Source organism: Roseibium aggregatum (assembly GCF_014692675.1).
Lineage (GTDB): Bacteria > Pseudomonadota > Alphaproteobacteria > Rhizobiales > Stappiaceae > Roseibium > Roseibium aggregatum_C.
This window is the reverse complement of the sequence record NZ_JABFCZ010000029.1, coordinates 1-57179: the sequence shown is the minus strand read 5'-3', so window position 1 is coordinate 57179 and position 57179 is coordinate 1. Positions and strand designations below refer to the sequence as shown.

The window sequence follows — 57179 nt, the reverse complement described above, 5'->3', positions numbered from 1 at the left end:
CGATTCGGATCCAAGCAGATTCCGCACTTCCGCCAGGGCGGTTTCCTCGATTTGCCGGCCTTTGGGCTGGGACGGCTTTCTGGAAAGCCCCTTGCCAAATGTCATGATGTTTGCGTTCCTGACTGACGTGTTTCCGGCCAGAAAACGCCGAAGCTTCAATCAACGCAAATTGCATTTTTCGATTGTTTAATCAGTCCTGATTATCAAACTTGCCGCAAACCGATTTCGACAGGTCCCACAAGGCCGCCGTCACCGGCAGCATCGGCTCCCGCAGCGGAACCACCAGACCGATTATAGAGCGGACTTCCGGTTCGACGAGGTCCAGGACCACAAGACCTTCCGTATGGCCGACCGCGGCCTGTTCCTTCGGCAGGACCGCGGCATAGGCCCCCTCCATCAACAGGGACAGGATCGCGTTGAAGCTGTTGGTCTCGAACCTCGGCCCGGGCTTCTTGCCGGTCGCCGCGAAGGTCTCGTCGATGATCCGCCGGTTCTGCATGTCCGGCGTCAGCAGGCACAGGGGCAGGTCGGCCGCATCGTACCAGGACAGGCCGCCGCTCTTGCGTTCCTTCTTTACAAGGGCCGGATCGGCGACCAGGCAGTATTGCTCTTCAAAGAGTGGGAGAGCCCGCGACACCTTCTCCATGCCGGGTCTCAGATAGGTGATACCGGCATCGATGGTAAATTCCTGAAGCCCCTTTTCGATGGCGCTGGATGCCATCGACAAGGCTTGAGGCCTGAGCTGCCGGAAACGGCTCGCCAGGGCCCCGCACAGACGGCCCGCGAACGGAGTTGCGGAAGGGACGACGCCGATGCGCAAGGTACCCTGCGGCCCTTCCCCGTCGCCACTGAGATCCTGGACGAAGCCGCTGCAGTCAGTGAGGATAAGCCTGGCCCAGCCAAGCGCCCGTTCGCCTTCAGGGGTGAAACCCTCGAACCGCTTGCTGCGGAAAACAAGCGGCGAACCGAGCGCCGTCTCGAGCTTGCGGATCCGCCCGGAAAGGGCCGGCTGGGACAAATTGCAGGCCCGGGCCGCATGGGCGAAATGCCGGTGTTCGGCAAGCGCAAGAAGCAGCCGCAGATCCATCAGATCGAAGGGAGGCAGCTTCTCCATGATCCTATGTCCTCACGAATTGGGCGCAGGGAACATGCGTCGGCTCATAGGGACGACACCAGATGGCCGCCATCGACCGGGATCACCGCGCCGGTCATGTAGCGCGAGGCATCGCTCGCAAGCAGCAGGAACGGCCCGTCGAGTTCGGACAGATCGCCGATCCGGCGCATGGGCACCCGGCCCACCATTTTTTCGCCCGCAGGCGTATTGAAGAAGCCTTCGTTGATTTCCGTTTCGAAATAGCCCGGCGCAAGGGCGTTGACCCGGACCTGGTGGCGCGCGAATTCAAGCGCCAGAGCCTTGGTCATCTGCACGACACCGGCCTTGGAGACCGCATAGGACGCGACGCCCGAGCCCACCCGAAGCCCGAGAATGGAGGCGATGTTGACGATCACGCCGGGTTGTCCGGTATCCCGCCAGTGGCGACCGCAGGAAATCGCCATCAGCCAGACCCCGCGCAGATTGACGTCCATGACGGCGTCGAAATCTTCCGCGGTCTGGTCGAGGGCGGCGCCTTCGCGGGCGATGCCCGCATTGTTGACCAGGATATCCAAACCGCCGAAGGCTTCGACCGCCTGCGCCCGGCAGTGGTGGATCGAAGCGCCGTCACTGACGTCGAGTTCGATCGGTCTCGCGCTCTGGGCGCCCATTTCAACGAGTTCGCCGGCGAGCTGTTCCAGCCGGTCGGTCCGGCGGGCGGCAAGCGCCACATGGGCGCCGTGCCTGGCAGCGACCCGCGCAAAATGCGCGCCGATCCCGCTGGATGCCCCGGTGATCAGGATTCTTTTGCCGTTCAGTCCCTTGCCGAGGTCCATCTCTCTCCCCTTTTTATAGGCGTGTTGAGCCGTTTGGCCTCAAGGCACTGCACCGGCGGGGGAAAGTCAAGCAGTCAGACCGGAAAAAGCGTCCACAACGCCTTGATAAACCTGCCGCTTGAAGGGAACGATCAGGTCGGGCAGCCGGGCTGCGTCCTCCCAGCGCCACGCGCAGAACTCCACCTCGTGGCCATCAGGCGGGTTGAGAACATCGATCTCGGCTTCGGATCCCTCGAAGCGGAGCGCGAACCAGCGCTGCGCCTGGCCGCCGTATTTGCCTTTCCGCGTGTTTTGCTGAACGTCCTCGGGGTAATCGTAGGTGAACCAGACCGGCGCCTCAGCCACGATGCTGACGGAGCGGATCGAGGTTTCCTCGTAAAGTTCCCGAAGGGCTGCCGCGCGCGGGGTTTCGCCCTTGTCGATGCCGCCCTGGGGCATCTGCCAGGCGAATTCATATTCCGACTTGCCGTTCCCGTCGTCCCGCTTGCCGATCCAGACCTTGCCTTCCGCGTTCAAGAGCATGATGCCGACGCAAGGACGGTATGGCAGGCCGTTGCGGGCGGGCGGAAAATCCGGTCCGAGGGTTGAATCCGTCATGGAAAAAGCCGTCCCGCTCTATCTGTCGATGGTTGCGCTGACCGGTACGAGCTGAAGCCCGCGCTCCTCCAGATCCCGCGACCAGATCTCAAGCTGGCGGACGGTGACCGGCAGGGCCGACCCGGATGCGACGGCAACGCCCCGGGCGCGCGCAATGCCCTCCAGGCGGAGAAGCTTGGCGTTGATTTCGTCTTCCCGGGGAACGGCGTCGAGGATCACGTCGACCGAGCTGAACGGCACCTTCACTTCCGATGAGACTTCCGCGGACAGGCTGCGGGAGGATTCGCCGTTGTCGACGAACATCAGCCCCCGGTCGCGCAGCTTTTCCAGGAGCAGCTGCATGGACGGCTTGGTGGTCGTGAACCGGGCGCCCATTTCATTGATCACGCCGACGTAGTTGGTCACCCGGGTCATCAGCCAGGCAAGCCGGTCCAGCATCTCGGCAGGCCGCAGGCTGACGAGAAGCGTATGCGGTCCCGGGTCGTTGTCGGGAAAATCGAACGGTTCGAGCGGCAACTGCAGAAGCAGTTCGTGCCCCTTGGCGCGCGCCTTCTGCATCCACCGGTCCAGATCCGTGCCGTAGGGCGCCATGGCGAAGGTGACATCGGCCGGCAGGTTGCCAATCGCGTTCTCGGTTCCCGTTTCGCTCAGGCCCAGTCCCTGGATGATGACGGCGATTTTCGGGATCGAGGTGAATTCGGAGGAAAACGGCCGGGCATAGGCATCCAGCGGACGAACGCCGTCGGATCCGATCTTCGGCAGGAAGCCATAACCGGAGCGTTCGCTGATGCGGGGATCCGGTTTGACCGACAGGCCGCCCGATCGTCCGCCGCCTTCCTCCGGGATCTGCAGATCGTAGCGGGGACCCAGTTTTTCCCGATTGTCTTCCGGACGCAGGTTCGGTCCCAGTTCTCCGTCCAGCGCCGGACGGATCTCGACAACCTCGATATCCTTGGAGGCCAGACCTTCGACCGTGGCATCCAGGGGGATCACCGCCGTCGGCTCGCCGCCGAACGGATCATCGACAACACCCATCCAGATCAGAGCGGTGGTGAATACAACGCTCAGGATCCCGACACCGATCAAACCGAATGGCAGGCGGAGAAGCCTGCGCTTCCCCATTCCTAAAGGGGCCGTGAGATCGTCGGTCGCCATGGCGTCCTGTTTTCAAAGTGTCGCCCGGATGGGCAGTCAGATCAGACGAAAACCGCGCGGAAAATCCGGCGCGGTCTTGTTCGCTTAGTTCGGAACCGGCGCCGAACCGTCACCGGCGGGAGGGAAGGCACCGTTCACCTGAACACCGCGCAGGAGATCCAGGGCCAGCTTCAGCTGAACGTCATCCTTCGGATCCGGCGGCACGTAGGCCTGGCTGCCGGATTCTTCCTTGGCATCCTTGCCTTCGGCTTCCAGGTGGCCGCGCAGACCGGCCTCACCCTTGGTCGTTGCCCGGCCCTTGAGGTCGTCGGGAAGAACCTGCAGAGCCTCGATATCCGGCGTGATGCCCTTGGCCTGGATGGAGGTGCCCGACGGGGTGTAGTAGCGCGCCGTCGTCAGGCGGATCGCCCCATTGGCGCCGAGCGGAATGATCGTCTGGACCGAGCCCTTGCCGAAGGACCGGGTGCCGAGAATGGTCGCCCGGCGGTGGTCCTGAAGCGCACCGGCCACGATTTCAGACGCCGAAGCAGACCCGCCGTTTACCAGAACGATGACAGGCTTGCCCCCGGTCAGATCTCCGGCGCGGGCATTGTAGCGCTGGGTTTCGTCGGCATTGCGCCCGCGGGTGGAAACGATTTCGCCGCGATCGAGGAAGGCGTCGGAAACGGCAATTGCCTGATCCAGCAGACCGCCCGGATTGTTGCGCAGATCGATGATGTAGCCCTTCAGCTTGTCCTTGCCGATATCCTTGCTGATTTCGTCGATACCGCTCTTCAGGCCGTCGGAGGTCTGTTCGTTGAACTGGGTGATGCGGATGTAGCCGACATCATCCTCTTCCCGCCAGCGGACCGAACGGATCCGGATGACGTCGCGGGTGATGGTGACATCGAACGGTTCGTCCACGCCGGTACGGCGGACCGTCACGACAATATCGGTGTTGACCGGCCCGCGCATCTTTTCGACCGCCTCGTTCAGGGTCAGACCCTGAACCTGTTCGCCGTCGATCTGGGTGATCAGGTCGCCTGCCAGGATGCCCGCCTTTGCAGCCGGGGTGTCATCGATGGGGGAGACCACCTTGACCAGGCCGTCTTCCATGGTGACCTCGATGCCGAGACCGCCGAACTCGCCGCGGGTCTGGACCTGCATGTCACGGAAGCTCTTCGGCGACATGTAGCTGGAATGCGGATCGAGGGACGACAGCATGCCGTTGATCGCGCTTTCGATGAGCTTCGCGTCGTCCGGGACCTCGACATAATCAGACCGCACCCGCTCGAAGACATCGCCGAACAGATTGAGCTGACGATAGGTGTCCGATGCCGCCGCATTCGCCGTGTCGGAGACACGGATGGGGAGTTGAGCCAGTGTCGTGATCGCAGCCGCCCCCATCAGGGCGCCAACGAGCAGCAGAGAAGATTTCCGAATCATCCGCGTGCCTTTTCTTCTTCGGTGCCGGCCCACCAGGGGGTGGGATCGATTGCACGTCCGTCTTTTCTAAATTCAACATATAGAACGGGCTGGGTCGAGCCTAGACCCAAGGTTGCCGCACTCGCCAACTTGGTTGTCCCCATAACACCCACCGGTTCTCCGGCGAGAACGAACTGCCCGAGATCCGCATCGATTCTGTCCATCCCGGCCAGCAGCACATGGTAGCCGTCGCCGGTGTTCAGGATCAAGAGCTGTCCGAAGGACCGAAACGGCCCGGCATAGACCACCCAGCCGTCCGCAGGAGCCGTCACCGGCGACCCCGGACGGGTCGTGATCGACTGACCTTCCGTCGTGCCGCCGAAGTCGTCTTCCTGGCCGAAATCCCGAATCATCTCACCCGCAACCGGCCATGGCAGCTGGCCTTTTGCCTCGACAAACGGCAATGCCGGGGACAGCCGTCCCGGATCGGAGAAGGGATCCCAGCGCCCCTCCCGTCCCGGCTTGGCGGCGGCCGATGCCTGGCGCGATTTTTCCGATGCCTCGCGCGCGCTTTCAATCTCGGTCTCGATCCGCGCGATCAATTCCTTGAGAGACTTGGACTTCTCGGCGAGTTCTTGCGCGTGGCGTTTTTCCTGCGCCAGTTTTTGCGCGTTCCGGTCGCGCTCCTGGCGCTTGGCGCTCAAAAGCAGTTCCAGGCGCGACTTCTCCTCCGCCAAGCGCATGGCGTCGCCGAGGAGCGTCTTCTTTTCCTTGGCGATCACGTCCTTCAGCCGGCTGAGTTCGGCAAGGTCGGAGGCCAGCGCTTCGGTTTCGACGCGCAGTTCCGGCATGACCGCATTGAGCAGGATGGCGCTGCGGACCGCGGCCAGTGCGTCGCTCGGGCGCACCGCGAGGGCGGGCGGCGGGCGGCGGCCGATCCGCTGCAGGGCGGCCAGGACTTCCGACAGCACGCCGCGCCGGCTCGCCAGCGAAGCGCGGACCGTATCTTCATTCTCGCCGAGCTTGCGCAGACGCCGCTCGGTGTCGGAGACTTCCGTCTCCAGGATCTTGATGGTGTCGGCCGTCGACAGGATCTTGGAATTGAGCGTTTCCCGGTCGCGGTCGATGGACCGGATTTCCTTTTCGATCGCATCCTGGCGCTCGGCGGAGACATCGATGTCCTGCGTCAGCGAGGCCAGTTCCGCTTCGCGTTTCTGTTTCCGGTCCCTTGCCTCTTCCACAGCCGGGTCGGCAGTATCCTTCGGCGTAACCGCCGTCTGCTCGGGAAGATCGGTCGTTTCGGTGGCGGACAGGGGGGCAAACGGCATGGTCAGGGCGCCGGCGACAAGACCGGCGCGCAATGCAAAGCGCGCACCCGGACGCCTTCCCGACCGGGAAACAGGAGCCTGATCCGGTGTTCCGCTTTCCATCTTCAATAGGGCGCCCAAAGTCATAAGGTGTCGTACCCGGCCCACCGTAAAGGAATCGTTTACCAAACGGGTTTTGCACCGTTCGCACGCATCCCGACGGACTATTCAGCTACCCTCTGAATGCGGCGATAAACAGGCAAAATCGGCGTGTACCTACTTTATCCCTACTCGCGATGATAGGGATGGCCTGCCTGGATGGTCAAAGCCCGGTAAATCTGCTCAGACAGAAGAATACGCACCAACTGGTGCGGCCAGGTCATGGCCCCGAATGCGATCTTCAGATCGGCCCGGGCAATCAGCTCGCCGCCATGGCCGTCCGCGCCGCCGATGGCAAAAACCACATCCTGAACGCCCTCGTCCTTCCAGCCTTCCAGCTTGCGGCTGAAGTCGGGACTGGAAAGCGATTTTCCGTGTTCGTCGAGGACGACGAGCTTTGCTCCCGACGGCATGCTGTTCAGAAGCACGGAGGCTTCCTCCGCCTTGCGTTCGTCGGGCTTCTGCGCCCGGCTTTCGGGGAATTCGGCAAGCGCCACTCCGGTGACACCGAGCCCGCGGCCGATCTTGCGGGCCCTGTCGACATAGCGGTCGAAAAGATCCTTGTCGGCACCGGCTTTCATCCGGCCGATGCAGGATATCGTGAAGCGCATAACTTCCTTATCCGGGCGAATGCCCGGATACCTTCAGAGACGCCCCGGTCTGACTCCAGTCCTGGAAATCAGCCGATGTACTGGGGTGCCGTATCCGTTTCCGGGGCCCACATCTTTTCAAGATTGTAGAAGCCGCGGACTTCCGGACGGAAGATGTGAACGATCACATCCCCGGCGTCGATCAGAACCCAGTCGCAGGTGCTCTGCCCTTCAACGGCCGCAGTGCCGTGGCCGGCGTCTTTCAGATCGCGCAGGAGATGGTCGGCGATCGCACTCACATGGCGGTGCGAACGTCCGGACGCAATCACCATGTGATCGGCCAGGGAGCTCTTTTCTGCGATGTCGAGAGTTACAATGTCCTCTGCCTTGGAGTCTTCGAGACTGGCGAGAACCGTATCGATCAGCTCGCCCGCAAGTTCAGCGCTCACGGGAGACTGGAGTGGAGCGGACTTCACAGTCCCCTCGCTTTCAATGGTCATGGTCAGATGGTGTGCCTTTCGCCTTGTTGCCGTCCTGCACTTTTACGCTTTACGCAGGACTGGTTGACCTTGCCTTGGCCACCCGGTCCGGATGACCATGCTCATAGAATACTCCCTCGACCTTGGCATTTTCAAGACGGAGTTCCCAAAGACCCGACGGCACGCCGTTCAGGACCGGGTCTTCCCTCGCAAAAATGTCGAGGACGTTTCATCGAGCGGAGCATGAAGAAACGTCCAGGCCGGCGGCTCCAGATCGGCCAGAAGGGCCGCATCCTTCTCGGGAAGCCGGTATTTTTCATAGGCTTTCGCCATGGGCGCCGACAGGACCGACAGGGACGCTCCCGGCCGGTCGACAATGGCGATCGGGACAAGGCCTGCGATCGCGCGCCAGTCCTGCCACCGGTGGAAACCCGCAAGGTTATCCGCCCCCATTACCCAGACGAATCGCAGGGACGGCCGCCGCACGCGAAGCATCTCGATGGTCCGTGCGGTATAGGGCGACCCCAAAACCGCCTCATAGGCGGTGACCTTCATCCGCGGGTGATCGGCCAGCGCACTGGTCATATGGATACGCATTTCCAGCGGCGCAAGATCGCCGTGTTCCTTGAGCGGATTGCCAGGGGTCACGAACCACCACACCTGATCGAGCTGCAGCCGGTTCAAAACCGTCTGCGCCACCAGCCGGTGACCGGAATGGGGCGGATTGAAGGAGCCGCCGAAAATGCCGATCCGGTTTCCCGCTTCGGCATGGGGCAGCTTCATCCATTCGGCATGGGCGTACCCGCTGGCCATGCTGAAATTCATGGACGGGTCTGTCCCTCGCCATGAACGCAATATTTGAAGCTGGTGAGCTGTTCGACCCCGACCGGCCCGCGCGCATGCATGCGCCCGGTCGCGATGCCGATCTCCGCGCCCATGCCGAATTCGCCGCCGTCGGCGAACTGGGTGGAGGCGTTGTGCAGCACGATCGCGGAATCGACCCGCTTGAAGAATTCCGCCGCCGCTTCATCGTCCTCGGTGACGATGCAGTCGGTGTGGTTGGAGCCCCAGCGGGCGATGTGCTCGATGGCCGCATCCAGACCGGGCACCACCTTTACCGCGAGGATCGCGTCGAGATATTCCGTCGACCAGTCCGCTTCGGTCGCCGGCACGACGTTGTCGCACAGCTCGGCGACCCGGGCGTCGCCGCGGATCTCGCAGCCCTTGTCCTGAAGCGCTGCGACGATCTTCGGCAGGTGGGACGCGGCCACGGCCTCGTCGACCAGCAGCGTTTCCAGCGCACCGCAGATGCCGGTTCGGCGCAGCTTGGAATTGACGACGATCTCGACCGCCTTTTCCAGGTCCGCCGCCTTGTCGACGAAGATATGCACCAGCCCTTCCAGATGGGCGAAGACCGGCACGCGCGCTTCCTCCTGGACACGGGCGACGAGGCTCTTGCCGCCGCGGGGCACGATCACGTCGAGGTTGCCGTCCAGGCCCTTCAGCATTTCGCCGACGGCGGCCCGGTCGGTGACCGGAACCATCTGGATCGCGTCTTCGGGCAGGCCGGCGGCCTTCAGTCCCTTCTGCAGGGCGGCATGGATCGCCTTGTTGGAATGGATCGTGTCGGAGCCGCCGCGCAGAATGACCGCGTTGCCCGCCTTGAGGCACAGGGCGCCGGCATCGGCGGTCACGTTCGGACGGCTTTCGTAGATGACGCCGATGACACCGAGCGGCGTGCGCACGCGCTCGATCTGCAGACCGTTCGGCCGATCCCAGGCGGCGATGACGGAACCGACCGGATCTGCAAGCGCGACGATGTCTTCCAGCGCCCTGGCGACAGCCTCGATCCGCTCTTCCGACAATGTGCCGCGATCCAGAAAGGCGGCCGTCTGGCCGTTAGCCTTCATGGCCTCCACGTCCTTTGCATTGCCTGCGAGGATCTCCGGCGTCGCCGCGCGGACGGCCCTGGCCATTTCCGCCAAAGCACGGTTCTTGGCTTCGGTTGGAGCCGTCGCCAGCACGCGTCCGGCGGCACGGGCCCGCCGGCCGATATCCGCCATCAGGGCCTGAACGTCGCTCATTTCAACCTTATCCAGCATCTTTCCGTCCCACATATTCTCGCGCTATGCGCGTATCACTTTACCGGTTTTCGTCCGCGTGTGCATCGTCGAGCACGAGATCATCGCGATGGATCATTTCCGCCCGGCCCGGATAGCCGACAATGGTCTCGATCTCGCGGCTGTTGCGCCCGGCGATCAGCCGCGCCTCGTCATAGTCATAGGCCACCAACCCGCGACCGATGATGCGGCCGTCCGGATCGAGCATGATCACCGCGTCGCCGCGGGAAAAACTGCCCTGAACCTCGGTCACGCCGGCAGGCAACAGGCTCTTGCCGGAGCGCAGCGCCTTCACGGCGCCCTTGTCGAGGCGGATTTCGCCGCGCGGTTCCAGATGACCACCGATCCAGGCCTTGCGCGCACTCGACGTGGAGGCGATGGCCGGGAACCAGGTGCAGCGGGCGCCTTCGTCCAGCTTTTTCAACGGATGCATCGCCTTGCCGGAGGTGATCACCATGGTGGTGCCGGCGGCGGTTGCGATCTTGCCCGCATCGATCTTGGTCTTCATGCCGCCGCGCGACAGCTCCGAACCCGCGCTGCCCGCCATGGCCTCGACCTCGGGGGTGATCCGGGGCACCTCGGGCAGGAATACCGCATCCGGATCGGTTGCCGGCGGCGCGGTATAAAGCCCGTCGATGTCGGACAGCAGCACCAGGCAATCGGCACTTGCCATGGTCGCCACCCGGGCCGCGAGCCGGTCGTTGTCGCCGTAGCGGATCTCTGAGGTGGCCACAGAGTCGTTTTCGTTGATGATCGGGATCGCGCCGAGCTTCAGCAGCGTGCCGATGGTGGCACGCGCGTTGAGATAGCGCCGCCGCTCTTCCGTGTCGCCGAGGGTCAAAAGGATCTGGCCCGCCTGCCTGCCATGGGCGCCGAGCGCCTCGGCATAGGCCTTGGCAAGGGCGATCTGGCCGGCGGCGGCCGCCGCCTGGCTTTCCTCAAGCTTCAAGGGACCGGAGGGCAAGCCTAAGATCCCGCGGCCAAGGGCGATGGAGCCGGAGGACACGATCAGCATCTCCGCGCCGCCGCGGGCAAGATCGACCACGTCGGAAATCAGCGCATCCAGCCAGTCTTTCTTCAGCTCGCCCTTTTCGACGAGCAGCGCCGAGCCGATCTTGACGACGATGCGATTGTGGCCGGCGAGACGGCGGGATCCGGACATCAGGCCAGAAGACATCAGGGATGCCACCCTTCCTGCTGCTTGGAGGGAACCGCGTTGGCCTCGTCTTCCTTGTCCTTGTCGATCGCGCGCACGATCATCCGGAGCGCCCGGTCCACATTCAACCCGCTTTGCGAGGACAGGATCAGGGGCTTCTGGCCGCAGGCGGCTTCCAGCGATGCGGACCGTTCCGCGATCAGCTCGTCGTTGAGCGCATCGCATTTGGACAGCGCCACGATTTCCGGCTTGTCGGCAAGGCCGTGGCCATAGGCCTCCAGTTCGCCGCGCACGATCTTGTAGGCCTCGCCCGGATCTTCCTCACCGGAGCCGTCGACCAGATGCAACAGAACCCGTGTGCGCTCCACGTGGCCGAGGAAACGGTCACCCAGACCGGTGCCCTCATGGGCGCCTTCGATCAGCCCGGGAATATCGGCAATGGCGAAGCTGCGGCTGTCGATCTGGACGATCCCGAGGTTCGGGTGCAGCGTGGTGAAAGGATAGTCGGCGATCTTCGGCTTGGCAGCGGAGACGGTCGCCAGGAAGGTGGACTTGCCGGCGTTGGGCAGCCCGACCAGACCGGCATCGGCAATCAGTTTCAACCGCAGCCAGATCCATTTCTCCTCGCCTTCGAGGCCCGGATTGGCCCGGCGCGGTGCCTGGTTCACCGACGACTTGAAATGGGCGTTGCCGAAACCGCCGTTGCCGCCCTTCAGAAGCAGCACCTTCTGGCCGACTTCGGTCAGGTCGGCGATGATGGTCTCGTTGTCCTCTTCCAGGATCTGGGTGCCGACCGGGACCTTCAGCGTGACGTCGCCGCCGTCGGCGCCGGTGCGGTTCTTGCCCATGCCGTGGATGCCGGTTTCGGCCTTGAAGTGCTGCTTGTAGCGGTAGTCGATCAGCGTGTTCAGGCCGTCGACGCATTCGACATAGACATTGCCGCCCTTGCCGCCGTCGCCACCGTCCGGTCCGCCGTATTCGATGTATTTCTCGCGCCGGAACGACACACAGCCCGCCCCGCCGTTGCCGGAGCGCACATAGATCTTGGCCTGATCGAGGAACTTCATTTGTCTTCTTCTTTCCGTCCTGCCGGTCAGGCGGTCCGTTTGTTAAAATTTACGCGTTTCAATTCCATCCGGGTCGCCGGCCGGGCTTCTCCCCGCGCCCGGCTTTCGCAAGAGCTTTCGCCCACGACGGTAAAACCCAGTTTTTCCTGCACCTTCAGCGAGGCCGGATTTTCATTCATCGTCTCGCCGACGACCGTGTCATGGTCCGTTTCGCGGAACAGCCAGTCCAGCGCGGCACTGACGGCCTCGCTCATATAGCCCCTGCCCCAATACCGGCGGCCCAGCCAATAGCCGATAACGGGCGTCTTATGCAATTCCCTAAACGAAACCGCGCCGACGAGGCCGCTGCCGTCATCGATGGCAAAGACCCGTTCGCCGTGTTTTTCCGGCTCCGCGGACCGGGCGAGCCACGCCCGGCCATGGTCTTGCGTATAAGGATGGGGAACCCGCGACAACATGCTGGAGACGTCATAGTCGCCGATCAGGTCCACGATCCTTTCCAGATCACGTTCATCCGGCGAACGGAGCGTCAGCCGCCCCGTTTCGATCGCCGGGGTCACGCCGCCGCCCTACGGCTTTCGAAATCGGACCGCTCCAGGCGGACGACGATGTTCGACACCTTCCGGTCCAGCGCCTTGGCAAAACGCACGGTCTTGCCGACCGGGCGGAAGCCCTGCTTGCGCAACACCGCCCGCGAGGCAGAGTTGTCCTCATAGGCACGGGCGGCAATCGCCTGGCAATGAAAGGCCTCGAAGCCCCAGGCAAGGGCGGCCTCAGCGGCCTCGGTCGCATAGCCGAAACCATGGAACGGACGTCCGAGCCAGTAGCCGAGCGTCGGACACTCCGGCTGTTCTTCCAGATCGCCCGGCGCCTGGATGGCGACGGTGCCGATGAAGATGCCGCCAAGGGTGATCGCGAAGACGGCTTGCCCCTTCATCCGGTCCAAATCCAGCGGATCCTGGTTCATAACCTTGTCGACGAAGGCTTGCGCCGCGCCGTCCTCGTAGGGCCAGGTGCAGCCGGTGAGCCAGCGGGCGACTTCGAAATCGCGGCCGCCGAGATTGGCGATCGCCTCCGCATCGCCTTCGCGGAACGGGCGCAGGACCAGGCGGCGGGTCGTCAGGACGGGCAACATCATGCCGACCTCCCCCACTGCTTCAGCGAGGACCAGACCGCCCGTTCCAGCGAATAGCGCTCGATCGGCACGGCACCGCCGGCACCGAGCGAACGGATCATCGACTGGTCCCGGTACTGGAAGCCCGACTTGACCAGGATCCGGCGCGAGGCAGGGTTGGTCACCCGGCAGGCGCCGGAGAGCTCCGCCATAGTCCCGTGGGAAAAGGCATGATCGACGAGCGCGTGGACGGCTTCGGTCGCAAGGCCCTGCCCCCAGAAGGGTTCGCCCAGCCAGTAGCCGATGTGAACCGGGCTGCCGGGCTCCATCTCGCCGTACTTGGCGATGCCGATGAACCGGCCGGTGACATTCAGCCGGATGGCGAAGGTGGCGTTGTTGCCGCGGGAGGCTTGCGCGCGGGCGACCAGCTGCTTGGCGTTTTCCAGGGAAAACGGATGGGGCATGTTCGCCAGGTTCGCGGCGATCTTGTGGTTGTTGGCCAGAAACACGATGTCGGCCAGATCGTCCGTTCGCGGCATGTCGAGCCGGATCCGGACAGCTTCCTGCGGCTCGGGCGCCGCACCCAGACAGCTTTCGTCTAAGAGACCATCACTTTCAACAACCATGTCATTCTCCAGTCAAAGTTCAAAAGAAAAGGGGAGATGGCGGCCCATCTCCCCTTTTGTCTTTGACCGGTTTTGTCTCAAACCGCCGGGGCTTAATGGGCGCCGGCGGGTTTGGAACTCACGTCGGCTTTACTCCGCTGCTTCCGCTACCGGGAGCACATTGATGTAGGTTCGCTTGTTGGCCTTCGCCTGGAACTCCACCTTGCCTTCCACGGTCGCAAAAATGGTATGGTCCTTGCCCATACCGACACCGTTGCCCGGATGCCACTTGGTACCGCGCTGACGTGCAATGATGTTGCCCGGGACGACAGCTTCGCCGCCGTACTTCTTGATGCCGAGACGGCGACCTGCGGAATCGCGACCGTTACGGGACGAACCGCCTGCTTTTTTATGTGCCATGAGGATGCTCCTCGCTGCTTGTTCTTCTGATCAGGGTGAGAACGGCGGCTTACTTGCCGGCCAGTTCCTTGGCCTGTTCGATCCAGTTGTCGCGTTCGAAGCGGCCCTTCAGGGAGAGCTCTTCTTCAACGCGGGCGACATCTTCGTCCGTCATCGCTGCGATCTGGGCGAAGGTGGTGATGCCGGCTTCGTTGAGCTTCTTGGCAATCGCCGGACCCAGTCCGTTCAGCTTCTTCAGGTCGTCCGCTTCGCCTGCCGGCGCGGCGGCTGCAGCCGGTGCGGCTGCTTCTTCGGTCTTTGCCTCAGCCTTCGGAGCGGCGGCCTTCTTCGGCGCTGCGGTCTTGGCGGGCTTGGCGCCACCGGTCAGGATGTCGGTCACCTTGACGAGGGTGAAAGCCTGACGATGGCCGTTGCGGCGCCGGGAATTCTGACGGCGGCGCTTCTTGAAAACGATGATCTTGCGGTTGCGGCCCTGATCGACCACTTCCGCAACGACGCTGGCTCCGTCAACGAGCGGTGCGCCGATGGTGGTGTCCGTGCCGTTTCCGACCATGAGCACTTCGTCGAAGGTGACGGTGCTGCCGGCTTCGGCATCGAGTTTTTCGACCTTCAGGAGGTCGTCTGCGGCAACGGTGTACTGCTTGCCGCCGGTCTTGATCACTGCGAACATGTCTCGCACGTCCTTCTTTTCGTTCTTGGTTGCAGGCGCCCCGGTCACCGGAAGGCCCGCTTGTCATATGTTGTTCTCGGCGCCCGCCCGGCCGGAAACCGGCGGTTCGGGTCTTTGCGATCGAAGGCTTTTTTGAAGTCTCGGATCAGGCCTGAAACAACGGGAAAGGCGGAATCTTGTGAAAAGACTCCGCCGTTCAGCGTCGGCAATATAGTCAGGACGCCCCCCAAGTCAATCAATAAGTGCCGGCATAATGCGCGTTTCCGCCATCCGGCCGCGTTTTTCAGCCCCCGCATAAAAATTGCAGAAACTGTCAAACTGCCTCTTGCGGGGCGGAAACGCCTTGTCTATGTTCCGCGCCACTTGAGACCACAAATATCCCAAGTGCCGCGGAGAGGTGCCGGAGTGGTTGAACGGGGCGGTCTCGAAAACCGTTGTGCCCGCGAGGGTACCCAGGGTTCGAATCCCTGTCTCTCCGCCATTTTTCTTCTGTCGCCATCGACTTCGGCTGCTTGAGCGCGGGTCGCCTACCGCCCGGCGCCTCAATCCCGCGCAAGGAAGTAGACCATCTTCCAGCCTTCGGGGCGCCGTTCGAAGCGTGCGTGGTAGTCGACGGCGCTGCGCAGGTTGGCTTTGTCGACGAAGCCTTTCTCGCCGGTTGCCAAACGCACTTTATGAAAACTCGTCCCCTCGCCGTCGTCGATCAACTCAACGATATCCTAGGCGAGGGCCTATTCGGCTACTCCCAAAGCCCGCGCTCAAGCATTTGAAGGCGCGAGTTCAATCCGGCAGGGCCTGACGCATTCCATGTAACCCCGTCGCGCCGGTGCTCACCCTCCCGACGGTATGCCGAGGACGGTCACGCAGATCGAGATCAGCCCTCCCGCGACGAAAAGAAAAATGCGGCTGCGGCGTCCGTGCAAATCCGTCATGCCCCACGCCCGCATCAGCGCGACGGCGCACTGCAGGAAATAGAAAAGGGCAAATGCCTGCGAGGCGAGGGTCACCAGCCTGAAGACATCGGTGCTCCAAGTGATGGCGATCGCAACCGCCGCAATGACCGGATAGATGACATGCAGGCTCACGCGGCCGCGCGTGATATCCTCGACCAGCCCTGCGCCCCCGACGGAGTCCGCGACCGACGCGCTGAACTGGCTGGCCACCGCGCTGAGCACCAGGGTCAATGGCAAAATCGGCGCCACATGCGCGACGAGGCCAACAATTGCCGCGACGCCTTTGTCGCTGCCCAGTTCGCCAAAAAGCACCGTCAAGAGCGAAAAGAAAGTCAGGTAGATCGCCGCCGCGATCAACTGGGCGTAGCGCATGGTTCGAATTCGCATATCCGCATCGAATTCGTCGAACATGAAGCGCGATGTCTCGAAACCCTGCACCACGATCAGAAGACCGAGAACAACACGGATGGTCTGCCCGTCGATCCCGGGTGTTGCGGCAGTGAGCTGCCAGTCCCCCGCGAACAGGATCTTGCCGTTGTAGAGCATGAGGCCGGCCAGAAGCGCGATGATCACGGCGAGATTGATCCCGACGGTGTATTCCTCGATCCCTTCGACGGTTTCCAGACCTCGTATCATTCCCAGAAGACCAAGCATTCCGAGGATGCCCGTGGCGATCAGCTTGGCCAGGATCTCGTCTTCCGAGCCGGTGCCCTTCAGAAAAAAATGCCCCAGCAATACGAGATAATAGGCCACCGAGATCGAATAGGCGAAAGCCAGCACGGCCTGGGAGAGCCGCTCCACGCCAACGACCAGCCGGTGTTTACCGGCCGGGTCGGCTTCCTTCAGAATCGGCTCTATCTGGGCGATGTTGAACCGGATCGCTTCGCCGATAACGTAGGCGGCACCCAGCAGGCCAACCATTGCAAGGATGGCCCAGTTTCCGACCTCACGTACCAGAATGGGCGCTGAAACGAGAAAGCCCGACCCGATGATGGAGGCAAGCGGTGTCACCGTCGCCCGCCAACTTGCGAGGCCTCTCACGCGCGAGCTCAGCAGGACAGCAGCCGCGACGAGAGCAACGAATCCGACGAGGACGTTCTCGGTCAACTGGGCTAGACTTCTTTTCGGTTACTTGGACGGCACTATCGACTGAACGGCGGCAATGCCATGACGGCGAAAGGATGCAATCAAGAAACAGTCATGCTGTCATGACCCGGACGGTTTTTTAATGTGCTGGCATGATAATCAACCGGAGCCTTGCATGTCCACTCAGCTCAAAAATCTGCCGCAACATATCCGTGATCTCGAGGAGGCTTTGGAGGTTGAGCGACAAATACGCCGATGGCGCCTGACCTGAAACCCTGAACCGCCCAGCTGCCCAAATCTCGGGCCTCAGTCGCCCGCAAGGAAGAACACCATCTTCCAGCCTTCGGGGCGTCGTTCGAAGCGGGCGCGGTAGTCGACGGCGCTGCGCAGGTGGGCCTTGTCGACAAAGCCGGTCTCGCCGGTTGCAAGGCGCACTTTCTGGAAACTTGTGCCCTCGCCGCCGTCGATCGCCTCGACGATATCGTAGGCAAGGGTCTTGGTGACCGCGCCATGCCGGTTCGGGCGGTCGCGCATGGGAACGTCACGATCGATGACGAAATAGGTGGTGAACGGGTCGTCGTTTTCGCCCAGTTCCACGGTCCAGGTGTAGGGGGCATCGAAGGCGTCCGGGCCGTCGGCCTTGCCGCCGAGACGCAGCACCTCTTCAAGGGCATCCCAGTAGCCCTCGCGCATGGCGTCCGCCTGGTCCTTGTATTCGTCGGCCAGATCGTCCTCCGACAGGGTCAGGAACGAGCGCAGTGCGTCGGGACCGGCATCGCCGCCGAAGCTGAGTTCGATGTCTTGGGACGCAGCGGCGACAACCGCTTCCACATCGCGCCGCGCAATCGCCGCCAGCAGGTCGCTCCTGTAGGCCTCGAACCCCTGGACCTTTGACGCCTGGTCGACCGGCAATGCCTTGCGCTCGGCCGCTTGGGCAAGCGATCCTGTCAGGGACAGGGCTCCGAAAATCAGGAAGGCGGCTATCAGGTGTCTTGTCGGGATCACGGGCGTACCTCGCGCAAATGTGGACATGATAGCACAACCCTGTCCCGGCGCCGCTTCTGCGATCACGCCCCGCCGCAATAATGCTGGGTGTCGCCCAGGATCCAGTCAGAATTCGTCTCAAGATCGAGCGTGTAATATTCGCGGCCGCGTGTATCGCCGTCCGGGCAGTCGTAGGGAATGCTCATCAGGCAGATGACTGCGGGCTGGCCCGGCTTGACGTCGTAGAGGCCGTCGCGGTCGTAGGAGACCTGGCTGAGCCCGTTTGCATAGGAAATTGCGGTGCCGGAGTCCGCGTTTTCGTAGGACGCCGGTTCGCCGAAGCGGGTGGTTACCGCCTCGATCCGCGTCAGGGCGCATTCGCCGGGGAACCGCGGCTCTCCCGTGCGGGCTCCATTTGCGGCCAGTCCGGCGGCCTTGAACCCGGTCAGGGCCTTCGCGTAGCTGGTCAGCCAGGGCAGAGTGCCGCCGTTGCCTTCCGGCGATGCGTAGGTGGACAGCATCCGCGCCTGGACGGCGGCGATACAGCCACGGTCGCTCCCGCAGCCGTTGCGGTCGCTCAGAAAACGACGGGCGACCTCGCGCTTGGGCTGAAACTCGCCCCGGTAGCGGTCGTAGGCTCCGGCAATGATCCGGTCCGCCGCCGACAGAAGCGGGTCATTGCAGATGGCGATCTCGTCCGGCTGCGCCGCCCTGGAACAATCGTAGGAGGGCTGGGCGAGAGCGGCCCCTGACAGGCCCAAACCGGCGATCTGGCAGACGATCAGACCCAGGATCGACTTGAGCACTATGTTTCTCATGCGGCTTACTCCCTGAAATATCGTCTTATCCGAAATAATTGTTCGCCGGCGCGCCGGTTCCCTACCCTACACCCCTGACGGAAGTTTGGAGCGCATCATTTCTCGTCTGTCGATGGTGTCGCCGTCGACGATGAAGGTGCCGTCTCCCACCGCGTGGATCATTCTTTTCTCCTCGCGTGCGGTGTCGATGTAAGCGGCGACGCCTTGAAGGATGACAATGCTGTGCCGGTCGACGAAGTCGACCACCCGGCATTCGATATTGGCGAGGCATTCCTTGATCAGCGGGGCCTTCACGTGCCTGCCTTTGACGCGGGTCAGGCCGAATTTTTCGAATTTGTCCGTATCCGTTCCGGAACAGACCCCGATGCCAACGGCGGTGTCGATCATGTCGACCGTGGGGATGGACAGCACGCATTCCTTGGTGTCGCGCAGGGCCGTGTAGGAATGGTTCCAGGGCCCGGTGGTGATCGCGAACTCGGCCGAAAAGCCCAGCACCATGGTCCAGGTGATGGTCATGATATTGTCCCTGGCGCCGTCATGGGTCGTCACCAGAACGACCGGCCCCGGTTCGATCAGCGTGAAGGCTCTGTTGAGGTCGAGTTCGTCCATGGGATCCCTTCCCGGTCGCGGGCAGCGTTTGTCGGGAGGGTAATCGTTGGCCGGCCTTCGCGAAAGCGGTAAAGGGCAACCTGCTCAGTCAGAACGTATGTTGTCATCCCAGCGAAGGCTGGGATCCGGTAATCTGCTGAATTAACATTCTTTTCCACCGCAAGCAGCACGGAGTACTGGATCCCGGTCTTGCTGCTGGCGCGCCAAACCGGGATGACAACCGGGTGGTTCGTCGCTGGTTGGCGGGTCCTATAGCCGTGGACCGGGGAGCCAGGTCTCGCGCCTCAGACCACGTTCCGCTCGCGGTAGGTCTGCAGGAACGAGCGGACGCGGGCGTCGTCCGGTTCGCGGGCGAAGATGTCGGCGGGCGGGGCGCAGGTGACGAGGCGGCCGGCGTCGAGGAAGGCCACCCGGTCGGCGACGTGGGCGGCGAAACCCATCTCGTGGGTGACGACCACCATGGTCATGCCTTCCGCCGCCATTTCCTTCATGACGGCGAGCACCTCACCGACCAGTTCCGGATCGAGCGCCGAGGTCGGCTCGTCGAACAGCATGACCCTGGGCTCCATGGCAATGGCGCGGGCGATCGCCACGCGCTGCTGCTGGCCGCCGGAGAGGTTGGCCGGATAGCTCTGCGCCTTGTCGGAAAGATGCACCTTGGCAAGGGCCGCCTGGGCCTTTTCACAGGCTGCTGCCTTGCCCATCCCCTTCACCTGGATCAGCGCCTCGGCGACATTCTCAAGGGCTGTCATGTGCGGCCAGAGATTGAACTGCTGGAACACCATGCCGATATGCTGGCGCTGCTTGCGCAACGTGCCGGAAGAGCGCGCCTTGCGGGGCGAGACGCCCTCCTGCCAGCCGATCAGCTCGCCGTCGAGACGGACCTCGCCGGCGTCATAGGCCTCCAGGAAGTTCAGGCAGCGCAGCAGCGTGCTCTTGCCCGAGCCGGAAGGCCCGATCAGGCACAGCACCTCGGAGCGGTTCACGTCCAGGGTGACGTCGCGCAGGGCGACGAAGTCGTCGAAGGACTTGCCCATGTTGCGCACCGTGATGATCGGTTCGCCGGCGCCATTGGATTTCGGTGTCGTGTCGGCCATGGTCAGGTTCCGTTTTTACTCAGGCGCGTTTCAGGTGGCGCGTCACCCGCGCCTCGACCCGTCCGCCCAGCCAGTTGGTGCCGATCACCATCAGCCAGTAGAACAGCGACAGCACCAGGAAGGGTTCGACGTAGGTGAAGGTTTCCGCCGCCATGGTCTGGGTCTCGTAGAGCAGCTCCGGCACGGTGACGACGGAGAGGATCGCGGTTTCCTTCGTCAGGATGATGAAGAAGTTGGTGAGCGGCGGCGTGATCGGCACCAGCATCTGCGGCAGGACGATCCGGCGCAGGATGGTGGCTTCGGCCATTCCGACGCAGCGCGCCGCCTCGACCTGTCCCTTCGGAACCGCATTGAAGCCGGAGCGGAAGATTTCCGAGAAATAGGGACTGCCGTAGACGATGAAGCTCAGGATGCCCGCCTGGACCGGTGACAGCACCAGCCCGACATAGGGGCCGCCGTAATAGAGGATGAACAGCTGGATCATGAACGGCGTGCCGCGGATCACCTCCACATAGGCGTAGATCACCCAGCGCACCGGCGCGATGCTCCAGCGGTAGAGACAGGCGATCACGAAGCCGAGCACGAGGCCGCCGAGCGAGCCTGCCGCCCAGCACAGGATGGTGACGCCGAAGCCGCGGATCAGGGCCGGTCCGTAGCGGACGAAGAGATCAAGTTCCATCGCCCGCCCTCACCCGGCCTGAAGCCGCTTTTCGGCCAGCCGGCCGAGACCGGATATGACCAGGTTGATCAGGAAATAGATCGCGGCTGCCGCGATGTAGATCTCCAGCGGCCGGTAGGTCTGGCCGGTGATGTTCTGGGATATCCGCGTCAGTTCGCCGATGCCGACGACAGAGGCCAGCGAGGACACCTTGACCAGCAGAATGAGTTCGTTGACCAGCGACGGCAGGCCGATGCGGATCGCCTGGGGCACAAGAATGCGCTTCCACAGCGAAAAACCCGGAATGCCCAGCGCATGGGCGGCTTCGGTCTGTCCGGCGGGAATGGCCTGCAGCGCGCCGCGCAGGATCTCCGCCGTATAGGCGGCCGAACACAGGCCGACGGCCAGGATCGCGGCGGCGATCGCCGGCAGGTCGAGGCCGACATAGGGCAGCATGTAATAGGCCATCAGCAGCTGCACGAGCAGCGGCACGCCGCGAAAGAAGGAAATGTAAAGGGCCGCCACATTGGCGAGCAGCCGGTTTTTGGAAATCCGCGCCGCGCACAGGAACACGCCCCAGACGATGCTGATCGCCATACCGGCGACCGAAATCAGCAGGGTCCAGCGGGCCGCGGCCAGAAGATAGGGCAGATTGTGCCAAATGACGTCGAAGGAAAAATTCACGCCTTCGCTCTCCGCGTTGATCGTGCGGTTGGAGGGAGTTGCATTTGGACAGACCGTTCTTCGACGCCGAATGGATCAATCCAAAAACGATTCACTCCACTATGACAGCGAAAAGCCCGGCAGAGGATCCCCCGCCGGGCTTCGTCGTCAGCTTACTTGACGTCGGGCATGGTGGTCGGCAGGTCCGGAGAGGTGCCGAGCCACTTTTCGTTGATGGCCTTGAGGCGGCCGTCCTCGTGCATCTTGAGGATCGCATCGTTGATGGCGGCGATCAGCGTCTTGCTGTCTTCGCCACCGGTGCCGACCCAGCCGAAATATTTCGGCGTGCCGAAGGGCGGCATGACCATTTCAAACAGGCCCGGGCGCTGCACGGCGGCATAGCCCATCAGCGGCATGGAGTTGGCGACCGCCTGGATGCGGCCGGCGGCAAGGTCGGCGAGGGCTTCGTCGATGTTGACGTATTCACGCACGTCGGCCGGCGGGTTGAGGGTCGCGGAGAAGGCCTTGAGCTGTTCCAGCTGGGCGGAGCCCTTCTGGGAACCGACCGCCTTGCCGGCGATATCTTCCGGCTTGGAAATGCTGTCGTCGCCGGCCTTCTTGGCAAGGGCCACGGTCGCGTTGCCGATCGGCAGGGTGAAGTTGTAGCGCTTCATGCGTTCGGCGGTGATGGTGACCGGTGCGTTGACGAAGTCGAACTTGCCGGCTTCCAGGCCCGGCAGGATCGACTGCCACGGCAGATCGAGGAACTCGACCTCGACGCCCAGTTCCTTGGCGACCTCGGTGAAGAGGTCGTGGCAGATGCCCTCGTACTTGCCGTCGACCAGGAGGTCGAACGGGGCGTAGTGCATCTCGGTGGCTGCGGTGATCTTGCCCTTTGCCTTGATGTCGGCGAGCTGGTCCGCGTGGGCGGCGCCGGCCAGTCCGAGGCTGACACCGACGACGGCTGCAAATCCAATCAGTTTCGATTTCATGTGAGCTGTTCTCCTGTTGTCCGGGTACGTCTTGTTGTTCTTGTTTATTCAGCGGGACCGAGGATCCCGGGAAGGTTCAAGTGATGGTCTTTGGCACAGTCGATTGCGATCTGATAACCGGCGTCCGCGTGGCGCATGACCCCGGTCGCGGGGTCGTTCCACAGCACGCGGGCAATCCGTTCATCAGCTTCTTTCGTGCCATCGCAGCAGATCACCATGCCGGAATGCTGGGAGAAGCCCATGCCGACACCGCCACCGTGATGGAGCGAAACCCAGGTTGCGCCGGAGGCGCAGTTTAAAAGCGCGTTCAGGAGCGGCCAGTCGGAGACCGCGTCCGATCCGTCCTGCATGGCCTCCGTCTCCCGGTTGGGAGAGGCGACGGAGCCGGAATCCAGATGATCGCGGCCGATCACGACCGGCGCCTTCAGTTCGCCGGAGCGCACCATTTCGTTGAAGGCGAGGCCGAGACGGTGACGCTGGCCGAGGCCGACCCAGCAGATGCGCGCCGGCAGGCCCTGGAACGCGATCCGCTCGCGGGCCATGTCGAGCCAGTTGTGCAGGTGTTCGTCATCGGGGATGAGCTCCTTCACCTTGGCATCGGTCTTGTAGATGTCCTCCGGATCGCCGGAGAGCGCGCACCAGCGGAACGGACCGATGCCCTTGCAGAACAGCGGACGGATATAGGCGGGCACGAAGCCCGGGAAGGCGAAGGCATTCTCGAAGCCTTCGTCGAGAGCGACCTGGCGGATGTTGTTGCCGTAATCGAGGGTCGGGATGCCCCGGTTCCAGAAGGCGACCATGGCTTCCACATGCTCGCGCATGGAGGCACGGGCCGCCTTTTCCACCGCCTTGGGGTCGCTCTCGCGCTTGGCGCGCCATTCGCCCAACGTCCAGCCCTTGGGCAGGTATCCGTTGATCGGATCGTGGGCCGAGGTCTGGTCGGTGACGATATCGGGATGAATGCCGCGGGCGGCCAGTTCGGGGAAGATGTCGGCGGCATTGCCGAGCAGGCCGACGGACTTGGCCTCACCCGCCTTGGTCCAGGCGTCGATCATGGCGAGCGCCTCGTCGAGCGAGGTGGCCTTCTCGTCGAGATAGCGGGTGCGCAGGCGGAAATCGATGCGGGTCTCGTCGCATTCCACGGCGAGGCAGCAGGCGCCGGCCATGACGGCCGCCAGAGGCTGGGCGCCGCCCATGCCGCCGAGACCGGCGGTCAGGATCCACTTGCCCTTGAGATTGCCGTCATAATGCTGGCGACCCGCCTCGGCGAAGGTTTCGTAGGTGCCCTGGACGATGCCCTGGGTGCCGATATAGATCCAGGAGCCTGCGGTCATCTGGCCGTACATGGCCAGGCCCTTCCTGTCCAGCTCGTTGAAATGATCCCAGGTTGCCCAGTGCGGCACCAGGTTGGAATTGGCGATCAGGACGCGCGGTGCATCCTTGTGGGTCTGGAACACGCCGACCGGCTTGCCGGACTGGACCAGCAGGGTCTCGGTCTCTTCCAGGCTTTTCAGCGCGGACACGATGCGGTCGAAGTCATCCCAGGTGCGGGCTGCGCGGCCGATGCCGCCGTAGACGACCAGCTCATGGGGGTTTTCCGCCACGTCCGGATGCAGGTTGTTCATCAGCATCCGCAGCGGAGCCTCGGTCAGCCAGGACTTGGCATTGAGCTCGGTTCCGGTCGGCGGGAACACGTCGCGGGTGTTGTGGCGGCGGTCAGCCATGGACATTCCTCCGGTCATCTTGTTGTTTCCTTAGCGCCGGTTTTGGGGAGATTGCCGGCGACCCGGGCGAGTTCGTCCAGCATTTCCTTCAGATGCACCCGAAGCCGCTCCGCCTTTGCCATGTCATAGGCAAAGGGGGCTGCTTCGGTGGTGAGATGGGTCGATTGGGCCAGTTCCATCTGGATGGCGTGGACACCGGTTTCCGGCCGGCCGTAATGGCGCGTGGTCCAGCCGCCCTTGAAGCGACCGTTGAGCACGCTGGTGTAGCCATCGGCTGCCCTGGCGCGGGCGATGATCGCAGCTTCGACAGCCGGCGAACAGGTGGTGCCGCCGTTGGTGCCGATATTGAAATCGGGCAGCGTGCCTTCAAACAGGAAAGGCACATGGGAACGGATCGAATGGCAGTCGTACAGGATCGCTATTCCGTGCAGCTCCTGCACCCGTTCGATCTCGGCGGCGAGCGCTTCGTGATAGGCAGCGTGCCAGGTCTTCCGGCGCTGCTCGATCTCGTCTGCTCCAGGTTCTTCGCCGTCCAGATAGATCGGGCGACCGTCGAAATCGGTCACCGGGCAGAGCGAGGTGGTGTTCTGTCCCGGATAGAGGCTGACGCCCTCCGGGTCCCGGTTGGCATCAATCACGTAGCGGTGGAAGGTGGCGCAGACCATGTTCGCGCCAGGCAGAAGGTTGGAATAGAGCCGGTCCACATGCCAGTCGGTGTCGGCGATGGCCAGACCGGTTTCGTTGAGCCGGGCGCGGATGTCGTCGGGAATGAACGTGCCCGCATGGGGCACGCCGAGAACGACCGGGCTGTCGCCGGCAAAGATCTCGACGGGCTTCATGGCTGCCACTCCAGGTTCAGGAGTTCGTTTGTCGAGGCAGCAGCGGCAACGGCGCCGGAGGAGACCAGACCTGCGGCCCATTTGATGTCCGGGGCCAGATAACGGTCGGTTTCGAGCGGCGCCACGTCCTGGCGCAGGCGCGCGATCACGGACTGCAGGGCTTCGCTTGTCTTCAGCGGCGCGCGGCACTCGATGCCAAGCGAGGCGCACAGCAGTTCCACGCCGAGGATATTGGCGAGATTGGCATTCATCCGGCCGAGCCGGCGCGCGCCGTGGGCCGCCATGGAGACATGGTCTTCCTGGTTGGCGCTGGTCGGGGTGGAATCGGTCGAACAGGGATGGGCGAGATGCTTGTTCTCGCTCATCAGGGCGGCCGTGGTCACTTCCGCGATCATCAGGCCGGAATTCAGACCCGGATCCATGGCAAGGAAAGGCGGCAGGTCGAAGGAGAGCGTCGGGTCGACCATCAGCGCGACGCGCCTCTGGGCAATCGAGCCGATCTCGGCCAGGGCAAGGGCAATCTGATCGGCGGCAAAGGCGACCGGTTCGGCGTGGAAGTTGCCGCCGGAGACGATCCGGTCCGCCTCGGTCAGGACCAGCGGATTGTCGGTCGCCGCATTGGCCTCGATTTCGAGCGTCCGTCCGGCCATGCGCAGGAGGTCGACACAGGCGCCGACGACCTGGGGCTGGCAGCGGATGCAATAGGGATCCTGGACCCGGCTGTCGCCGTCGCGGTGGCTTTCGCGGATTTCCGAGCCCTCCATCAGCTCGCGCATGGCGGCGGCGACCTCGATCTGGCCGCGATGGCCGCGCAGGGCATGGATTTCCGGCAGGAGCGGTGCGGTCGAGCCCATGATGGCGTCGGTCGAAAGCGACGAGGTCACCAGGCAGGCCTGCGCCAGGGCCCAGGCGTCGAACAGGCCGACGAGTGCGTAGGCCGTCGAGAACTGGGTGCCGTTGATGAGGCCGAGGCCCTCCTTGGGGCCGAGCACAACCGGTTCGAGGCCGGCCTTTTTCAGGGCGACTGCGCCGGGCAGGCGTTCGCCGTCGAAATCCGCCTCGCCTTCGCCGATCATCACGGCGGTCATATGGGCGAGCGGCGCCAGATCGCCGGAGGCGCCGACCGAGCCTTGGGACGGAACCACCGGCCGGACGCCTTTTGCCAGCATGTCCTCGATCAGGGTCAGGATCTCCCAGCGCACGCCGGAGGCACCGCGGGAAAGAGACAGGAGCTTCAGCACCATCATCAGCCGGACGACGGCTGGCTCGGTCTCCTCGCCCACGCCGGAACAATGGGACAGTATCAGGTTGCGCTGGAGGGTGGCGGTGTCTTCCGGCGCGATCTTGACGCTGGCGAGCTTGCCGAAACCGGTATTGACGCCATAGACGGCCTCTGAGCCGAGCGCCGCCTGCCGGACACGCTCCGCCGCCGCGTCGATGGCCGGCTTCGCCGAGCGGTCGATGGTGACCGGAACGCCTGAGCGGTAGACCGTTTCCAGGTCCTGCAGCGTGACGACGCCGGGGATGAGAACAATGCCGGTCATGCGGCACCTCCGAAAATGCGCCGGTAGAGCGGATTGAAGCCGATCCTGTAACTGAGTTCGGCGGGGTGTTCGACATCCCAGACGGCCAGGTCGGCCCGTTTTCCGGCGCTCAGAATACCACAATCTTCAAGGCCGAGCGCCTGCGCCGCGTTGCGGGTTGCGCCGGCAAGCGCCTCTTCCGGGGTCATGCGGAACAGGGTGCAGGCCATGTTGAGGGTAAGCAGCAGGGACGTGAGCGGTGAGGAACCGGGATTGCAGTCGGTGGCGACCGCCATCGGCACACCGTGTTTCCGGAAGAGATCAACCGGCGGAAGTTGAGTTTCGCGTAGCGTGTAAAAGGCGCCGGGCAGGATCACGGCGACAGAACCGCTGTCCGCCATGGCCGTCACGCCGGCCTCGTCGAGATATTCCAGATGATCGGCGGAAAGCGCTCCGTATCGGGCCGCCAGCGCCGCGCCGCCGAGATTGGAAAGCTGCTCGGCGTGGAGCTTGACCGGCAGGCCAAAGTCCTTCGCCAGGTCGAACACCCGGGCGATCTGCTCCGGCGAAAACGCAATGTCCTCGCAGAAGCCGTCGACCGCATCGACCAGGCCTTCCGCATGGGCGGCCTTAAGTGCAGGCAGACAGACCTCGTTGAGATAACGGTCCGGTTCGCCCTTGAATTCGGCGGGTATCGCGTGAGCGCCGAGGAAACTGGTCTTCACCCGTACCGGGCGGCTTTCGGCGACCTTGCTGGCGACGCGCAGCATGCGCAGTTCCGTCTCGATATCGAGACCGTAACCAGACTTGATCTCCAGCACGGTGATGCCTTCGGCAATGAGCGCATCGACCCGTTTCAGGGCATCGGCCAGGAGGTCTGCTTCACCGGCCGCACGGGTGGCCCGCACGGTGGAGACGATGCCGCCACCGGCGCGGGCGATTTCCTCGTAACTTGCCCCTTCAAGACGCATCTCGAACTCACGGGCACGGTTGCCGCCGAAGACCACATGGGTGTGGCAATCGATCAGGCCCGGCGTCACCAGACGTCCGCCGAGATCTTCCGCAGGCAGATCCGTGAATGCAGACGGCAGGCTTGCTGCCGGCCCACACCAGGCGATCCTGCCCGCCTCGATCACCAGCGCACCGCGCTCGACCAGGCCGTAGGCTTCGCCGTCGGCCTCCATCGTGGCAAGCTTGGCGTTTGTGAGAAGAGTTGCCGACACGTTTCGTTCCAGGACTTGATTAAATCGCGATATAAGCGATTATGCATGCACATATTAACCTGTCAACGCGGATGAATGCCTTGCAGACACTTTCCGGTTCCACAGCCCCCGCCGGCACGCAGATCCTCTTTGCGGACAACGCCCTGGCGCCTTCCGGATGGAAGGAAAACGTGCGCGTGGTGATCACTCCGGACGGCAAGATCGCCGAGGTTTCGGAAGGCGCTACGCCGGAAGGCACCCGCGTCGGCACGTTGCTCCCCGCCCCGGTCAACCTGCACAGCCATGCCTTTCAGCGCGCCATGGCCGGCATGAGCGAGCGGCGCGGTTCCGAAAGCCGCGACACGTTCTGGACCTGGCGCCAGATCATGTTCCGCTTTCTCGACGTGCTGACCCCGGACGACATCGAGGCGATCGCCGCCTTCGTGCAGATGGAAATGCTGGAAGCGGGTTATGCCGCCGTCGCCGAGTTCCATTATGTCCATCATCAGCCGGGCGGCACGCCTTATGACAACATCGCCGAGCTGTCGGAACGGATCGTCACCGCGAGCAGTACGACCGGCATCGGCCTGACCCTGCTGCCGGTGCTCTACAGCCAGGGCGGCTGCGACGGCCGGTCGCTTGGCGACGGCCAGATCCGCTTCGGCAATGATTTCGACCGCTTCCAGAAGCTGCACCAGGCGGCGGCAAGGGCGGTCGCCGCTTTGCCTGAAGATGCCCGGATCGGTGTCGCGCCCCACTCGCTTCGCGCCGTGACACGGCAAGACCTCGCCCGCTGCGTGGAGCTTGCCGGCACTGCGCCGCTGCACATGCATCTCGCCGAACAGGTGAAGGAAGTCGAGGAGATCGAAGCCGCCTATGGCAAGCGCCCGGTGAACTGGCTGCTGGATGCGCACGAGGTCACGGACAACTGGTGCCTGATCCACTGCACCCAGATGACGGCTCAGGAGACCTCCGGTCTGGCCGCGACAGGCGCGGTGGCCGGTCTCTGCCCCATCACCGAATCGAGCCTCGGCGACGGCATTTTTGACGGCGTGAACTATCTCGCGGCCAAGGGTAAGTTCGGGATCGGTTCGGATTCCAACATCCGCATTTCGCTTTCGGAAGAGCTGCGCACCTTCGAATATTCCCAGCGCCTGCGCGACAAATGCCGGGCCAGCGTCGCCACACCGGAAAAGTCCACCGGGCGGGTGCTTTACGAAACCGCGCTTGCCGGCGGCGCACAGGCGGCGGGCCGCGCCTCGGGAGCCCTAGCGCCCGGCCGGTATGCCGACCTGCTCGCCCTTGACGGTACCGCGCTCGATCTCGACCGCACCAGGGGCGATGAGACCCTGGACATCTGGGTCTTTGCCGGCGACGACCGGATGGTCGCCGACGTCTGGTCCGCGGGGCGGCATGTGGTCACCGGGGGGAGACATCGGCAAGCTGAGGCTATAAGAGACCGCTACCGGACAACGATGCGCGCATTGAGGCAGAAACTTTGACACTTCGCGAAGCCAATTCCTGGACCCAGATCCGGGAAGAACTCCTGCGCCGCATCCATGACCGGACATGGAAGCCGGGCGATCTCATTCCCGGCGAGGCGGAGCTGGCGGAGGAATTCGGCTGCGCCCGCACCACGGTCAACCGGGCGCTCCGGGACCTGGCGGAGACGGGCCTGGTCACCCGGCGGCGCAAGGCTGGTACTCGGATCGCCGTCAATCCGCCCCACAAGGCGACCTTGACCATTCCGATCGTGCGCGAGGAAGTCGAGGCGCGCGGCGCCACCTACCGCCATGCGGTGCTGGAACGGGATATGCGCAAACTGCCGCCGCATCTCGGCGGCGCGTTCCATCTGCCGGACGGCGCCGATGTTCTGTTCATGCGCAGCATGCATTATGCGGACGACCAGCCGTTCATCTACGAGGAACGCTACACCAACATCGCCGCCGTGCCGGAGATGGCGGAAACCGATTTCAAGGATATCAGCGCCAACGAGTGGCTGGTACAGACCGCGCCCTACACCGGCGGCGACATGGTGTTTTTCGCGGCCAACGCGGACGAGACGTTGAGCGCCCATTTCGGCGCGCCGGTCGGCACGGCGCTGTTCGTTGTCGAGCGCACCACCTGGAACGGCGACGAGCCGATCACCCATGTGCGCATGACCTACGCACCCGGCTACCGCATGCGCACCAGTCTTTAGGGCCGATATCTTTGAAGCTTCCCCTTACCCGGGCTCGACACAACGGATCCAGCCATCGGAAAAGGCACTTGACCTTCCACCTGCTGGAACCTTGAATTTGTGACCAGCCTCTTCGAGAAGAGCGGCTGGAATATTCGATCCGCGGAAGCGACCAATTACGCATGCGCAGTTTGTTGACCGCACTCCTGATCCTTGCCGTCGCCGGCATTCATTCCCTGGCGGCACAGGGACCTGCATTCGCATCACCGCATGCGCTCGCGATAGATGCGCAACAGGCCGGCAAACCGGAGCAGAAGATCAAGCCTGCGTCCGGGCATAGCCACGAGGCCATGACCTGCTGCAAGAAATCGTCCGGATCGAAAGGCCCGATGGACGGATCGACCTGCCCGATGGATTGCCTGGGCCTGGTCGTGACCGTTCCGATGCCTGTCCTCGAACGCTCGCAAACAGCCGAAGCGCATTCGATACACAGGCATCACCCGGTCGTTCTTTTTGGGAACGATCCGCCTCCGATCGCAGTCTGACATCCTTGCAGACCCTGCCGGCCCTACGATGCCGGTTGCCGATTTGTCTCCGTTTTCACAGCGTCGTGCCAAGACCTGAATGCATAGACATGCACTCCGTCCTGCGCCGCTTCACGGACAAATCCCAATCTTCGATAGAATCAAGCGAGACACTTAAACATGAACAGGACCCATCTCTTCGCAGCCGCAATCCTTGCCGGCTCCCTGTTTTCCCTGCCGGTCCACGCCGGAGACGAAAACACCATCACGGTCTTCAAGTCGCCCTGGTGCGGATGCTGCAAGATCTGGACGGATGCCGTCGAGAAAGCCGGCTACAAGGTGATCGTACAGGACATGGAAGACCTGTCCGCGATCAAGAAGCAGGCAGGCATCCCGGACAACATGGAAGCCTGCGACACGGCCGTGATGGGCAACGGCACGAAATATATCCTGGAAGGCCATGTGCCGCTGGAAGCCATCGACAAGATGATGAGCGAACGGCCCGACATTCGCGGCCTGGCGGTGCCCGGCATGCCCAGCGGGTCGCTCGGCATGGGCTACGACAAGGATGCGAAATACACGGTTTACGCTCTTGGACAGAAGGCTTCGGACAGCCCGAAGCCGTATTTCCAGGCCGGCCAGTAACGGGACGCGAGCACTCCGGCAGGGGATCCTCTCCTGCCGGGTTGGCGAGCCCTTCGAGGCCCACCCTGAAACTGAAAAGTTACGAGTTGGTGGCCACGAGCGGGCGGGTGCCGGTGATATGCGCCCGGGCCGGACGTTCGATCAGGAAGGTGCCCATGCCTGTTTTCCTGATCAGCCAGAACATCGCGGCCGGTGCGGCTATCGACGACACCAGCACCAGTGAGCTGAGTGGTCCGGTCTGGGTCATCAGGCCGCTCCACAGAGCGACGCCGCGGACGATCGACATCGGGATCGTGAAGGCCAGGTAGATGACAAGGGAATGCTCACCCAGCCACCTCAGCCAGTCCATGGCCCGGACCTTTGCCAGAAGGGCGCCGGAGATGCACAGGGCCAGAGCACCGGCAAGCGCAAGGGCAAGATGCAGCGGCGGAAAGGCGGCGTAGCCCATCTGCATGCCCCTGGGCAGGACTTCGAACCCCGGCGAAAACACCAGAAGCCCGTTCACCACCGCCCATGCGGCGAGGGCCAACAGGGCCTGCCGCGGACGCGCGTCCGTCCAGGCGACCAACCGGAACACGAGGGGCGCGAACAGGTAGCCGGCATAGAAGAAGATGAAATAGGCGGCGAACTGCTGGACGATGTAGCTGGTGGATTCGATCTGCGCCATTTGCAGCGCTGCAGCGACCGGGACGACGACCCAGTGCGGGATGCGGAACTGCCGGCACAGTTTCGCCACGGCGCTGAACACGCCGAGCATGTAGATGAACCACAAGACGCCGTAAGGCTGGAAGATCGCCACAGCCATGTCCTGGGTCATGGCGGCAGGCGATCTGGAGAAGATCCCCACCTTCAGGGCAATCATGATGGCGGCCCAGAGCCCGTAAAAATAGAGGTAGTGAACGACCCGCCGGTCGGCATAGCGACGCCACGGGCGATCGATGACCTTGGACAGGAACAGGCCGGAAATGAGAAAAAACTCCGGCATCCGGAACGGCGTCGCAAAGCCGATGACGTAATGCAGATAGCCGACCTCGCCGGTGTATTCACCGGTATTGTAGGCGGAATACATCATCACCACGAGGATGATGGACAGTCCCTTGGCAATGTCGACCCAGGCTTCCCGGTTCGTACTGGTCATAGGTTTTTCACGCGCGACGGCCGGTTTTCCGGCAGGTTGAAAAATTTGACTAAAAATGCCTCAAACCATGCCCGGGTTCGAGTGAAAGCTTAAATCTTGGTAAAGACCGGCGGTCGTTCACCCGGAAGAGAAATGGCCGGACCTTCAGCGCCAACCCGATGTGGCCATAGCCTCCTTTCGGCCGGACGTCGCGGCCCGGCCGAACTCATTATTTGTCGGCAATAGGGCCTCAGTTCTTTGCGGCCTTGCCTTCATGGCTTTCGTCACCGCCCTCCTCATCCTTGTCCATCAGGGCCTTGATCGAGTCCGGGATGTCGGAGACCGAGAAGGTTTTCTGCTCGGGCGCGTCGTGGACGAAGGCGATGATGTCGGCGAGTTCCTGGCCGGAGAGTTCGATCGGGGCACCGAGTTCTTCCCGTTGCATGGCGACCATTGCTTCGGCGCCGCGCCACATCTTCGCCGAAAACTCGAACGGGTTCATCGGCAGCGGCATGGTATCGGCGTCGAGCGCCGGGGCATCCTCGCCGCCGACACCATTGATGGCGTGGCAGACGACACAGCCCTTGCTCGCAAACAGCACCCGGCCGCGGGCCGGATCCATGTGCGGCATGACGAGGCCGGGGCTGATCATGCGACGGGGAGACATCTCGGGAGCGTTTTCATGCATGGCCGCATAGGCCGCAGGGACCGCGGCAAGAAGTGTGAACACACTTGCAAGTGCGGTGATCGTGACAGGTTTCATGGGTCTGTTCCTTCCGTCTGACGGTTCGGGACAGGCGCCGGAGACAAGCCCCGGCGCCGCATCGACACGGAGAAGGACGTATGGAGGTTATTTGGCGTCGCCGCCTTCATCCCCATCGTCGTCGTCCTGCCAGTTTTTCCGGATCTCGTCCGGGGTGAGCTGACCGTCGCCGTTCTTGTCGAGGTACTTGAACATCCGGCCATGGATCGCCTGGAATTCCTCCAGGGACAGCTTGCCGTCACCGTTGGTGTCCATCATCAGGATCATCATCTGCGGCCCCATCATGCCGCGCCCCATCATGCCATTTCCCATCATGCCGGACCCCATCATTCCGGGACCCATGCCGTAGCCCCCGCCACGGCCGTACATCATTCCCGGTCCCATGTGGCCGTGGTAGCCCCACGGCATGTTGCCGCGCCGGCCGTATCCGTAGCCGGGCATCGGCCGGGCCTGGTTATTGTCCTGATCCGTCATCATGCCCGGGCCGGACTGAGCCGTCATCGGACCGGACTGGCCCATCATCGTGCCCGGCTGACCCATCATGTTGCCCGACTGGCCCATCATGTTTCCGCTCTGATGCGCCTCCGCAGCGCCTGCCGCAGCGGCAAGCATGAGGGCACAAGCGGACGTCAAAAGGATCTTCTTCATGGTTCATCTCCATTTTTCCGGATCCGATCGCGTTGATGCCGATCGATGATCCGTCTTTCTTCAAGGGGGGGTGCGCACGGGCTCCGCCCGTGGAATTCCGTCCATCATCGCCGATCAGGCTCACCCAGAGGGGAAAGGAGGCTGAAAGCCGGTGAGACCGGACAACGGCATCTTCGGTACAGGATGCCGGTCAGGCGCCAAGCATTTTGGGAGGATGCTGCAGCGGCGAGATCACGCGCGGAAGACCGGCCCGTTCATCGACCAGGAGTTGGGCCGAAGCTGCGGGCGGCATCAGGGTGAACACGACCGGAACCACGCCGTGAAAGGCGCAATTGCCATGATGCATGCAATGTCCCGGTGTGGCTGCATGTTCCCGGGGCATGTGGCTCGTCGGCATGTGGCTGTCAGAATGAGCGGCGGAGGCCGTCACCGCATAGCCGCCATGAGACATTGGCATCGACGGCGGGTCGAGATGGCCGAACGCAAGCATCGCCAGCGCCAGCAGGCAGACGCAGACCCCCGACATCCGGCGCCATGCCGTCGTCTGTCTGCTGATCCCGCTGGTATTGCCGATTGCCATGAAGAAGCGCGCCTCAATTCATGAGTGTAGAATAACACCATCCAAAACAGGCGACTTGATGTCGATCAAAATCGGGGAATTCGGACCTTTAGCGAATGATCGTCGCGACCGGCCGCTAAAGACCGAGCCTGAGCCGCCCGCCATTCTTCGCCCTGGAGCAGCAGGCCATCATGCGGTTGTTTTCCGCCCGCTCGGACCGGCTGAGCACCACGTCGCGGTGGTCGACGTCGCCGTCGAGCACCTGCACCTCGCAACTGCCGCACAGTCCCTCGCAGCAATCGCTGGCGACATCGATGCCGGCCGCGCGGATGGCATCGAGCAGCGTCTGGTCGGCGGCTACCTGCACGGTCAGGCCGGAGTCGCTCAGTTCTGCCTCGAAGGCCTGTTCCTTTTCCGGGTCGAGGCCGGTGTTATGGGAAGAGAAATGCTCGAAGCGCAGAGTGCCTTCGGGCAGGCCTGACGTCAGATCCTCCAGCGCGGTGATCATGCGTTCCGGACCGCAGGCGTAGATCCGGCCGCCTTCGGGCAAGGCACCGACGAGGCCGGGCAGGTCCATCCGCGCCCCGTCCTCCCTGGCATGAACGCTCAATGCCGCACCATGGTCGCGGGCGGCGCGATCGACAAAGGCCATGGCCGCGCGGGACCGGCCGGCGTAATGCAGCTGGTAAGGTTTGCCGAGCGCCTTCAGCCGGTCGGCCATGGCCAGAATCGGCGTGATGCCGATACCGCCGGCGACAAGCAGGTAATGCTCCGCGTCCTCGTCCAGGCGGAACAGGTTGTGCGGCCCGCGCATCCGGATTTCCATGCCGGGCTTCACCGTGTCGTGGATATAACGCGACCCGCCCCGGCCCTCGTCCTCACGCAGGACCGCGACCGTATAGGCGTTCTCGCCCGGCGCGCCGCAGAGCGAATACTTGCGGTCGTAGCCGCCGAGGCAAAGCTCGATATGGGCGCCGGGGCTCCAGTTCGGCAAGGCGCGGCCATGGGCATCCTCGACGGTCAGCTGAACGATCCTGTCGGCGACGGTCTGGACACCGGTCACCCTGATCCGGCGGGCGATGTCCTTGCGCGCCGGCGCGCCGACGGGGAACTCCAATGTCCGGTCCAGCAGGCCGGGATCGCGGCGTTCGGGATTTTCCGACGAGTCCCACTCGACCCAAAGATGATCGGGACCGCGGAACGAGGTGTTGGGAAGATAGCTGAACTCCTGCTCGGCCAGGCGCAGATGGGGCAGCCGGCGCGTCACCTCCTCCAGGAAGATGCGCATTTCCATGCGGCCGATGTTCTTTCCCATGCACTGGTGGGCGCCGTAGCCGAAGGTCAGGTGATCGACCGCGTTGTCGCGGTAGATGTCGAAGGTGTCGCCATCCTCGAAATGGCGTTCGTCCTGGTTGGCCGACGCCTGAACGATCAGAAGTTTCGCGCCTTCCGGCAGATCGACATCGCCCACCCGTGCCGGCCCGGTAGTCTGCCGGCGCCAGGCAACGATGGAGCCGGCATAGCGCAGGCATTCCTCGACCGCATTCGGGATCAGTGACGGATCGGCGCAGATATCGTCCCAGGCTTCGCGGTGGCTGAGCAGGGTCTTGAACATGTTGGCGGAGGCAAGCGAGGTCGTCTCGTGGGCGGCGACGATGATCGCCATCATCATGGAATGGACGTAGCTGTCCGGCACCACGTCGGGTATCTCGGCGTTCTTGCGGATGGTTTCATGCATCCAGCCCCGGCCGTCCGGTTCCGCCTTCATCTTTTCGATGACCGAGCCGGCATATTGCCAGAACTTGCCGACCGAATGCGCCACCTCGATCTGCTTTTCCGGCGTCGGCTTGCCCCAGGTGTTGACCGAATGGGCGAGCGAGAAATTGCGCAGGACGGCGATCTCGTCCTCGGGCACGCCGAGGAAATGCAGCGCCACGTTGAGCGGCACCTCGTAGAGCATGGCATCGACCAGATCGACCCGGCCGCAGTCGATGAAGGCATCGACCTTCTCGCGGGTCAGGCGGCGGATCATCTCCTGGTTCGCCGCGAGATTTTCAGGCAGGAAATGGCCGATCAGGGCGCGGCGGCGCTCCATATGGGCCGGCTCGTCCTCGTTCACCATGGTACGGTTCATGGCATAGCCGTAGCCCTTCAGAACCTCCATGGCTTCGGGGATCGCGGGCGAGATCTTTTCCAGGACGTTCTTGGGCGAGAACAGGATGTTGTCGCGGAAGACGGCCTTGATGTCGTCGTAGCGGCTGACGATCCAGTAGCCGAGCTTCGGGCTGTAGAAGACCGGCAGCTGATCGCGCGACCAGCGCAGCGCCTCGGCCGGATCGACCTGGTAGGGCCCCTCGAAGGCATCGAAATTGGCGGCAAGCTCCGACACCGGACAGCCGGAACCGCCGTGCCCGCTTACCGGACAACCGCCCGACTTGCTCCCGATTTCCCCGGCCGTTTCCGCCATTTTTCTCTCCCGCAAAAAGAATTGTCTCGATTATCGCACATTTTTGTTTTATTATCGCACACAATTGAATTGGCGGCAATCCGCGGATCCTCTCGAGCGACCGCAGCGATGGCGCTGCTTCGCACCTTGCTCCCCTCTCCCCCCTTGAGGGGCAGGGAACTGCACATGGCAAGGCCTGGCTCCCTCTCCCATGGGGAGAGGGCTGGGGTGAGGGGAACAAAACTCTCGGGGATACGGACAGGCTATATCCCCACACCCGGAGCTGCGCTCCGACCTCTCCCCATGGGAGAGGTAATTTGGAGCCTGTTGCCGGCGCATTCGATAAAACGCGCCTTCCCAATATCGAAAGGGCGAAGGGCGCAAGCGGCAAGATAGAAGAAGAGGCCTTATCGGGACCGGACATGGAAACAACCCGACTGCAAACCCTGGACCGGGGCCTGATCGCCTTGCGCGCGGTGGCGGAAAGCCGGGACGGACTGAAGATTTCAGAACTGGCGAAGCGGCTCGGCGTGCACCGGGCCATCGCCTACCGCATCGCCGGCACGCTGGAGGCGCACCAGATGGTCTACCGGCTGCCGGACGGGCGGCTGATCCTGGGCAGCGGCATCTTCGCGCTCGGCGCCACAGCAGAAACCCCGCTCAGGACCCTTGCCCGCCCGGTCATCGACCAACTGGCCGATGCTTCCGGCGCCACGGCATTCCTTTGCCTCGCGCAAGGCGAGGAAGGCGTCGCCATCCTCGTTGCCGAACCGCGCGACACGTTCCTCAACATCCACTACCGGCTCGGCACCCGCCATCCGCTCAACCGGGGTGCGGCCGGTATCGCGATCCTTGCCGGCCGGCCTCCGGCCGACGACGAACCGGAAGCGGTCACACGCGCACGCGCTGACGGTTACAGCGTCACCAGGGGCGAATTGCAGACCGGCGCGGTCGGCGTCGCAAGTCCCCTAAAGCTCTCCGGACCGGGACTACCGGGCCTGGAATGTTCTATCGGCGTTGTCGCCCTGGAAGGTCTGGAAACGGAAAAGACTGCGCGGCTCGTGCGGGAAGCAGCGGAGACGTTGAGGGCGCAGTTGGAGACGGACGCAGGCGAGATCACGAACGCGTAACCAGACTGGAAAGACGTCACCGACGGCCTAGTTACGCTGGCGGGAGGAAAGCCAGAATGCGTATCAGACTTGCCGTTGTTGCGGTGGCGCTTGCCATGTCGGGACCGGCCGCCTCGCAATCGCTCATGTCCGGGATCGACCTGACCTCGCCGGCGATGACCGAGGCGGACATGACCCGTGCCGAGGTGGAGGCGCGCCTGGCCGCGCAGCCGGGGGCGGCGGTGTTCGACCACGCCCGACTCAACGGGCTCGATCTGTCCGGGCTCGATTTTCACGGCGCAAGCTTTCGCGGCGCGCGGCTGAACGGCACCGATCTGAGCGACGCGCGGCTGGACGGGGCGGTGCTCGATCAGGCCTGGGCGCTTAAAGGGCATTTCGATGGGGCGAGCCTCAAGGGCGCGCACCTGTTCCAGACCCAGCTTCAGGACGCCTCGCTCCGGGACGCGGATCTGTCGGAAGCACGCGCGCCGGCCAATTTCTCCCGCGCCGACCTGACCGGAGCGCGGTTCACCAACGCCGATCTCGGTGCCGACCTGAAGAACCAGTCCATGGGCCTGATGCGCGCAGACCTGACCGGGGCAAAGGCCGAGGGCGCAGACTTCACGGGGACGAACCTCCTGCGTGCGGTGCTTGAATTCGCCGACCTGAAAGGCGCCCACCTCGACGGTGCCAACCTCACCACAGCCTCACTCGCCGGCGCGAACCTGACCGGAGCGTCGGTCACGGGCACCGATTTCACCGAGACCGATGTCGCGTCGGCCCGGCTGGTGGATTTGCAGGGGAGCGACGAGACCAGTCTGGAAGCCGCCCGGAACCTGGCCCGGGCGTTCACCCGGTAGCATTTGAACGGGGCGTTCCTCACAAATCGATCTCGATCACCCCGCCCTCGTCCTTTGCCCGGCTCTGGCAGAGGATGATTGACGTCTCGCGCTGTTTCTTTGACAGCACGAAGTCACGGTGCTCGACCTCGCCAGAGACGAGGCCGCATTTGCAGACGCCGCAGATGCCGTCGGAGCACTTGATGTCGATGTGGAAGCCGTTGGCGTTGAGGACATCGGCGGCGGTGTGATCTTCCGGGACCAGCAGCTCGCGGCCGTCCTTCAGCTTCAAAATGAAGTCATGGTTCACGTAGTCCGGCTGTTCCGGCACGGAGAAATATTCAAGGTGCCGCGCCTCTTCCGGGAAGCCCTGGCGGGTGGCGGCGTCGATCACGCCGGTCATGTAGCGGTCCGGGCCGCAGGTGTAGACGTGCCAGCCGTCGCGGTAGCCGTTCAGGACCGCATCCAGGTCGGCGCGGGTGCCCTCGTCGGAGAAGTGGTAACGCACCTTGTCGGCCCAGGGGACCTTCGGCAGGTCTTCCAGGAAGCCGGCACCGTCCTTTCGGCTTGCCGAATAATGCAGTTCGAAGTCCCGACCCAACGCATACAGGCGGTGGGCGAAGGCGATCATCGGGGTGATGCCAATGCCGCCGCCCATGAGGAAGCTTTTCGTTGCGGTCTCGTCCAGCTCGAAATGGTTGATCGGCCGTGAGATGAAGATCTTGCGGCCTTCGGAAAAGATCCGGTGCATCAGCTTCGACCCGCCACGGCCGTGATCCTCGCGCAGCACCGCAATCTGGTATGCCGACCGGTCGGCCGGATCGCCGGACATCGAATACTGGCGCAGGAATTCCGGGGCGACGACGATGTCGAGATGGGCGCCGGCGGTCCATTCGGGCAGGTCGCTGCCGTCGAGGGTACGGAACTCGTACTTGGTGACGTCCGGCGTCATCTTCTCCGCCTTTGAGACCTCGACCCGGATCACCGGACTGTCGCCGTCATTGACGTAGCGGTGAATGACGGACGCATCGCCGGCGGCTAGACGCGCTTGGTATTCCTCCGCCGTCACCATGGCCTGATAGGCCTCGATGCCAGCCTCGCGGTCCATGGGGAACGGATAGGGCCAGGGGTGCGGGGCGAGCGGCGCCGGATAGACGGCCATGGTCTGGTCCTCGTATTTCAGGTCCAGATCCTTCTGCAGGTCGCGGCGGTTGAGCGGATGTTTCGTCGGCCGGTAGGCGCCGTCCTCCTCCAGCTCGATGTCCCACCACCATTTCTTCACGTCGTTAAGGCCGCCGTTGCCGACTGCGTCGTCCAACCGCGCGAGCAGGGGTGCGGCAGCGGGAATATTCGATGCCGCCCAGCGGAACGGCGCTTCGGCGAACAAGCCCTCCAGGTTCCACGGGCAGGTCTTCATGCAGCGGCCGCACATGGCTCCGCCGGGGGTGGCGATGCGGTAGGTGGCGCATTTCTGGCTGTCGGACTTCCAGATCTCGTAGCCGTTGAACATCAGCTTCGGCCCGGCGGTGATCGCCCCTGACGGGCATTCGCGGGCGCATTTGTTGCAGTTTTCGCAAAAGTTCTGCAGGCCGAAGTCGATCGGCCGGTCGTGGGCGATGGGCATGGTCGTCGTGACCACGCCGGACTTTAGCCGGGGCCCGAGATAGGGGTTCAGGATCACCTCGCCGATGCGGCTGACCTCGCCGAGACCGGAGAGAAGCAACAGCGGCGGCTGCAGCACCTCGCCGTCCATCACCGAATGCGCCTTGGCCTTGTAGCCGAGATTGCGGATTTGCCTGGCGATCACGCCGCCGAGCAGGGAGAAGCGCAGGTAGGCGCGCATGGACTGGGCGACGGAAATCCAGTCGTCGCCGGACGCCCCCTCCATGGTCTCGTAGCCCTGGTCGATGATCATCGACACCGCCTGGTCGTGGGGCGGGTCAAGCGGCTCGCCGGCGGCATCGTGGGAATACCAGGTCCAGTCCGAGCAGCGGGACAGGCCGACCGCATCGACACCGAGGAAATAGGTCGCCGCCTTGATGTTGGCCGCGTTGCGTTCCGCATCGCTCGGCTTCGCGCCGTCCGGGTTCGCCGGTCCGTCCTGCAGCAACACGAAGGCGCCGAGCGCGCGGCGTTGAGCGAAACTGGGCGCCGCCTTGCGGGCATAATGCCCGCCCTTGGCGCCGTCCTGGCAGGCCTTACCCATATCGCCGAACTGGGCGCGGGCGAACATGTCGGCGCGCTTGGGTACGCGGGCCACGTTGGCCTCATCGATATAGGTGGTCGGTGTGTCGACCCGCTTCAGCTTTTCAAACGGATGGGCACCGGCGACATAATCGCGGGTCGCGTAAGGGTCCCGGTTGAAGGCGTTCTTGGCAAAGCCCTTGCCGAGCCACCAGGCGGGGCCGAGCGTGCTGAACCAGGGCTGTTTGCCCATCGGTACCAGCGGCGCGTCATGGGCGATCTCCATTTCGGTGGTGATCGCCGCAAGACTAAACCTTGTGCCGAGCCAGGGCGCGACCAGCGCGCCGTCTTCCGCGCTCACCAGACCGGCGGCGGCCGCCAGCTTGCCGAGATCCACATCGGAGGAACTTGCGGTATGAGCACGGGCATCGAAACCGAGCAGACGGATGTAATTGGCGATCACCACCGCGGTCTCGGTCGCCCTCAGGGCGCCGCGATGGGCCTGGGCATTGCGGATCCAGTCTCCGCCCGGCTCGTCCGGGTTCGGATCGCGGAAATGCTCGTAGAGGAAGACGATCGCGTGCTTGTGGCCGTCGATGTCGCGCGGCGGCGCTTCCATGCTTTCCTTCAGGTCGGCCATGATCATGTCGATGCCGGAGGCAAGCGTCTTGGTCTGGCGGGTCTTCAGGTCATGGGCGAGCCGGTCGATATCCGGGTTTCGGAACGGTTCGGAAAGAAGCGCCTCTTGCGGCAAAGGGCCGGTGCCGATCATGGACGCATCGCTGAAATAGCCGAAGGCCTTCAGGTGATTTGCGCGTTCCTGGGGGTCCGCGGGGATCTCGGATTGCGTCCTGTTGACCAGCCCGTCGCGGATCGCGTCCATCATCGCCTGGTATTCGCCCATGGCGTTGACGATGCTTTCCGGTTCTTGCGGACGGTGGAAGCTGAGCGGCCGCATCGCCTTCACGGCGGAGAGATCCGGCAGGGCCGATTGCCGTCTCAGGCGTTCAAGCGGATAGGGACCGAGATGAACCGGACGGTTCCTGTCGGAAAAAAACCTGATCCCCATGCGCACTTTCCTCCGCTTCGGCCGTTCCGGCCTTCCTCACTCTACGCACTAGCTTGGGATCGACCCCAGATCCATTCATATCTATAAATAAATACTATGAGCAAAATCGATTATTCCGACCTGGACGGCAAGACGCTCCGGACCTTTCTCACTATCCTGGAAGAGTCGTCGGTTTCCAAGGCCGCGGACCGGCTGGGCGTCACCCAGTCGGCCGTCAGTCATACGCTGGCGAAACTGCGCCATGTGCTCGGCGATCCGCTGTTCGTGCGCTCCGGCCAGGGCCTGACGCCGACCGAACGGGCGCTGGCGCTGAAGGAGCCGGTGCAGGCGGTGCTCGACGGCATGAAGGGGCTGACCGAAGGCCGGCCGTTCGACCCTCAAGCGGAAGAGATGCGCTTTGCGATTGCCGCCAACGACCTGCAGCGGGAACTGATCTTTCCGCCGCTGCTGCGCGAGGCGCGTGAGCAGGGCATCCGCCTGCGGCTCGACTTTCTCGTCTCCGGCGTGTCCGACCCGGTGATCCTGCGCGACGACCGCTGCCAGATCATGCTGACGCCGCTGCCGCCGGACGGGCGCGACATCTTTCAGAAACGGCTGGTCACGACCCGGATGATGGTGTTCTACGATGCCGACCGGCGTGCCCCACCGGCTTCCTGGGAGGAGTATTGCGCCTGCGAGCACGTGGATGTGCGTTTCGAGGACGGGCGGAGTTCGAAGGAAGTGCTGCGCGGCGTCGACCAGAACCGGATCCGGCCGGCCACGGTGACCGTCCCCTATTTCAACGCCATCCCCGCCTTCATCAAGGGCAGCGACCTGATCTCGACGGACACCGAGCTCCAGCATCTCGGACCTTTACGCGAGCTCGCCTGCGCGCCCCTGCCCTTCGACTGCGAACCGGTGTCGATCTACATGGTCTGGCACCAGCGCTCGACCACCGACCCGGCTCACCGCTGGTTAAGGCGCATGATCGAACGCGTCGCCGCGACGCTGCCGGAGACGGTTGGTTAGACGGCTTAGTTTATCGGCGATACGTTGCTTCTCAATCGTCATCCCGGAAAAGCCGTAAGGCTTCATCCGGGACCGGTGAGCCCCTTTCTTTGTCGATCCTGATCACAGCACCAACGAGAGGCCCGGGCTCCCCGGTCCCGGCTCTCCGCTACGCTGCGGCCGGGATGACACTCTGAATTTGGGCACGACCTCGCCCCACATTCTGTTGTCATTCCCGCGAAGGCGGGAATCCAGTAATCTGAGAGGCCGGTTGTTTGATCGGAGAGGACACGGAGTACTGGGTCCCCGGTCGCGCTTCGCTTGCCGGGGACGACAACTGAGGATGGGGTGAGGCTGTGCCACTTCCGATGCGTTGCTGATGCGCGCCCATGCGCCAGCCCCGATGATAAAAGCCGGCCTTGTCCTCAGGCTCCGTCGTCCTAGCCGTCTTTCTTCTTGTCCGAAAACCGTTTGCGCAGGGCCTCACAGGGGTCCTCGCGGTCGATCTTCGGTGTGAACCAGATGTAGTCGGCGGTGATATTCTCGCGGGCGTCCGCCAATACCTCTGCCTCACTGCGTTCGGGATCGATCTCCACGAGGCTGACCGTAACCGCGGCACCATCAGAAGGTTTCAGGTAGAACGGCACGGCCCGGTCCTTGCGCACGTGGCCGTCGCCGGCGATCAGGATGGCCGGACCATCGGCCGGCGTCTTGCGCAGGGCTTCGGCCAGATAGGCGTCCCGGTAGCGCTGGACGGCCATCATGTTCGGCACCATACCGGCCGGCAGGAGATCGCAGTGGGAGGCGATGATTTCCTTGTTCAGATCCTTGGCCAGATCCTTCGGCAGATCGGCGGCAAGGCGCAGGTCTGTCCGCTGGCCTTCGGTCAGCGCGGACAGACCTTCCTTGCCGATAGCGCGGGTCTCGCTCTTGCCGGGCAGACCCGCCCGGATATCGGCGCCGCGCTTCAAGGCGGCCGCGATGATCGGCCGGTAGATCGCATAGTCCGGCCAGCCGGATTTTTCCCAGGAAACGGCCTTGCCGAATGTTTCCGCCGAGCGGTCGGGCGATGCCATAAACGCCTTGAGGGCCGGGGCCTGATCTTCGGTGAGCATTTCCATGACCACCGTGGCAGGACGGTCCGGCGCGACGGCGCTCGTCAGAAAAGCCTGCAGCCGGTGGTGGGCGGGATTGTCGTGGGTCTCGCCGATCAGGACAAAACGGGCATCGTTCAGGCTCTCGACCAGCGCGGACGGCTCGATGAAGGCCTGTTTTTCCACGGACCAGATCCGACCGACAACACCGCTCGTCACGGCGCCGTCGGCGGTCCAGCTTTGCCAGCCTGCTTCCTCTGCCGCACGGGACAAGGCCGGCTGCCCGATCAATGCGGGCAGCAGGACAAGGCCTGCCGCCAATCCCCTGATCATCGATCTTCGAGATGAAGATCCCGTCATGAGCAGCCTCCTCGCTCCGGAAGCACCGGTTTACCGGTAGACCTGGTCTTCGGTCGGGAAGCTCCGGTCCTTGACCTCGTCGGCATAGGCTTTCACCGCCGCCTCGATCTGACCGCCAAGATTGCCGAAGACCTTCACGAATTTCGGCGGCGTCGGGTTCAGGCCGAGCATGTCTTCCAGCACCAGGATCTGACCGTCGCATTCAGCCGATGCGCCGATACCGATGGTCGGAATGGCAACCTCTTTGGTGATCTGGGCGGCAAGCGGTTCGACCATGCCTTCCAGAACGAGCGCGAAGGCGCCGGCCTCGGCGACAGCCTTGGCATCTTCGACATGCATCGGCCAGGTATCCTCGTCACGGCCTTGCGTCTTGAAGCCGCCCATGACGTTGGTCGATTGCGGGGTCAGGCCGGTATGCGCCATCACCGGGATACCGCGTTCGGTCAGGAACCGGACGGTTTCGGCCATGCGCTGGCCGCCTTCGAGCTTGACCGCACCGCACTGGGTTTCCTTCATGATGCGCGCGGCATTGCGGAAGGCGACCGACGGGCTTTCCTCATAGGTGCCGAAGGGCATGTCCACGACGACCAATGCTTTCTGGGTCCCGCGAACAACCGCCTTGCCGTGCATGATCATCAGCTCGAGCGAGACGCCGACGGTCGATTCCATGCCGTGCATGACCATACCGAGGCTGTCGCCGACCAGGATAAAATCCGCGTATTTGTCGACGATGGCCGCCGTGTGGGCGTGATAGGACGTCAGTGAAACAATCGGCTCACCGCCCTTGCGGCGGGTGATCTGCGGAGCGGTCGTCCGGCGAATGGGCTTTTGCGTGCTCATTGGGCATCCTTTCTTCAGATGCGATCATAGGACCGCGAAACTCAGGCGTTTTGGGTTTGAGGGGCAATCACCCGCTGGTCGATCAGCAGGACGGTGCCGAAGCGGACCGCGAGAAGCACGACCGCCGGTTTTTTCAAGGGGCCATCGAGCTCCGCCAGAGTGACGGCATCGCGGATATCGATGCTCTTGATCTCCCCTTCCGACGCCGTTTCCAGCGTGCCGCGGATCAGGGCTTCGAGATCCGACACATTTGCCCCGGTGGCGGCGACGTCTTCCGCCGCGCAGAGCGCCTTGTTCAAGACCGGCGCCTGCAGGCGCTGTTCCGGCGTCAGCCGTACGTTGCGCGAGGACATGGCAAGCCCGTCCTCTTCGCGCACGGTCGGATGGCCGACAATCTCCAGCGGCATGTCGAGATCGCGCACCATCTGGCGGATGATCGTGAGCTGCTGGTAGTCCTTTTCACCGAAGACGGCGATATCGGGCTGGACGATGTTGAACAGCTTGGTGACCACCGTTGCCACGCCACGGAAATGACCGGGCCTTAGGGCGCCCTGCAGGATGCCGGACAGGCTCGGCACCTCGACGATGGTGTCGCCGCCCGCGCCGTACATTTCCTCCACGCTCGGCATGAAGACCGCATCGACGCCTTCCTTTTCCAGGAGCCCCAGATCCCGTTCCTCGTCGCGGGGATAGGTGGCAAGGTCCTCGTTCGGACCGAACTGGGTCGGGTTGACGAAGATCGACACGATCACCCGGTCCGCCGCGCCAGCCGCGGCGCGGACCAGCGACAGATGGCCTTCGTGCAGAAACCCCATGGTGGGCACGAGCGCGACGCGCAGGCCCTCCCGTTTCAACGCCCTTACCCTTGCACGGACAGCGTCCTTGGTCGGACACGTCAGCATCGTCTGGCTCTCCCTGATACCGGGCATTTTTGCCCTTCCGGCTTAGCGCCGTGTTTTATACCAATCGTGGTCGATTATGATTCATCTGACCGCGTTTTCGGACCGGACGGCTAGGAGCGCTTCGCAGGGCGATGCGGGGCATCGGCCAAGAAGCGAGACGACGTCCGACCGTTTCGAAAACACGGCCTTCGGTGGACTTGGCCTGCCCGCCGGACTGCGTTGCCCCGCTTGCCCGACCGGACGGTCGCGCTACGCGACCCGCCTAGCCGACAAACAGGCCAAGTCCATCAGTTGGGTCATAATCGACCACGATAGGTATTTCTTCGCAGGTGCAACATAAGCCATCGAATCCGCCAGCGCCAGATACAAAAACGGCTAACCAGATTCGGGGATTTCAGAACTTGCCGTCGTAGGCGCGGGCCGGGATCCGGCAGGCGAGAATGGTGAAGGTCTCCCGCTGAAGGGCCTCGAGCGTTTCCCGTTCCAGATCGGCGGCATTCTCGATCCAGACCCCATGGCCGCCATAGGCGCGGGCGACGGCGGGAAAGTCGGTTTCGCCGAAATCGACGCCGACATTGGGCCGCTGGCTGGAGCGCTGTTTCAGCTCGATCAGGGACAGCGAACTGTCGACCAGCACGCAGACGATCACCGGGATTTTTAGGTCGCGCAGGGTGGAGAGTTCGCCGAGGCACATTTCCAGCCCGGCATCGCCGACAAAGACCAGCACCGGTGCCTTGCCGTCCACCACCTTATGCCCCATGGCGAGCGGCAGGGCGCAGCCCATGGTGCAGAGCGCCGAGGACTGCAGCATGCCGCGCGGGGTAAAGCACTGCCAGATCTGGCTGACCAGAATACGATGCGCGCCGCTGTCCGCGGTCGCGACCGCGTCCTCGGGCATGACCGAACGCAGGGTATGGAAGGCCGTTGCCGGTCCCCAGCCTTCTGCCTCGGGTGCGAAGGTCTCTGCCAGGGCCTGTTTTGTGGCGGCCGGTTCGCCATTTGCCCATGAGGCAGCGTCGGCCGAACGGCTGTCGGACAGCTTTCCCAGCGCCGGGGCGACATGGCTCCGCAGCGTATGACGGGCGGCATGCATGCCGTGGGTGCGCAAAACCGGCGTGATCTCGATAACAGGGGCATCCGGGGCCCAGGGATTGCGCCAGTTGATACGCATCTCGATCGGGTCGTAGCCGAGCAGCAGGATGCAGTCGCTTCGGTTGATCAGCGGCAAAAGATGGCCGTCGGCCTTGGGCGAAAGACCGGCACCGCCCAGCGCGAGGTCGTGGCGTTCGTCGAGCAGACCCTTGCCCTTGTAGCTGGTTACCAAGGGCACGCCGAACCGCTTGCAGAAGGCGGCGATTTCCGGTCCCGCGCCTTCGTTGACCGCATCGACGCCGGCAATGGCGATCGGGCGTTTCGCCCTGGCGAAGAGCGCACAGGCGCCTTCCAGATCCGCACCGGCAGGAGCTTGACCGGAGGACGGCCGCGCACGGAACGCGTTGTCCCAGGCTTCGTCCGTTTCGCCTTCCGCGACCTTGATCGGTACGTCGATGTGAACCGGCCCGGGCTGGCCGTCGAGGGCAAGGGCTATCGCCTTTTCCATCATGACGTCGAGCGCGCCTAGACGGGCGGAGAAACTCGCCTTGACGATGGGCCTTAAGAGTTGCTGATGGTCGAAGACCTGGTGGGTGTAGCTTTCCGCCTCTCCGGCATCGACGCAACCGGTCAGGAAAATCAGAGGCACCCGATCCTGCCAGGCGTTGGCGACGACATTGACCGCATTGGCCGCGCCCGGCCCGAGGGTCGCGAGCAATACGCCGGGGGCGCCGTCCGCATGCCAGCCGCCCTCGGCCATGAAGCCGCCGGCGTTTTCGTGTTTCACCAGGACGAAGCGCAGGCCCGCCCGGTCGAGGCTGTCCATCAGCGCCAGCACTTCGCCGCCGGGAATACCGAAGGCGTGGCGACAGCCGACCGCATGAAGTTTGCCCGCAATAATATCGGCACCGGTCGTCATTGATTTCTAATCCTCTGCCTTCGCCAGCTGCACGATACCCTGTTCGGCGAGTTTTTTAAGCTCCGCGCGGGACAGCCCCAGATGGCTGGACAGAACCGTTTCCGTGTCCGCGCCAAGCATGGGCGGGGCCTTCTCGTAGGCAACCGGCGTCTTTGACAGGTTGATCGGCGAGCCGATCAGATCGACCGTGCCGCCTTGCGAATGGTCCATGGTGATCTTCATGTGCCGGGCCAGGATCTGCGGATCGGCAAACACCTGCGCCAGATCATTGACCGGTCCGCAGGGCACGCCTTCGCGCTCCAGACATTCGATCCACGCGTCCGCGGATTTCTCGATGGTCAGCCGGCGGATGATCGGCACCAGTTCCTTGCGGTTGCGCACCCGGTCGGCGTTTTTCGCAAAACGGGGATCTTCGGCAAGCTTCGGCCTGCCTGCGACGGCACAGAATTTCCGGAACTGGCTGTCGTTGCCGACGGCGAGAATGAAATTCCGGTCGCTTGCGGGAAAGGTCTCGTAAGGAACGATGGTCGGGTGGCCGTTGCCGAGCCGGCCCGGCACGTCGCCGGACACCAGATAGGCGACACCCTGGTTGATCAGCCAGGAGACCTGGGCGTCGAGCAGCGAGATATCGATATACTGGCCCTCGCCGGTCCGGTGGCGATGATTGAGCGCGGCCAGGATCGAGACCGTCGCATACATGCCGCACATGACGTCGGCGATGCCAACCCCCGCCTTGGTCTCCGTGCCGCCTTCGTCATCGGGAAAGCCGGTGAGCGACATGATCCCGCCCATGCCCTGGATCAGAAAGTCGTAGCCGGCGCGATGGGCGTAAGGGCCGGTCTGGCCGAAGCCGGAGATGGAGCAATAGATCAGGCCGGGGTTGGCCGCCTTGAGACTGTCGTAGTCGAGCCCGCGCCGTTTCAGGTCGCCGACCTTGAAATTCTCCACCAGGATATCCGCCTTCTTCGCCAGTTCGACGATCAGCCGCTGCCCTTCGGCGCTGGCAAGGTCGATGGCGACCGAAGCCTTGTTGCGGTTGGAGGAGAGATAATAGGCGCTTTCATGAGTTTCGCGGCCCGCCTCGTCCTTGAGGAAGGGCGGTCCCCAGCCGCGGGTATCGTCGCCTCGGCCGGGCCGTTCGATCTTGATCACCTCCGCACCGAGATCGCCCAGGATCTGGGTGCAGGTCGGACCCGCGAGGATGCGGGACAGGTCGAGGACGACGAGGCCGGAGAGGGCACCGGGAGGTAAAGAGGAACTCAAAGCCACCACCAAACGAAACAACGGGCCGCAGATGACCCGCCCCTCCTGGAAACGTCAACCGCTAACAGGCCCTGGTCACTTCCGCATCGGTCAACTTGTCGTCATGTTCCTGGCAATTGGCGTGAACTGTGAGCGTCGTATATTCCGGCCAGCCCCTCGCCTTCGCGAGTTCCATCCAGGCCCGCTTGATCCATTCGGCCCGCACGCTGTGACCGCCGTCATGCAGGCACAGTTCCAGAACGCCGCCCTTCGGCGACCAGCGCTCGCATTGCAGGTTGCCTGAGGTGTAATGGCGGGCGCTGTCCTCCGAGACGCTGGCCTGATGCAGCCAGACGTCGAAACTCTTGTAGACGTCGCCCTGAATCCAGCGGCCACCGCCGAGCGCCCTGCCCGCGAGAGGAACGACCTTGTCCGACGTTCCATGCACATGGAAGAGATAGGGCTCCCTGGTCTTGCAGCTTTCGGGGAGAGGCTTCCAGAAGGCGCCTGCGATCGGCGCGTATCCGGAAAAGCGCTCCGCATCGTCACAGGCCAGATACCAGGTCATGAAGGCGCCGGAGGAAAATCCGGCAAGCAATGTCCTGTCGCGTTTCACGCCGAAGCGCTTCGATACATCCTCAAGCACCCGGTCGAAAAACGAAAATTCGTCGCGCAATTGGTGCGGCGCGGTTGGAAACGACCAGGTGCCTTCCAGCCCCTGAACCGCGATGAAGGCGACGCCCAGTTCGTCCGCCATGTTCAGGAAGGACTTGTTGCTGATCTGGTTGATCGCCTTTCCCCGGTGTCCGTGCAGGAAGAAGATCGCCCCCTTGGGCTTTGACGCTTTCCTGCCGGGAGGCAGGTGAATGTAATATTCGCCGCCTTCCACCGTGCAGGGGGTATCGCCGCCGCAGGCAGGCCGGTCTAGAGCGGTCTGGTCGGAAGCGGTCTGATCGAGAGCGGTCTGGCCGAAGGCGCCAGCCACGCTCAAGAGGCCGGCCAACAGTCCACCGGCAAGCCACAGCAAGAACCTCACGTCTCCCTCCTGTCACTGCAGAGCGGTCCGTCCGTTCGCGAATGCCTTCTGATGGCCTTCACGCGACGGCATCATGGCACCGGATATGCGGGAAGCCAAACCGGTCCTGATCACAGTTCAGAGAGCACACTCCAACGATCCTCCTGCCCGGGAGGCGATGTGATTTCGCCAGAATTCGCTCAGCTCCAGTCGCCCTCGGTGGGAATGTTCAGCACCCGGCCGCAATGCTTGCAATGGACGGCGTCCGGATCGTGGCGCGACAGGCCGCAGTCCGGACAGGGAAAATGCACCTTGTTGGGCCGAAAAATCGTCTGAACGAGACGCAGGAACAGCGCGACGCCGAAGATCATGATCAGCACGGTCAGCAGCCTGCCGGCGCTGTCGGTCATGGTGATGTCACCGAACCCGGTCGTGGTCAGCGTGGTCACCGTGAAGTAGAGCGCATCGAGGTAGTTGTTGATGGCGTCGTTGCGGTCATGCTCCGCCACATAGACCACCGCCGTCACGACGAAGACGAAGACGATCAGGTTGATCGCCGACTGAATGATTTCCTCGTTCCGGCGGAACCATCCCGATGCCTGCCGCAGTTCCCTCAGGAGATGGTAGGAGCGCATCAGCCGCAACATGCGAATGACGCGCAAGAAGGCGAAGTTCTCGAAAAACGCCGGCGCGACCAGGGAGACCACGACCACGATATCGGCCAGCGAGGTGAAGCTGGTGGCATACTGGACCGGCTTTTCCGCCGCAATGAACCGGGCCAGATAGTCGATCAGCAGAACCACCGCGATCACGTAGTCCAGTTCGTGGTGCAGCCTGTCCGGATCCAACACGGACGAGACAATAAAATAGCCGATCGTGATGATATCGAACGCCAGGAGCGTATAGCGCCAGATTCGCGCCCGTCCCGAGTCGCCGAAATAGAGTTCGCGCAGGAGAGAACGAAGTGAAGTTAGACTGTCCGCCATGACCCCCGACTGCTATTCCCCTGCACGGCTTTCGAATTCACCCTGTTCATCGGGCGGCATGCAAACAATATTGACATAATCTAAACAGAAGGAAACTTCATGATCGATCATGCAGGAAAAACCGCCCTGGTGACCGGCGCCAGCCGGGGCATCGGGGAAGCCGCGGCCCGGAGCCTGGCAAAATACGGAGCTTCGGTCGTTCTCGCAGCCCGCAGCAGCGAGGCCATTGAACGGATCGCCCGGGACATCCGTTCCGGAGGCGGCAGGGCGATCGCCTGTTCCTGCGATGTCGCATCCTACGCCGACGTCGAGAAAACCGTGGCACTCGCCGCCCATGAATTCGGTCCGGTCAACATCCTGGTCAACAACGCCGGCCTGATCGATCCGATCAGCCGCCTGGAGACCTCCGATCCGGACGGTTGGGGCAAGGTCATCGATGTCAATGTCAAAGGCGTCTACCACTGCATCCGCGCCGCCGCTCCGATCATGCTTGAGGCCGGCGGCGGCACGATCATCAACATCAGTTCGGGGGCGGCAACCGGCGCCCTGGAAGGCTGGAGCCATTACTGCGCATCGAAAGCCGCCGTCCTGTCGCTGACCAAATGCGCGGACCTGGAATTTTCCGATCATGGCATCCGGGTCATGGGCCTGAGCCCCGGGACGGTCGCAACCCACATGCAGGTGGCGATCAAGGCGTCGGGCATCAATCCGGTAAGCCAGCTCGACCCGTCGGTCCATATCCCGCCGGAATGGGTCGGCGAGACGATTTCCTGGCTTGCGACCGAGGCGGGCGATGCCTATTGCGGCATCGACTGTTCGCTCAGGGACGAGGGCGTCCGCAAGGCGGTCGGTCTGATCTAAAACCGAATGACGGATGCGGGAAGCCTATTCCGCGTCCGGCTGATTGGCCGGCGCGGCCTTTTCGAACGCCGGGATGGCCATGCAGGTGTCGTAAATCGCCTGAATTGCCGGATAGGGGGTCATATCCACCCCGAAGCGCGCGCCGTTCGCCACCTGGGCGACCAGGCAGATATCCGCAAGCCCTGGCGTGTCGCCGGCACAGAAGGCTCCGGGTGTGGTCCGGGCCGCGAGCATCGTCTCGAGGGGACCGAAGGTTTCCGCGACCCAATGGCGGAACCATCCGGCGACCGCGGCATCGTCGGCGCCGAAGCGGGAGCGGAGTTCGTTCAGGACCTTCAGGTTGTTGATCGGATGAATATCGCAGGCAATCATCTGGGCCATCGCCCGAACCCGGGCACGGGACAGCGGGTCCTTCGGCAGCAGCGGCGGTTCGGGGATCGTCTCGTCGAGATATTCGATAATGGCCAGCGACTGGGTCAGGACCTGGCCGTCCGGCAATTCCAGCGAAGGCACCACGCCCTGAGGATTGATTTTCAGATACGCTTCCGACCGCTGCTCGCCAAACCGCAGATGGTGCGCCCGGTAGTCGGTTTCCACGCCCTTCAGGTTGAGGGCGATCCGAAGACGGTAGGACGTGGAACTGCGGAAATAGGAGTGAAGGATGGGGGACGTCATCTAAGTGCCTCTGATCGTTCTTGTCAGGAAGCTTAGTTTCACCTGCAACTAAAATCCAGCCCCTCTGACCGGAAACAGTCGAAAGCCCCAAATGCAAAGAGGGCCGCAAAGCGGCCCTCCCATGAGATCAAATTGACCAGAAAGTTCGGATCAGATCCCGGCGAAACCTTTTACTGCTCGAGGCTGCTCCAGCACCAAAACATTCCGCCCAAACTCCCGGGCCAATTTCTGATACTCACTAGACATGGGCACCTCCTTTCTTGCAGTTGAAGACATCTTCCAAGGTGGGGAATGATTACGATTCGCACAAGCACATTTCGTAAGCTGAGATGCAAAGTATATGTGCAAAACCGGCATCTTAGGAAAAGCCGACAATGTCAAAGATGATAGCGAGAGCTTGGCGGCCGGACACCAAGTCGGCCGCTCGGATGGTTACCGAAAGGTCCCGGAACGCTTAATTGCCTACGGCTTTCGCCGCGATCGCCTCGAATACGGAATCCAGTTCGGTGGCGAGCGCCTTCAGTTCCGCACCTCCTTCCTCCATATAGGGGGCAAAGACATGGCTCGGCGTCTTCCAGGAAAGGGTCGCGGTCCCGTCCGGATTTTCCGTCACATAATACCGGATCGGCGCCTCGATACCGGCAGCGACAGACGCCTTCAGCATGCGGCGGGCGTAATCGTTGCGATAGACCCCCATGATCCGGTTGCCCGGAATGACAATTCCCTGACCTTTTGCGCCGTCCGATGCGCTTGCCTGCGTGACCAGCAGCATCTTCTCGTCCCGGACAGCGTCTTTCACCCGGCGCACCAGATCGCCGAAGGCAAATCCGGTGGAAATCACCCGCCAGCCGGGACGGCTTTCCAGTCCGGAAGCCTGCGCCGGGCCGACCGCGGAGACAAGTGCAAGGATAATAACAATTTGCCTCAACAGGCGATACACGGCGTTCTCTTTTTTCATTTAAACCAATGAGGCTACTTATTCGTAGTGGAATTAAGACAATATGAACCGGACCGACTCAAATTGCTCTCACGAGTGAGTGAGTTTAGACCACGCGTCCAAGACCTGCCTTCTTTTCGCCACTTTGCATCGCGCAGGGCCATCGGTTGTACCCATCGACGTGCGAACTAAGCTTATTCAGTAGAATAGCCACATTGTGCAACACGCGAGAATGGATGCCGTTAAGGGGTATTGGGGGAATATCCTGGAAACCTCGAGAATTTGCGGCATTTTTGACCGTTTGATTGAAACTTGCGCGTAATTTCGGATGGCTCAAACTGAGCGTATTAATCGATGCGGATTTTGCGCTAATTGAAATAACGTTATGAAATCAATACCAGTAAAACTTCGAGATGGGACTGGATAGGAAGGTCATATTGATCTATTTCCAATTTGTGCAAATGTCGAAATTCTTCAATTTCTCAAATTAAGACTTTTGACTTGCGCCGCTCATGGCGGGAACTTCGAAACGATTCAGGATATATATCACTCACGCAGGCTCGAAACTCCCTGGAGATTGCCCCAAATGCAAACTAGAGGCCGATCGCTACGCATTCTCATGACAAACAATACCCTGGCGACTCGTGCAGGTTCGGAAGTTTATGTACGGGACCTTGCAATTGACTTGATGAAGCGCGGACATTTTCCCGTTGCCTATAGTCAATCACTGGGGGAAGTTGCTGAAGAACTGGCTGCTGCGACGATACCCGTCCAAAGCGATCTCCGCGAGATGTCGGCGGTTCCCGACGTCATTCACGGTCAGCATCATATCGAGACAATGTCTGCATCCCTACATTTCCCGCAGGTTCCGGTGATCTATACCTGCCATGGCTGGCTACCTTGGGAAGAATGGCCACCATATCATCCCAATATCATGAGATACGTTGCCGTAGATGATTTGTGCCGAGAGCGACTGCTGACAGTTCATGGGATTAGTGCAGGTGATGTTACAACGATATATAACTTTGTCGATCTAGAGCGTTTTTACCGGGTTCGCGACCTGCCGAAAAAGCCGAAATCAGCGCTCGTATTTAGTAATGTTCAATCCTCGGTTCCGGAAGGTATTAAGGCTGCATGTGCAAAAATTGGGATTGAGCGGATAGATATTGCGGGCAATTCGTCAGGAAATCCAGTTTCGAAACCGGAAAACATTCTTGCCGACTACGATATTGTTTTCGCAAAGGCTCGCGCTGCAATTGAAGCGATGGCTTCGGGATGTGCGGTCGTCGTCATGGACTACGCTCACCTAGGCGGCATGGTCACCATGGAAAATGTCGATCGATTCCGAAGGCTGAATTTCGGCATACGAGCGTTGCAAACGCATATTTTGAATGAAGACAATCTGGTTCGTCAGCTCGAGCTCTATGACGCTGCGGATGGGCGAAGGGTCACCGAATGGATCAGGTCAAATGCCAGCCTAGCAAGTGCAGTCGATCAGTGGGTCGAGACATACCATGACGCGATTGAAGGATGGGAAGCGAACTCTCCTAGCATCAGTAATACTTCTATTCTAAAAGCAACTTCACAATATTTACGGAGTGTGGCGCCTAGAATAAAAATGGGTGAAAGTCACCTTCACGCCCGGAATATTTTGGAAGCGGAAAGAACCGCCTTGATATCTAAAATTGAGGCAATATCGGCAAAAGCAAAGAAAATCCACTCAATGGAAATGCAATTAAATGAATTATCGCATGAACTTAATAAAGCTAATTCGGAACTAGAAAGTACAAAGAGCGCATTGTCTTTATCCCTCGGCGAACTTAGCAAGCGTAAATCCTCCCGACTTCGGATTTTAAAACAACGAATTCATAATTTAAAGAATTGGATCCGCTGACTTTAACACTCACTTGCGGTATAATATGCAAATTAGCTCCCCCGCGAAGCAGTTGGTTCGACCGATTGAGTAATATTGGCTTTCTCGAAGTTTCGTGTTTCCCTGTGTCTGTGGCCAAATTCGGAGAAGTGATTAATGTTGGAAAAGTTGAAGATATATATCGGGTACGACAGCAGGGAGGAAATTGCTTGGCAAGTCTGCCGGCATTCATTGCTGCGCCATACATCGTCTGATATCGAGATATACCCGCTAAAGCAGAAGACTCTGCGAGAACTCGGACTTTACAATCGGCCAGCAGACAATGCCTCGACCGAATTCTCTTTGACGCGTTTCCTCACGCCGTATCTGGCTGCGCATGACGGCTGGACCATTTTCTGTGACTGCGACTTCCTTTATACGACCGACGTCAACAAGGTTCTCAGCTATGCGGATCGGAGTAAAGCAGTCTATGTTGTGAAGCATGACTATGTTCCGAAGAATGCAGTCAAAATGGATGCGCAGACCCAGACGACCTACCCCCGCAAGAACTGGTCGTCCTTCATCCTGTTTAATAACGCGCATCCTCACGTCAAGGCCCTTACACCCGAAGTAATCAATAGTGAGAGCCCGGCTTTCCTCCATCGCTTCAACTGGATTCCGGAGGATGAACTGATCGGAGAACTTCCTTTGACTTGGAACTTCTTGGCAGGTGAATATCCGATGCCGGAAAAGACGCCTGAAGTCATTCACTATACCAATGGAGGCCCATGGTTCTCCAATTGGCAGGGCGTTGACTATGCAGATTTCTGGATTGCCGAGAAAAAACTATATGACAACTCACTCCGCAAGAAACAGGTAAGTTAATATACCGCTCTAAAAGATAATCTTAACTGAAATATCCGGCTTTATCAGCTTTCAATTAACTCATAATCGAATACTGTCGCCGCGGCTTTCTGTAAGGCAGGATTTCTAGCATATCTTATTTACAATTTCCGGGTATGGGAAACTTACCCATTACTTCGCACAGCTGGCTTTATACGGACTGGCAGGCAGCATGTGAACGTTATCATAGTGGGGTAATCGCGCTTATGGCGAAGACCTGTTCGACCCGCTTCTCACTGATGTTGGAATTGTTAAAAAAAAAAGCAGCCATACCGCAGTATTCGAATGACTCGACCACGTACAACACAATTCGATGCATACCTTACGCTTCCCGTTTCAGCTAAATCAGTGAGTTGAGTAAACCTTATTGTGATTATGGTCTAGATGCGGATTTCAGAAATACCGGACAGCGATTACGCTAAATCCCGGACAACCGTTTCAGTAATTCCCGGACAGTTCGGGCACGGCTGACCATCTGCCTGCGATCATGTTTCAGTTTGCATCGTTTCGGT

56 protein-coding genes and 1 tRNA gene (1 of these 57 running past the window's edge) are annotated in these 57179 nt (G+C 62.3%); 11 read left to right on the top strand and 46 right to left on the bottom strand.

All coding sequences use genetic code 11. The features are described from left to right. The 18 genes from HK439_RS22475 to HK439_RS22390 form a co-directional block, all read right to left on the bottom strand. On the bottom strand, positions 1–105 hold the 5' end (the start) of the coding sequence (locus HK439_RS22475) for an NAD(P)H-dependent oxidoreductase subunit E (RefSeq protein WP_190293719.1). 1572 nt of this gene lie to the left of the window's left edge; only the first 105 of its 1677 coding nucleotides appear in the window; its start codon is at positions 103–105; its stop codon lies off the left edge, out of view. A gap of 85 nt (positions 106–190) precedes the next feature. After that, positions 191–1114, bottom strand: coding sequence for a LysR family transcriptional regulator (locus HK439_RS22470; protein ID WP_190293718.1), 924 nt, complete (start codon positions 1112–1114; stop codon positions 191–193). A 44-nt stretch (positions 1115–1158) separates the two neighbouring features. Beyond that, complete coding sequence (locus tag HK439_RS22465) at positions 1159–1929, bottom strand: SDR family NAD(P)-dependent oxidoreductase (protein WP_190293717.1); 771 nt, start codon at positions 1927–1929, stop codon at positions 1159–1161. Between the two features lie 66 nt (positions 1930–1995). Next, complete coding sequence (locus HK439_RS22460) at positions 1996–2526, bottom strand: RNA pyrophosphohydrolase (protein ID WP_190293716.1); 531 nt, start codon at positions 2524–2526, stop codon at positions 1996–1998. Positions 2527–2544: 18 nt separating this feature from the next. Further along, positions 2545–3681: a divergent polysaccharide deacetylase family protein gene (locus tag HK439_RS22455; RefSeq protein ID WP_209012005.1), complete on the bottom strand. Its 1137-nt coding sequence runs from the start codon at positions 3679–3681 to the stop codon at positions 2545–2547. An 84-nt stretch (positions 3682–3765) separates the two neighbouring features. Continuing rightward, the gene (locus tag HK439_RS22450) at positions 3766–5106 is read right to left on the bottom strand and encodes a S41 family peptidase (protein WP_190293715.1); all 1341 of its coding nucleotides are present in this window, start codon (positions 5104–5106) and stop codon (positions 3766–3768) included. Further along, positions 5103–6413 (bottom strand): murein hydrolase activator EnvC family protein, encoded by a 1311-nt coding sequence (locus HK439_RS22445; protein WP_190293740.1) that lies wholly within the window; start codon positions 6411–6413, stop codon positions 5103–5105. The genes HK439_RS22450 and HK439_RS22445 overlap by 4 nt, the downstream gene beginning before the upstream one ends. A 266-nt stretch (positions 6414–6679) precedes the next feature. Next, positions 6680–7162, bottom strand: a complete 483-nt coding sequence (rlmH, locus tag HK439_RS22440) for a 23S rRNA (pseudouridine(1915)-N(3))-methyltransferase RlmH (protein WP_190293714.1) — start codon at positions 7160–7162, stop codon at positions 6680–6682. A 68-nt stretch (positions 7163–7230) separates the two neighbouring features. Continuing rightward, positions 7231–7641, bottom strand: coding sequence for a ribosome silencing factor (gene rsfS / locus HK439_RS22435; RefSeq protein WP_190293713.1), 411 nt, complete (start codon positions 7639–7641; stop codon positions 7231–7233). A gap of 168 nt (positions 7642–7809) precedes the next feature. Beyond that, complete coding sequence (locus HK439_RS22430) at positions 7810–8445, bottom strand: nicotinate-nucleotide adenylyltransferase (protein WP_209012003.1); 636 nt, start codon at positions 8443–8445, stop codon at positions 7810–7812. Continuing rightward, the gene (locus HK439_RS22425; RefSeq protein WP_190293712.1) at positions 8442–9722 is read right to left on the bottom strand and encodes a glutamate-5-semialdehyde dehydrogenase; all 1281 of its coding nucleotides are present in this window, start codon (positions 9720–9722) and stop codon (positions 8442–8444) included. The genes HK439_RS22430 and HK439_RS22425 overlap by 4 nt, the downstream gene beginning before the upstream one ends. Positions 9723–9762: 40 nt before the next feature. Further along, positions 9763–10902 (bottom strand): glutamate 5-kinase, encoded by a 1140-nt coding sequence (proB, locus tag HK439_RS22420; protein ID WP_190293738.1) that lies wholly within the window; start codon positions 10900–10902, stop codon positions 9763–9765. Positions 10903–10916: 14 nt separating this feature from the next. Beyond that, on the bottom strand, positions 10917–11963 hold the full coding sequence (gene obgE / locus HK439_RS22415) for a GTPase ObgE (protein WP_190293711.1): 1047 nt from the start codon (positions 11961–11963) through the stop codon (positions 10917–10919). A gap of 26 nt (positions 11964–11989) precedes the next feature. After that, positions 11990–12523 carry a GNAT family N-acetyltransferase gene (locus HK439_RS22410; protein WP_190293710.1) on the bottom strand — a complete coding sequence of 178 codons (534 nt, stop codon included), beginning with the start codon at positions 12521–12523 and terminating at the stop codon, positions 11990–11992. After that, entirely contained in the window at positions 12520–13101 is a 582-nt protein-coding gene (locus tag HK439_RS22405) for a GNAT family N-acetyltransferase (RefSeq protein ID WP_190293709.1), read from the bottom strand. Before HK439_RS22405 ends, HK439_RS22410 begins: the two co-directional genes overlap by 4 nt. Then, entirely contained in the window at positions 13098–13703 is a 606-nt protein-coding gene (locus HK439_RS22400) for a GNAT family N-acetyltransferase (RefSeq protein WP_190293708.1), read from the bottom strand. The genes HK439_RS22405 and HK439_RS22400 overlap by 4 nt, the downstream gene beginning before the upstream one ends. A 129-nt stretch (positions 13704–13832) precedes the next feature. Beyond that, the gene (rpmA, locus tag HK439_RS22395; protein WP_190293707.1) at positions 13833–14102 is read right to left on the bottom strand and encodes a 50S ribosomal protein L27; all 270 of its coding nucleotides are present in this window, start codon (positions 14100–14102) and stop codon (positions 13833–13835) included. A 49-nt stretch (positions 14103–14151) separates the two neighbouring features. Continuing rightward, positions 14152–14772, bottom strand: a complete 621-nt coding sequence (locus tag HK439_RS22390) for a 50S ribosomal protein L21 (RefSeq protein WP_190293706.1) — start codon at positions 14770–14772, stop codon at positions 14152–14154. Between the two features lie 391 nt (positions 14773–15163). On the opposite strand from HK439_RS22390, the gene HK439_RS22385 reads away from it, so the two are divergent. Beyond that, positions 15164–15253, top strand: a tRNA-Ser gene (locus HK439_RS22385). Positions 15254–15314: 61 nt separating this feature from the next. On the opposite strand, the gene HK439_RS22380 is transcribed toward HK439_RS22385, so the two are convergent. The 13 genes from HK439_RS22380 to hutI all read right to left on the bottom strand — a co-directional run bounded on the left by HK439_RS22380 (position 15315) and on the right by hutI (position 27902). Continuing rightward, the gene (locus tag HK439_RS22380) at positions 15315–15479 is read right to left on the bottom strand and encodes a hypothetical protein (RefSeq protein WP_190293705.1); all 165 of its coding nucleotides are present in this window, start codon (positions 15477–15479) and stop codon (positions 15315–15317) included. Between the two features lie 123 nt (positions 15480–15602). Further along, entirely contained in the window at positions 15603–16832 is a 1230-nt protein-coding gene (locus tag HK439_RS22375; protein ID WP_190293704.1) for a hypothetical protein, read from the bottom strand. 285 nt (positions 16833–17117) lie between these two features. Next, a complete protein-coding gene (locus HK439_RS22370) occupies positions 17118–17816 on the bottom strand; it encodes an SH3 domain-containing protein (RefSeq protein ID WP_190293703.1) in 699 nt (232 codons plus the stop codon). A gap of 62 nt (positions 17817–17878) precedes the next feature. Further along, positions 17879–18613 (bottom strand): lysozyme inhibitor LprI family protein, encoded by a 735-nt coding sequence (locus HK439_RS22365; protein ID WP_190293702.1) that lies wholly within the window; start codon positions 18611–18613, stop codon positions 17879–17881. A 66-nt stretch (positions 18614–18679) separates the two neighbouring features. Next, complete coding sequence (locus HK439_RS22360; protein WP_190293701.1) at positions 18680–19222, bottom strand: flavin reductase family protein; 543 nt, start codon at positions 19220–19222, stop codon at positions 18680–18682. Between the two features lie 284 nt (positions 19223–19506). Beyond that, the gene (locus HK439_RS22355) at positions 19507–20319 is read right to left on the bottom strand and encodes an amino acid ABC transporter ATP-binding protein (RefSeq protein WP_209012002.1); all 813 of its coding nucleotides are present in this window, start codon (positions 20317–20319) and stop codon (positions 19507–19509) included. A gap of 19 nt (positions 20320–20338) precedes the next feature. After that, complete coding sequence (locus HK439_RS22350) at positions 20339–20998, bottom strand: amino acid ABC transporter permease (RefSeq protein ID WP_190293700.1); 660 nt, start codon at positions 20996–20998, stop codon at positions 20339–20341. 9 nt (positions 20999–21007) lie between these two features. Next, on the bottom strand, positions 21008–21661 hold the full coding sequence (locus HK439_RS22345) for an amino acid ABC transporter permease (protein WP_328804220.1): 654 nt from the start codon (positions 21659–21661) through the stop codon (positions 21008–21010). A 152-nt stretch (positions 21662–21813) separates the two neighbouring features. Then, on the bottom strand, positions 21814–22632 hold the full coding sequence (locus tag HK439_RS22340; RefSeq protein ID WP_190293699.1) for a transporter substrate-binding domain-containing protein: 819 nt from the start codon (positions 22630–22632) through the stop codon (positions 21814–21816). 44 nt (positions 22633–22676) lie between these two features. Then, positions 22677–24356, bottom strand: coding sequence for a urocanate hydratase (gene hutU / locus HK439_RS22335; protein ID WP_190293698.1), 1680 nt, complete (start codon positions 24354–24356; stop codon positions 22677–22679). A gap of 14 nt (positions 24357–24370) precedes the next feature. Further along, positions 24371–25195 (bottom strand): N-formylglutamate deformylase, encoded by an 825-nt coding sequence (hutG, locus tag HK439_RS22330; protein WP_190293697.1) that lies wholly within the window; start codon positions 25193–25195, stop codon positions 24371–24373. Further along, positions 25192–26739, bottom strand: a complete 1548-nt coding sequence (gene hutH / locus HK439_RS22325; protein ID WP_190293696.1) for a histidine ammonia-lyase — start codon at positions 26737–26739, stop codon at positions 25192–25194. Before hutH ends, hutG begins: the two co-directional genes overlap by 4 nt. Then, entirely contained in the window at positions 26736–27902 is a 1167-nt protein-coding gene (gene hutI, locus HK439_RS22320; protein WP_209012006.1) for an imidazolonepropionase, read from the bottom strand. Before hutI ends, hutH begins: the two co-directional genes overlap by 4 nt. A 119-nt stretch (positions 27903–28021) precedes the next feature. On the opposite strand from hutI, the gene HK439_RS22315 reads away from it, so the two are divergent. The 4 genes from HK439_RS22315 (at position 28022) to HK439_RS22300 (ending at position 31268) form a co-directional block, all read left to right on the top strand. Then, positions 28022–29422 (top strand): formimidoylglutamate deiminase, encoded by a 1401-nt coding sequence (locus HK439_RS22315; protein WP_235988064.1) that lies wholly within the window; start codon positions 28022–28024, stop codon positions 29420–29422. Beyond that, positions 29419–30120, top strand: a complete 702-nt coding sequence (locus tag HK439_RS22310; protein ID WP_190293694.1) for a GntR family transcriptional regulator — start codon at positions 29419–29421, stop codon at positions 30118–30120. Before HK439_RS22315 ends, HK439_RS22310 begins: the two co-directional genes overlap by 4 nt. A 161-nt stretch (positions 30121–30281) precedes the next feature. Beyond that, complete coding sequence (locus tag HK439_RS22305) at positions 30282–30644, top strand: hypothetical protein (protein WP_190293693.1); 363 nt, start codon at positions 30282–30284, stop codon at positions 30642–30644. 159 nt (positions 30645–30803) lie between these two features. Then, positions 30804–31268 (top strand): DUF411 domain-containing protein, encoded by a 465-nt coding sequence (locus tag HK439_RS22300; protein WP_190293692.1) that lies wholly within the window; start codon positions 30804–30806, stop codon positions 31266–31268. A gap of 79 nt (positions 31269–31347) precedes the next feature. Here the strand turns inward: HK439_RS22300 and HK439_RS22295 are convergent, their stop codons facing one another. From HK439_RS22295 to HK439_RS22275, 5 genes are all read right to left on the bottom strand, one after another. Next, on the bottom strand, positions 31348–32406 hold the full coding sequence (locus HK439_RS22295) for an acyltransferase family protein (protein ID WP_190293691.1): 1059 nt from the start codon (positions 32404–32406) through the stop codon (positions 31348–31350). A gap of 229 nt (positions 32407–32635) precedes the next feature. After that, entirely contained in the window at positions 32636–33148 is a 513-nt protein-coding gene (locus HK439_RS22290; protein WP_209012001.1) for a c-type cytochrome, read from the bottom strand. 87 nt (positions 33149–33235) lie between these two features. Next, positions 33236–33796: an EF-hand domain-containing protein gene (locus HK439_RS22285; protein WP_235988063.1), complete on the bottom strand. Its 561-nt coding sequence runs from the start codon at positions 33794–33796 to the stop codon at positions 33236–33238. 190 nt (positions 33797–33986) lie between these two features. Further along, entirely contained in the window at positions 33987–34376 is a 390-nt protein-coding gene (locus HK439_RS22280) for a hypothetical protein (RefSeq protein WP_190293690.1), read from the bottom strand. Between the two features lie 115 nt (positions 34377–34491). After that, positions 34492–36822, bottom strand: a complete 2331-nt coding sequence (locus HK439_RS22275; RefSeq protein ID WP_190293689.1) for a cytochrome P450/oxidoreductase — start codon at positions 36820–36822, stop codon at positions 34492–34494. Positions 36823–37223: 401 nt separating this feature from the next. Between HK439_RS22275 and HK439_RS22270 the strand changes: the two genes are divergently transcribed. Both HK439_RS22270 and HK439_RS22265 read left to right on the top strand, forming a co-directional pair. Next, complete coding sequence (locus HK439_RS22270) at positions 37224–37931, top strand: IclR family transcriptional regulator (RefSeq protein WP_190293688.1); 708 nt, start codon at positions 37224–37226, stop codon at positions 37929–37931. A 56-nt stretch (positions 37932–37987) separates the two neighbouring features. Continuing rightward, on the top strand, positions 37988–38770 hold the full coding sequence (locus HK439_RS22265; protein ID WP_190293687.1) for a pentapeptide repeat-containing protein: 783 nt from the start codon (positions 37988–37990) through the stop codon (positions 38768–38770). Between the two features lie 19 nt (positions 38771–38789). On the opposite strand, the gene HK439_RS22260 is transcribed toward HK439_RS22265, so the two are convergent. Further along, positions 38790–42002, bottom strand: coding sequence for a 2Fe-2S iron-sulfur cluster-binding protein (locus tag HK439_RS22260; protein WP_190293686.1), 3213 nt, complete (start codon positions 42000–42002; stop codon positions 38790–38792). 96 nt (positions 42003–42098) lie between these two features. Here HK439_RS22260 and HK439_RS22255 point away from each other — a divergent pair, with 96 nt between their 5' ends. Beyond that, complete coding sequence (locus tag HK439_RS22255) at positions 42099–43010, top strand: LysR family transcriptional regulator (RefSeq protein ID WP_190293685.1); 912 nt, start codon at positions 42099–42101, stop codon at positions 43008–43010. 419 nt (positions 43011–43429) lie between these two features. Here HK439_RS22255 and HK439_RS22250 read toward each other — a convergent pair whose 3' ends face one another. The 7 genes from HK439_RS22250 to HK439_RS22220 form a co-directional block, all read right to left on the bottom strand. Further along, on the bottom strand, positions 43430–44416 hold the full coding sequence (locus HK439_RS22250; RefSeq protein WP_190293684.1) for a ChaN family lipoprotein: 987 nt from the start codon (positions 44414–44416) through the stop codon (positions 43430–43432). A 57-nt stretch (positions 44417–44473) separates the two neighbouring features. After that, the gene (panB, locus tag HK439_RS22245) at positions 44474–45283 is read right to left on the bottom strand and encodes a 3-methyl-2-oxobutanoate hydroxymethyltransferase (protein ID WP_190293683.1); all 810 of its coding nucleotides are present in this window, start codon (positions 45281–45283) and stop codon (positions 44474–44476) included. A 41-nt stretch (positions 45284–45324) separates the two neighbouring features. Further along, positions 45325–46185 (bottom strand): pantoate--beta-alanine ligase, encoded by an 861-nt coding sequence (gene panC, locus HK439_RS22240; RefSeq protein ID WP_190293732.1) that lies wholly within the window; start codon positions 46183–46185, stop codon positions 45325–45327. 394 nt (positions 46186–46579) lie between these two features. After that, the gene (locus tag HK439_RS22235) at positions 46580–48196 is read right to left on the bottom strand and encodes a thiamine pyrophosphate-binding protein (protein WP_190293682.1); all 1617 of its coding nucleotides are present in this window, start codon (positions 48194–48196) and stop codon (positions 46580–46582) included. Positions 48197–48202: 6 nt separating this feature from the next. Further along, positions 48203–49459, bottom strand: a complete 1257-nt coding sequence (locus HK439_RS22230) for a CaiB/BaiF CoA transferase family protein (RefSeq protein WP_209012000.1) — start codon at positions 49457–49459, stop codon at positions 48203–48205. A gap of 61 nt (positions 49460–49520) precedes the next feature. Further along, complete coding sequence (locus tag HK439_RS22225) at positions 49521–50474, bottom strand: alpha/beta hydrolase family esterase (RefSeq protein WP_209011999.1); 954 nt, start codon at positions 50472–50474, stop codon at positions 49521–49523. A gap of 179 nt (positions 50475–50653) precedes the next feature. After that, complete coding sequence (locus tag HK439_RS22220) at positions 50654–51439, bottom strand: potassium channel family protein (RefSeq protein ID WP_190293681.1); 786 nt, start codon at positions 51437–51439, stop codon at positions 50654–50656. A 99-nt stretch (positions 51440–51538) separates the two neighbouring features. On the opposite strand from HK439_RS22220, the gene HK439_RS22215 reads away from it, so the two are divergent. Beyond that, positions 51539–52300 (top strand): SDR family oxidoreductase, encoded by a 762-nt coding sequence (locus HK439_RS22215; RefSeq protein ID WP_190293680.1) that lies wholly within the window; start codon positions 51539–51541, stop codon positions 52298–52300. A 24-nt stretch (positions 52301–52324) separates the two neighbouring features. On the opposite strand, the gene maiA is transcribed toward HK439_RS22215, so the two are convergent. Continuing rightward, a complete protein-coding gene (gene maiA / locus HK439_RS22210) occupies positions 52325–52975 on the bottom strand; it encodes a maleylacetoacetate isomerase (protein ID WP_190293679.1) in 651 nt (216 codons plus the stop codon). Between the two features lie 454 nt (positions 52976–53429). Beyond that, positions 53430–53915: a DUF302 domain-containing protein gene (locus tag HK439_RS22205; protein WP_328804219.1), complete on the bottom strand. Its 486-nt coding sequence runs from the start codon at positions 53913–53915 to the stop codon at positions 53430–53432. Between the two features lie 583 nt (positions 53916–54498). On the opposite strand from HK439_RS22205, the gene HK439_RS22200 reads away from it, so the two are divergent. After that, positions 54499–55806 (top strand): glycosyltransferase, encoded by a 1308-nt coding sequence (locus HK439_RS22200; protein WP_190293677.1) that lies wholly within the window; start codon positions 54499–54501, stop codon positions 55804–55806. Between the two features lie 135 nt (positions 55807–55941). Further along, on the top strand, positions 55942–56649 hold the full coding sequence (locus HK439_RS22195; RefSeq protein WP_190293676.1) for a glycosyltransferase: 708 nt from the start codon (positions 55942–55944) through the stop codon (positions 56647–56649). The last annotated feature ends 530 nt before the right edge of the window (positions 56650–57179 follow it).

Bases quoted from the DNA above. Each gene is read 5' to 3' on its own strand.
- HK439_RS22290 (WP_209012001.1), bottom strand. From the start codon at position 33,148: ATGAAACCTGTCACGATCACCGCACTTGCAAGTGTGTTCACACTTCTT.
- HK439_RS22365 (WP_190293702.1), bottom strand. From the start codon at position 18,613: ATGAGAAACATAGTGCTCAAGTCGATCCTGGGTCTGATCGTCTGCCAG.
- HK439_RS22270 (WP_190293688.1), top strand. From the start codon at position 37,224: ATGGAAACAACCCGACTGCAAACCCTGGACCGGGGCCTGATCGCCTTG.
- HK439_RS22200 (WP_190293677.1), top strand. From the start codon at position 54,499: ATGCAAACTAGAGGCCGATCGCTACGCATTCTCATGACAAACAATACC.
- rlmH (WP_190293714.1), bottom strand. From the start codon at position 7,162: ATGCGCTTCACGATATCCTGCATCGGCCGGATGAAAGCCGGTGCCGAC.
- HK439_RS22405 (WP_190293709.1), bottom strand. From the start codon at position 13,101: ATGATGTTGCCCGTCCTGACGACCCGCCGCCTGGTCCTGCGCCCGTTC.
- HK439_RS22445 (WP_190293740.1), bottom strand. From the start codon at position 6,413: ATGCCGTTTGCCCCCCTGTCCGCCACCGAAACGACCGATCTTCCCGAG.
- HK439_RS22455 (WP_209012005.1), bottom strand. From the start codon at position 3,681: ATGGCGACCGACGATCTCACGGCCCCTTTAGGAATGGGGAAGCGCAGG.
- hutU (WP_190293698.1), bottom strand. From the start codon at position 24,356: ATGGCTGACCGCCGCCACAACACCCGCGACGTGTTCCCGCCGACCGGA.
- HK439_RS22360 (WP_190293701.1), bottom strand. From the start codon at position 19,222: ATGGACGAACTCGACCTCAACAGAGCCTTCACGCTGATCGAACCGGGG.
- HK439_RS22280 (WP_190293690.1), bottom strand. From the start codon at position 34,376: ATGGCAATCGGCAATACCAGCGGGATCAGCAGACAGACGACGGCATGG.
- hutI (WP_209012006.1), bottom strand. From the start codon at position 27,902: ATGGAGGCCGACGGCGAAGCCTACGGCCTGGTCGAGCGCGGTGCGCTG.
- hutG (WP_190293697.1), bottom strand. From the start codon at position 25,195: ATGAAGCCCGTCGAGATCTTTGCCGGCGACAGCCCGGTCGTTCTCGGC.
- proB (WP_190293738.1), bottom strand. From the start codon at position 10,902: ATGTCCGGATCCCGCCGTCTCGCCGGCCACAATCGCATCGTCGTCAAG.
- HK439_RS22255 (WP_190293685.1), top strand. From the start codon at position 42,099: ATGAGCAAAATCGATTATTCCGACCTGGACGGCAAGACGCTCCGGACC.
- obgE (WP_190293711.1), bottom strand. From the start codon at position 11,963: ATGAAGTTCCTCGATCAGGCCAAGATCTATGTGCGCTCCGGCAACGGC.
- HK439_RS22300 (WP_190293692.1), top strand. From the start codon at position 30,804: ATGAACAGGACCCATCTCTTCGCAGCCGCAATCCTTGCCGGCTCCCTG.
- HK439_RS22195 (WP_190293676.1), top strand. From the start codon at position 55,942: ATGTTGGAAAAGTTGAAGATATATATCGGGTACGACAGCAGGGAGGAA.
- HK439_RS22355 (WP_209012002.1), bottom strand. From the start codon at position 20,319: ATGGCCGACACGACACCGAAATCCAATGGCGCCGGCGAACCGATCATC.
- HK439_RS22430 (WP_209012003.1), bottom strand. From the start codon at position 8,445: ATGAATTTCAGCATGGCCAGCGGGTACGCCCATGCCGAATGGATGAAG.
- HK439_RS22265 (WP_190293687.1), top strand. From the start codon at position 37,988: ATGCGTATCAGACTTGCCGTTGTTGCGGTGGCGCTTGCCATGTCGGGA.
- panC (WP_190293732.1), bottom strand. From the start codon at position 46,185: ATGCTGACGTGTCCGACCAAGGACGCTGTCCGTGCAAGGGTAAGGGCG.
- rpmA (WP_190293707.1), bottom strand. From the start codon at position 14,102: ATGGCACATAAAAAAGCAGGCGGTTCGTCCCGTAACGGTCGCGATTCC.
- panB (WP_190293683.1), bottom strand. From the start codon at position 45,283: ATGAGCACGCAAAAGCCCATTCGCCGGACGACCGCTCCGCAGATCACC.
- hutH (WP_190293696.1), bottom strand. From the start codon at position 26,739: ATGACCGGCATTGTTCTCATCCCCGGCGTCGTCACGCTGCAGGACCTG.
- HK439_RS22400 (WP_190293708.1), bottom strand. From the start codon at position 13,703: ATGGTTGTTGAAAGTGATGGTCTCTTAGACGAAAGCTGTCTGGGTGCG.
- HK439_RS22350 (WP_190293700.1), bottom strand. From the start codon at position 20,998: ATGGAACTTGATCTCTTCGTCCGCTACGGACCGGCCCTGATCCGCGGC.
- HK439_RS22340 (WP_190293699.1), bottom strand. From the start codon at position 22,632: ATGAAATCGAAACTGATTGGATTTGCAGCCGTCGTCGGTGTCAGCCTC.
- HK439_RS22295 (WP_190293691.1), bottom strand. From the start codon at position 32,406: ATGACCAGTACGAACCGGGAAGCCTGGGTCGACATTGCCAAGGGACTG.
- HK439_RS22275 (WP_190293689.1), bottom strand. From the start codon at position 36,822: ATGGCGGAAACGGCCGGGGAAATCGGGAGCAAGTCGGGCGGTTGTCCG.
- maiA (WP_190293679.1), bottom strand. From the start codon at position 52,975: ATGACGTCCCCCATCCTTCACTCCTATTTCCGCAGTTCCACGTCCTAC.
- HK439_RS22235 (WP_190293682.1), bottom strand. From the start codon at position 48,196: ATGACGACCGGTGCCGATATTATTGCGGGCAAACTTCATGCGGTCGGC.
- HK439_RS22250 (WP_190293684.1), bottom strand. From the start codon at position 44,416: ATGATCAGGGGATTGGCGGCAGGCCTTGTCCTGCTGCCCGCATTGATC.
- HK439_RS22305 (WP_190293693.1), top strand. From the start codon at position 30,282: ATGCGCAGTTTGTTGACCGCACTCCTGATCCTTGCCGTCGCCGGCATT.
- HK439_RS22390 (WP_190293706.1), bottom strand. From the start codon at position 14,772: ATGTTCGCAGTGATCAAGACCGGCGGCAAGCAGTACACCGTTGCCGCA.
- HK439_RS22220 (WP_190293681.1), bottom strand. From the start codon at position 51,439: ATGGCGGACAGTCTAACTTCACTTCGTTCTCTCCTGCGCGAACTCTAT.
- HK439_RS22465 (WP_190293717.1), bottom strand. From the start codon at position 1,929: ATGGACCTCGGCAAGGGACTGAACGGCAAAAGAATCCTGATCACCGGG.
- HK439_RS22460 (WP_190293716.1), bottom strand. From the start codon at position 2,526: ATGACGGATTCAACCCTCGGACCGGATTTTCCGCCCGCCCGCAACGGC.
- rsfS (WP_190293713.1), bottom strand. From the start codon at position 7,641: ATGACCATTGAAAGCGAGGGGACTGTGAAGTCCGCTCCACTCCAGTCT.
- HK439_RS22470 (WP_190293718.1), bottom strand. From the start codon at position 1,114: ATGGAGAAGCTGCCTCCCTTCGATCTGATGGATCTGCGGCTGCTTCTT.
- HK439_RS22450 (WP_190293715.1), bottom strand. From the start codon at position 5,106: ATGATTCGGAAATCTTCTCTGCTGCTCGTTGGCGCCCTGATGGGGGCG.
- HK439_RS22285 (WP_235988063.1), bottom strand. From the start codon at position 33,796: ATGAAGAAGATCCTTTTGACGTCCGCTTGTGCCCTCATGCTTGCCGCT.
- HK439_RS22260 (WP_190293686.1), bottom strand. From the start codon at position 42,002: ATGGGGATCAGGTTTTTTTCCGACAGGAACCGTCCGGTTCATCTCGGT.
- HK439_RS22215 (WP_190293680.1), top strand. From the start codon at position 51,539: ATGATCGATCATGCAGGAAAAACCGCCCTGGTGACCGGCGCCAGCCGG.
- HK439_RS22425 (WP_190293712.1), bottom strand. From the start codon at position 9,722: ATGCTGGATAAGGTTGAAATGAGCGACGTTCAGGCCCTGATGGCGGAT.